Raw genomic sequence first — 40,931 nt, forward strand, 5'->3', positions numbered from 1 at the left:
CTGGTTCGACCAAAAAAGTCCAGACCTAATTTTGCGGGTAAAGGGCAGGGCTAGGAGGCCAGGAGGCGGGGCACAAGCGGGGCAGGACAGGAAAAAGGCGCCACGACCACCGGCGCCTGTCGCTGCCTGCCTGGCCAGGGCTTACTGGATCTTGGCCTTGTTGCGCAGTTCGACGATCAGCTTCTGCAACTGATCCTGCTGCATCCGCTGCGTCAGTTGCGGCTTGATCTGCTCGAACGTCGGCGGCGTCAGCGGGCGGCTGTCCTCGACCAGAATGACGTGATAACCGAAATCGGTCTTCACTGGCACCTCGGTATACTTGCCCTTGGCGAGACCGACGACCGCATCGGCAAACGGTTTCACGTAGCTCGCCGTGCTGCTCCAGCCGAGATCGCCACCCTTGTCACGCGACCCCGGATCCTTCGACTGTTTGGCCAGCTCATCGAACTTGGCGCCCTTCTTCAGGTTGCCGATGATCAGCTTGGCGTCGTCCTCCTTCTCCACCAGAATGTGGCGCACCTTGTACTCGGTGTTGCCCATCTGGCCCTTCATCCGGTCATAGGCGGCCTTGAGCTGCTCGTCGCTGATCGGATTCTTCTTGACATAGTCCTGGACGAAGGCACGAATGAAGATCGCCTGCCGTGCGAGATCAGCCTGCGCCGCAACGTCGGGCTTCTTGTCGAGACCGAGCTTCTTCGCTTCCTGGACGAGCAACTCGCGACGGATCAGTTCTTCGCGGACCGCGTTCTTGAGTTCGGGCGTGTCCGGCGCGCCCTGTGCCTCCTGCTCGGCGACGAAGGCGTTGGCGATGCTCTGCGGAATGGCAACGCCGTTGACCGTCGCCACAGCCCCACCTGCCGGAGCTTTCTGGGCAACCGCCGGCAACGAGACGAGGGCGCCGAGCAGCAACGCGCCGGCCAGTTTTGAAAGCTTGTGCATGTGTGGTCTTCCTTGTTTTCGGATGGTTGGGGTGAAGTGTGGAGCGGCTCAGACGGGCGGTCCAGCCGACGAAAAAGCCTCCTGCGGGCTCAACGCCTGCACGCTCAGAGCGTGAATGCTGGACTGCATCAGCTCACCGAGCGCTTCATGCACGAGGCGGTGACGCCGCAACCGCGGCTGCCCGGCAAAGGCTGCGGCGACGATCAACAGGCGGTAGTGCCCGCCGCCGCTCCTGGCGCCGGCATGGCCCGCATGGCGAGCCGAATCGTCGATCAGCTCGAGTCTTTGCGGGCTCAGGGCAGCGAGTCGCTGGCGGATGAGCCCGGGCACGCCTTCAGCGTCGCCGCTCACGCCGGCAGCACCTTGCGGAAGGGCTTGACGGTGACCCCGGCATAGACGCCGGCGGCCACGTAGGGATCGGCATCGGCCCAGGTGCGCGCCGCCTCGAGCGAGCCGAACTCGGCAACGATCAGGCTGCCGGAAAAACCGGCAGGACCCGGATCCGGCGAGTCGATCGCCGGACAGGGACCCGCCAGCAGCAGGCGGCCTTCGGCCTGCAACGCCTGCAGCCGTTCGACGTGCGCCGGCCGCGCCGCGAGGCGTTCGGCGAGCGAGCCGGGACGATCCTCGCCAACGATCATGTAGAACATCGTCACTTCTCCTCGATGTACTTCGACAGCAGCAGCCCCTGTGCGATGACGAAGAGCAGCATCAGCCCCATGCCGCCGAAGAGCTTGAAGTTGACCCAGTCGTCGGTCGAGAAGTTGAACGCGACGAAGAGGTTGGCGAACCCCATGAAGGCGAAGAAGGCGATCCACGACCAGTTGAGCTTCGCCCAGGCAACCTCCGGCAACTGCATCTGCTCGGCGAGCAGCAAGCGGATCAGGTTCTTCTTCATCAGCAGCGTGCCGCCGAGCAGAGTGGCCGCAAAGGCCCAGTAGAGCACCGTCGGCTTCCACTTGATGAAATCCTCGTCGTGCAGCAGGAGGGTCATGCCGCCGAAAACGCTGATGATCACCAGGCTCACCCAAAGCATCGTGTCGATCTTGCGACCCCTGAACCACAGCCAGCCGATCTGCGCGAAAGTCGCGGCGATGGCGACCGCGGTCGCGACGTAGATGTCGAATACCTTGTAGGCGATGAAGAACAGGATGACGGGAAAGAGGTCGAAAAGAAACTTCATGGCGAGCGAAGGCGGGGGACCGGCGGATTATGGCCGATTTGGCCGACTGCTGTCCACGGTCGGCGAAGGCCGCCGTGTACTGATTGTGTAGCGGCCTGCGGCGGCGACCCGGCTACTCGACCGGCACCCTCGTCCAGCCGGCGTCGGGATTGAAGCGTTGCATCTTCGCCGCCACCGCCTCGCCGTTGCGGCCGAGATTCTTCTGGTAGACGATGCCCTCGTGATTGACGATGAAGCTCATCACTCCGGAAACGCCATGGCTGACCGGATAGGCGAGCACCGCGAAACCACCGATCATGCGCCCGTCGACCAGATAGCTGTAGGCGCCGCCCGGCGCGGCGGGACCCTGGGCGGCGAGAATCCGGTAACGATAACCGTGGTAGGCGCGTGGCTGACTGTCCGCTGCAGCGGCGCGATAGCCTTCGCGGGTCGCCGCGGCCACCAGCGGCCCGAGCGGGCTCGGTCGCTGATCGGCGGCAACCGGCCAGAACAGGCCGTCGCGCATCCCTTCGCTGGAGACGAAATGACGCGCATAGTCGTTTGCACCATTGCCGTCGAGATCGCCGGCAGCGTACTCGCGCTGGGCATCGACGATCGCCAGCAGTGTCTGGATCGTGTCCAGCTCGTTGCGACCGATCCGTCGGCTGAGGACCTCCTCGCGGCCGGCTTCGGCATCGAAGAGCCAGCGCCCACCCTGGCGCACCAGCGGCGCCGGGAAGGGCCAGCCATCATCACCCACGAGCAGCAAGGCGCGGCCGTCGCTCAGTGATTCGACGCGATGCTGGCGATCGTATGCGGCCAGAAACCGCTGCCAGTCGGCGCGATCGGCAACGCGATCACCGCTCGCCAGCCAGCTCCCGGCCGTCGGCCCCACCACCGCCAGCAGCGCCTCCTTGTCCTGCGCACGCACGGCGTCGGCGAGTGCGCGCGCAGCGTCCTCCGGAGTCGCATAAGTCTGTTGCTGCGTGGCGGCCGGCTTCGCCGGCGCCGCCGCTGTCGCCGTCGGTGCCGGCATGACAGCGATCCACGCGACAACGGCGAGTGAATGCATGATCCGCTTGAACTTCATCGTCCTGTTCTCCGCTGAAAATGGGTACCCGCGCTGCCTAGCGACCACGGCCACCGCCACCGCGGCCGCCACCACCGCCGAAGCCACCACCGCCCCGACCACCGCCGCCACCAAAGCTGGCGCCACCACCGCCGCGGCTGCCACCCATCTCCGCCCGGCTGGCGTTGCCGCGCTGGCTCGCCTCACGCGTCGCGGCGGCGTTGCCGACGCCGGAAAAGCCGCCGCCCGAACGGTCGCCAAAGCCCGCACCCTGCTGCCGGTTCCCGCCGCCGAAACGATCGCCGGCATCGGCGCGCGCGCCCCCCCCGTCGAAACGATCGCGCCCTGCTGCGGCGCCACCACGATCGCCGCCCTGCATGCGATCGCCCACGGCGGCACGATCGCCGCCGCGGCCCACCTCGCCGCGCCCGCCCTCGCCGCGCCCGCCGAGGTTCTCGCGGGTGCGATCGTCGGCCGAGCGCACGCGATCGTTCAGTTCGGCGCGGTCCACTCCCTTCAGTTCGGAACGCCCGCTCTCGGCGCGGCCGCGAAACTGCTCGCGCGCCTCGGCCGCCTGGGCATTGCCGCCGCGGTTGTACTGGCGCGCCACGTCCTGATCCCGGTAGGCGACGCCACCGCGGTGCGCCACATTGTGACTCCAGTTGCTGTTGCTGATGTTGGTGCGGTTGAACGAGTTGTAGCGATTGACGTCGATATCGACGTTGCCGCGGCCCCAACCCCAATTGGCGGCACCCCAGATCGCCGCGCCGACGAAGATGCCCGTGGCGAATGCCAGACCTGGCGGATAGACATAAGCGGGGGGATAGACGTAGTAGGGCGGCGTCGGATACCACCAGTTCCCGTACACCACGGTCGGGTTGTAGGTGGGCACATAGACCACCTCCGGCTTCGGCGACTCGACGACGTAGATCTTCTGGCTACCCTGCACCTCCGTCCGCACCACCTGCTGTTCGGTCGTCTTCAGGTTGCCGGTGGCGTCGGCCCGCGCACGCAGACCCTGCACCGTATCCAGCACGTCCTGCTGCTGCGCGAGAAAGGCATCTCCCAGTTTCTGCATCCAGTCGAGATTGTCGTTCATCTGCTGCAACACCTGTGGCACGGCGGTCAGCGCCCGCACGGCCGGGTCCCAGGATTGCTTCGCCATCGCATCCTCGAGCGCCTTGCCGGTCACCTTCGGATTGGCTTTCGACCAGCGCGCCGCCTCGACGACTTCCAGCGGATAGGTCGAGGCCATCAGGATCTGCGCCAGCAAGGCATCCGGATAGAGGGCGATCGGCGCCAGTAGCCGATCCAGATCCTGCTGCGAAAAGGTCTTCGCCGCCGGCCTGGCAGCCGCTGCCGGCGATGCCGTCGGCGGCTGTTGCGCGAGCGCTGGCGAAAGGGCGAAAACGAGCGCAGTCAGCAGCGCGCCAGGTCGGGAACAGGTCGTTTTCATCGGGCATCCTCGGGCACGAAAAGGGACTCGCCAGCACGGCCAGCAGTGACGCAGGCTCTTCCGCTCACGGCGAGCGGTCGATCAGACCGACCGTGCCCACGTAGGATAGCCTCGGCCTCGTCAGTCTGGCAAGCCCGTTTCGCGCGTGCGGAAAAGCGATCCGCGAAAGACCGGCGGCGCGCCGCGTCTTGGCGCCGCGTACAGGTGTCTCCGGCGAGTCGTCCGCAGCGGGCTTCCGTGCTTCCTCTGCCGCCAACCGACGCCGCTGCCTACGACGACGCCGACCCGGAGCCACGTTCCTCGCGCTTCTTCTTCCACGCGCCGAGCAGTGCAGCGCCAAGCCCGAGCAGAATCTCGTCGGCGAAAGGGATGAAGTCGGGAACGAACAGGTCGACGACGAACAGCACGGCGGCGAGGCCGAAGAGGACCGGAAAACGGAGGCCCGCCAGATAGGCGAGCAGCGGACCGATGATCAGTTTGCGCATGAAGGAAGGCTCCAGGGATTTCGCTCGTGGCAGCATCTGGCGCACCCCGGCACGAAGCACGCCGCGAGCGGCTGCCGCCATTCTAGCCGCCGAGCGTCCGGCAAGGTGGGGATGGAACGGCGCGAATCGCCGCGCGCCGCCGGCGAGTGGCCACCGCGGCTCGCGTCGTTGCAGTACCATTGCGCCGGCACCGACGCGACGCGCGCGCCGCGCGGCGAAGGGGCCGTCTGCCCAGGCACTGCCAACCGGTCAGCGCGCGACAGCCCACCGTTCGCCCGGCCGATGTCGCGCCGGTGCGCCGGTCGCAGCGGGGTCGGCGAGGCAGACAACGTTCAGCGGGGGGTCTGACATGCGGATCATTGACGAGTTGCCGGTACAGCGCCAGCGGGGCGGTGAGCCCGACGCCTGCATCCAGCTGCTGGCCGGCGACCTGGCGGCGATACCGGCGGCGCACGCGGTCGATGCGCTGGTCGTCTCGGCCTTTCCCGACAGCTACACGCCGAACCCCGGAACCTTGTTCAGAAGCCTCTTCGAAAGAGGTCTCGACATGCGCGAGATTGCCCGCCAGAGGGCGGAGGACGAGCGCGTCCGCCTCGGCTGCTGGCTGTCGAGACCGCTGTCGCCGGAACTCGCCAGCCGCTTCAACTTTCACCGCATCATCTGCTTCGAGCCTTCGCATCCGGAATTCGTCGCCCACGCCGGCGTCGAGCGGCCGGACATCGAGGACCGCGTCGGCTTCGTCTTCCGGTGCCTGAACAACTTCATCATCCCCGGGCGCGACGCCGGACACCGCTGCGCCATCGCCAGCGTCGCCATGCCGCTGCTGGCGACCGGCAACCAGCAGGTCGCACTCGACGAGTTGCTGCCGCGGCTGCTCGACGCCGCGATCTTCTGGCTCGAACAGGGGCTGCCGATCAGGCAGCTGAAGATCGTCGCCTTCGAGGCGGACAAGGTATCCGCTGCCGCCACGCTCTTCGCCGCATCGCGACAGCGCTACGAGGAGCGGATCGCCAGCCTGCGCACGGGCGACGACGAACCGCCCCTGCGGCAACTCGCCGAGAAACTGGTGGCCAGCTGCGAGCGACATCTGCGCGACGAACTGCTGGGCGCCGCCGACGACGACGAGAAATCCCTGTTGCGGCGTCTCTTCGCACGCATCGATCGCCGTCCGGCGGTGGCAGCCGGCGGTGGCCGGACGGCGCCGGAAACCGTCGTCAGCGACGACCGGCGCGCCTACGACTTCTTCATCAGCTATGCGCACCGCCAGGAGCACGAGGTCGCCGAGTTCGTTCGCGCCCTGCAGCAGAGCGCGCCGTCGGCACGCATCTTCTACGATCGCGACTCGATCCCGAGCGGCGGGCAGTGGCTCAGCCTGATCTCCGACGCGGTCAACCGGACACGCCATTTCATCGCTGTCCTGTCGCCCGACTACACCGCCTCGCCGGTGTGCTGGGACGAGTTCCAGTGTGCCAAACTCAAGGAGTACAACACCCGGAGATCGCTGATCCGGACGCTGCGCCTGTACTCCGAACGCGACCTGCCGCCGATCATCGGCATCCACAGCTACATCGACTGTACCGAGGGAGACCTCGACAAGCTGCGCCAGTCGGCGACGCGCGTCGGCAGCCTGGTGCAGGACGACGGCGCGGGACCATGGGGGAAAGCCAGCACCGACGCCACGACCGCCGGTCGTCGACGCCGCCGCGGACCCGGCTAGCAGACGCCATCGGCAACGAGGAGCGGTTTGTCCAGCTGGATGGCGAACTCGCAGCGCCAGCTGCGCCCGTTCGCCGTCTCGGTACAGCGCAACGGTCCGTGCGTCTTGCTGCGCGAACCGTCGTCGAGACAGGCATCACGCACGGCGCGCACCCGCAGGCGCCGATAGAGGTCACGCGCCACCGTGCCTTCGAGCACCAGCCCGAGATGCGTGTCCCGTGCCTCGTCGGGAGGCGGGTCGACGCGCGTGCGGCCATGAAACTCGTACTCCCCCTGCAAGGCACCGGCCTGCCCGGCGGCGCCGGTCATTCCTGCCGGCAGGAGGAACAGGGCGAAGACCGTGGCGAGCAGTCGGAAAGCCAGCTTGTTCATCGTCGAAATCTCCCTTCCGCAAGGTCCTTGAACCCGGAAACCTCGGTCGGACGCAGCTGCTGGTGCGTTTGGGCCGGTGTCTGGCCCAGGCGTCCTCCCGCTCGCGACCCGGCTGCCGCTGCCGAGCTGACGACGACTTCCGCCCAACGGATCAGGATCCCTGGCGCAGCTCGCGCAGCCGCCACGCATCCCCGGCGGCCCTGGCGAAGACCAGCGTCACGCCATGGCAGACGATGCGCCGCGAACCGTCGGGCAAGGCGTCGGCGGCGGCGGTTCGCAGGCAGGCCTGCAGCGCCGGCATCGCCAGCGCCGCCCGCAGGTCGTCCACCTGCCCGGCGCCAAGCATGTGGCCTGCGAAGTTCACGGGAAACTGCACCAGGTCGGCCAGCTGCGTCCCGTCGGCCGACTCGAGCGCCGCGACGAATCCGGCCATGACCCCAGCGAACTCCGCGTCGGACTCGGTCACCCGTGCGCCGGGATGCTCCATGCGCAAGCGGACGATGCGGCGCTCGTCCTCGCTGGCAGGATCGACGAACCAGCTGACCTCGACCGCGGCGCCTTCGGGAAAGGCGAGCGGCGGCTCAGCCGCATTGGAAAAGGTTGCCGGCGAGAAACTGTCGCCGACGTTCCAGCGGAACCGCACACCGCCCACGTCGAAACCTTCGCTGACGGTGGTCCGGTAGCTCAGCGTGCTGCGCGTCCAGTCACGTTCGCGCGAGACGATGTGCCAGCTCTCTGTGATGATGCCGCGCGTCACCGCCAACGTGCCGTCTGCCGCCATCCTGCGCACCCGCGACTGGTCCCAGAAGACGATGCCGTTGGGCAGCAGGAAGATCCCGACGGCGGCAAGAAGCCAGGCGAGCGAACCTCCCCGCTTGCCGACGAAGCGCCGATAGGCCCAGACGGCCAGCGGCAGCAGGGCGATCAGGCTGTGCGGGACCAGCCCGATGGGCTGTCCGGGACCATCGAAGACGAGATTCATCGCGCGAGAGCGAAACTCCCAGGTAGCATCGACCACACTGCAGGAAGTGGCGGCATGTCTTCCTCGCCGCGCGGGCGCGACGATGACACGCAGCGATCGGCGCGACGAGCGACCGCCAGTCCGCCAACGCCGTCGGAAGGAACGGGCACTGGTCAGAGGCTCACTCGCGTGGCCGACGGTCGATGACCCGCCGCGCCTTGCCGAGCGAGCGCTCGATGCCACCGATGTCGGCGATGCGCACTTCGGTCGAGATGCCGATGAACGACTTGATGTGCCGTTGCAGCGAGTGCGCGACGTGCTCCTTGTCGACCGCCGGCAAGTAGCGATATTCGCGCTTGAGTTCGACATCGACCGCCACCGAGTCGAGATGGCCGTCGCGCCAGACCTCGATCAGGTAGTGCGGCGACAGCTTCGGCTGCTTGAGGATCAGTTCCTCGATCTGCGACGGAAAGACATTGACGCCGCGGATGATCAGCATGTCGTCCGAGCGGCCGGTGATCTTGTCGATCCGCCGCATCGAGCGTGCCGTTGGCGGCAGCAGGCAGGTCAGGTCGCGCGTGCGGTAACGGATCATCGGCAGCGCCTCCTTCGACAGCGAGGTGAAGACCAGTTCGCCATGCCGGCCTTCCGGAAGAACCTCGCCGGTTGCCGGATCGATCACCTCGGGGTAGAAGTGATCCTCCCAGATCACCGGCCCGTCCTTGCTCTCGATGCACTCGCTGGCAACGCCCGGGCCGATCACCTCGGAGAGCCCATAGAGGTCGATCGCATCGATGGCGAAGGTGCTCTCGATCTCGACCCGCATCTGGTTGGTCCACGGTTCGGCACCGAAGAGGCCGACGCGCAGCCCGCTCGCCGTCGGATCGATTCGCTGCCGCTTGAACTCGTCCGCCAGGTTGAGCAGGTACGACGGCGTCACCATGATGATGTCGGGCTTGAAGTCGTTGATCAACTGCACCTGCTTCTCGGTCTGCCCGCCGGACATCGGGATGACCGTGCAACCGAGACGCTCGGCACCATAGTGCGCGCCGAGACCGCCGGTGAACAGGCCGTAGCCATAGCCGATGTGCACCATGTCGCCACGGCGGCCGCCGGCGGCGTGGATCGAGCGCGCCATCAGCGTCGCCCACATGTCGATATCGTTCTGCGTGTAACCGACGACGGTCGGTTGCCCGGTCGTTCCCGACGACGCGTGCACCCGCACGACGCGGTCGCGCGGCACGGCGAACATCCCGAACGGGTAGTTCTGCCGCAGGTCGTCCTTGCTCGTGAAGGGGAAGCGCGCGAGATCGTCGAGCGTCTTCAGATCGTCCGGGTGAACGCCCTGGGCATCGAACTTGCGCCGGTAATGCTCGATGTGATCGTAGGCGTGGCGCAGCGACCAGCGCAGGCGCTCGAGCTGCAGCGCACTGATCTCGTCGCGGCTGGCGGTCTCGATCGGTTCGTAGGCGGTGACACGGCTGGCAGCGACCATCTTCCTGATCTCCCGGAACGGCAAAAGCCGAAACCCTAGCCGATACACGGGTATCTTTCAACCAGCTGGAGCCCAGTCGGGCGCTTTTTTCGCCGGCAGCACCCTCCAGGACCGCCGCCGGCCGCCACCGCGCAGCCGCAGCGGCGGCGAAATCGGGTAGGCTGGGCGGTCTTCCAGCCCGCAACCGACCCGATGCTCATCGACCACTCCCGCCGCCTCCTCGCGCACGCGCTGCCGATGCTGCTCGCCCAGTTGAGTTCGATGGGGATGATGGTCATCGACACCGCGCTGCTCGGCCACCACGGTACCAACGACCTGGCCGCGGTGGCGGTCGGCGGCGGCATCTACATCTCGGTCGTCTTTGCGCTCGTCGGCGTGCTGCAGGCGGTGGCGCCGACGGTCGCCCATCTGCACGGCGCCGGACGTGACGGCGAAATCGCCGCAGCCCTGCAACAGGCGTTGTGGCTGGCGCTGCTGCTGGCGATCCCGGGGGTCGTCGTCCTGCTCCATCCGGCACCGCTGCTGGCGCTTTCACGGATCGACCCGGCGGTCGAGGAGAAGGCCCGTGCCTACCTCGCGCTGCTCGCGCTCGGCATGCCGGCGATCCTGCTCTACCGCACCTTTCACGCCTTCTGCAACGCCCTCGGGCGACCGCGGCCGCTGTTGCTGATCAGTCTGTGCAGCACGCTGCTGCACGGCGTTCTGGCATCGCTGCTGGTGACCGGCGCCTGGGGTGGCGAAGCGCTCGGAGTCGTCGGCTGCGGTCTGTCGAACGGCGCCGTCGCCATCTTCTCCCTTTGCAGTGCCGCCGCCTACCTGCGCTGCGGCAAGCCACTGCAGCCGTACCGCCCGTTCGCCGGCTGGCAGTTGCCGCAGCGCCGACCGCTGGCGCGCCTGCTGCGGCTCGGACTGCCGATGGGATTCTCGCATTTCGTCGAGATCTCGTCGTTCACGCTGATCGCGCTCTTCGTCGCCCAGCTCGGTGCAACCGTCGTTGCCGGCCACCGCATCGTCGCCAACCTGGCAGCGATCTGCTACATGCTGCCGCTGGCGCTCGGCATCGCAACGCTGGCGCAGGTCGGCCAGGCCGCCGGGGCACGCGACTGGCAACGCGCCGGCAGATCGATCGGCGCCGGGCTGCTGCTCGCCGCCAGCCTGTCGACGCTGCTCGGCATCATCCTGTGGCTGCTCGCGACACCGCTGGCCGCGGTGTGGACCGATGATCCAGCGGTGCAGGCGGTCGCTCTCGGGCTGTTCGGCTATGTCGCCTTCTATCAGATCTTCGACGCCGTGCAGACGATCGCCGCGCATGCCCTGCGCGGCTACCGGATCACCTTCGCACCGATGTTCGTGCATGTCATCTGCTTCTGGGGAGTGGGGCTGTTCGGCGGCTGGTGGCTCGCCTTCCGTTCGCCGCAGCCGATGGGCGTCAGCGGTTTCTGGCTGGCCTCGGTCGGCAGCCTGGTGCTGGCATCCGCAATGCTCGGCGCACTGCTCTGGCGAGCGATGCGGCTGATCCGCGATCAGCCGTCGCCGCAACCGGGCGGCGACGGCCGCAAGACGCAGTTGCCACCGTCACTTGACGCCAGCATGCGACGGGAGTCAGGTTTTGCTTGTGACGAACGGCGCAGGACCGTTAGACTGCAGCCGACGACAGGGAGGCAGGGCGAGCAAGAAAAATGAACAGTATCGAACAGCTTCGACTCAGCGGCCGGCTACCCAGCCCGAAAGGCGTCGCGCTGGCCGTCCTCGAGGTCTGCCGGCGCGAAGACGCGACGCTCGACGAGGTGGCCAAGGTCGTGCAGAGTGACCCGGCTCTGTCGAGTCGCCTGTTGCGTCTGTGCAACTCGGCCCGTTCCGGTGGCCGGCCGGTCGCATCGATCCGCGAAGCCGTCCTGCGCCTCGGCATGAGCACGGTGCGGCAGGTGACCATGGGCTTCTCGCTCGTCGACCAGTATCTCGAGGGAAGCGGTGGCGCCTTCGACCACACCGCCTTCTGGTCGCATTCGCTGCTGATGGCGGTCGCCTGTCACGAACTGGGCGGCCTGACCAGGGTTGCTTCGGCGGACGAACTGTTCGCCTGTGGTCTCCTGGCGCAGATCGGGTCGCTGGTATTGGCGACGGCGTACCCGGCCGACTACGCGACCGTGCTGGCGGAGCAACTCGGCGGCGAAGCGCTGCGGGCCCGCGAGCGCGAACGTCTGGGTGCCGATCACAACGAGGTGACGGCTGCCGTCCTCGCCGACTGCGGCATTCCCGGCGCCCTCGCCGAACCCGTCTCCTGCCATGAGCAGCCCGAGGCGGCTGGCTTCAGCGAGGGCTCGCGACCCCATCAGCTCGTGCAACTCTTCTTCCAGGCACGGCGCATGGCCGATCTCGGCCGTTCGCCAGCGGCCGAACGCAATGGCCACATCACCGAGCTGATGCGCCTCGGCGGCAAGATCGGCCTCGATGTGACGGCGCTCGGCGAGGTCTTCGATCGGGTGGTCAGCCAATGGCAGGAATGGACCGAGCTGCTCAAACTGCCCGCGACGCCGCTGCCGTCCTTCGAAGCCATGGCCAACGCCCCGATCCCGCGCCCGGAGCAGCAGACAGGCAGCGGCGCCGCCCGCAAGCGGGTGTTGCTGGTCGAGGACGAACCGACCAGCCGCATGCTGACCGAGGCCTTGCTCTCGCACCTCCTCGACTGCACCGTCTACACCGCCGAGAATGGTCGTGATGCGCTTGCGGTCGCCGTCGAGGTGCTGCCGCAGATCGTCGTCACCGACTGGCTGATGCCGGTCATGGACGGCCTCGAGTTCTGCCGCGCGCTGCGTGATACCGACTGGGGCCAGTCGATGTACGTCATCATGCTGACCGGTGAGGAGACCGATGAGAAGCTGATCCAGGCCTTCGAGGCGGGGGTCGACGATTACGTCACCAAACCGGTGACCATGCGCGCACTGAGTGCGCGCATGCGCGCCGCGCAGCACTACACCAAGCTGCTCGAGGCCTGGGAGAACGACCGCGCGCAGCTCAAGCAGTTCGCCGCCGAACTGGCGGTCAGCAATCGCCGCCTGGAGCATGCGGCAATGACCGACCTGCTGACCGGGCTGCCCAACCGGCGCGCCGGAATGGACGCGCTGCAGCGCTTCTGGAGCGCCTCGCAGCGCACCGGCCAACCGGTGGCGGCGCTGATGATCGATGTCGATCATTTCAAGTCGATCAACGACCAGCACGGCCATGCCATCGGCGACCAGGTCCTGCAGGCGGTCGCCCGCGCCATCCAGGCGGCGGCCCGCAAGGACGACAGTGTCAGCCGCATCGGCGGCGAGGAGTTCCTGCTGGTGTGCCACGATGCCGACCCCCGCGCCGCCCTGCTGGCAGCCGAGCGGCTGCGCCGGATGGTGCGTGAACTGCGGATCACGGTCGCCAACGTCCAGGTGCAGACTTCGGTCAGCATCGGCGTCGCCAACCGCGAGAATGGCATGGAGGAGCCCGACGACATGCTGCGCGCCGCCGACAAGGCGCTCTACGCCGCCAAGAAGGCCGGCCGCAACCGCGTCTGCCTGTTTGCCGGCGGCAAGACGCATTGCGCCACCTGCAACGCCGCCTGAATGCGGGCCGCGTCGCCGGCCAGCCGGCAAACGACCACTCCCGCCGACAGACACCAAGGCGAGCCGGCGCCGGCACGGCGCCGGCGGACGCTCAACCGGCGACCGTCGTCAGTTGGCGGCGGAAATCGTGCCGGTGGCCCGACCGCAGCAGCGCGGCAAAATCCTCGGCCGGCAACGGCCGGGAAAACAGGAAGCCCTGCTGCACGGGGCAGCCGTTGACGAGCAGGAAACTCGCCTGCGCGCCGGTTTCGACACCCTCGGCAACGACTCGCATGCCGAAGCGGCGGCCGAGTTCGATGATCGACAGGACGATCGCCGCATCCTTGCTGTCGCCGCTGGCGTCGGTGACGAACGAGCGGTCGATCTTCAACTCGTCGAGCGGAAAACGCTTCAGGTAGCTCAACGACGAGTAGCCGGTGCCGAAATCGTCCAGCGACAGGCCGAAACCCTGCTCGCGCAATCGATCGAGGACGGCGATCGTTCGCTCGCTGTCAACCATCAGCAGCGACTCGGTCAGTTCCAGGACGATCTGCTGCGGCACGACGCCGGCGCGCTGCACGATGCCGACGAGCCGGTCGACGATGTCGGGCTGCAGGAAGCTCGGGCTGGCGAGGTTGACGGAAACGCTGACGGTCTCGATCCCGGCGTCTGCCCAGTCGCGGAGGTGGCTTGCGGCGGCGGCAACGACCCAGTCGCCGAGCGCGACGATGAGTCCGCACTCTTCGGCCAGCGGAATGAACTGCAGCGGTCCGAGGAGGCCGCGCCGCGGGTGTTGCCAACGCAGCAGGGCCTCGGCACCGATCATGCGGCCACTCGCCACATCGACCTTCGGCTGGAAGAACAGTCGCAGCCCTTCGCCGGCGATGGCCTGCCGCAGGTCGCTCTCGAGTTCCAGCTTGGCGCTGGCGGCAGCGTTCATATCGTCGGCAAAGAAGCGGCTGGTCGATGGGCCGGCCGTCTTGGCGGCATACACTGCCTGCTCGGCATGCCGCCAGAGGCTTTCGGCGGAATCGCCATCGCGCGGGTGGACGGCGATGCCGATGCACGCCGTCAGCACCAGTTCCCGGCCGGCGACCGTCATCGGCTGTGCCACCGCCTGCAGCAGGCGCTCGGCATAGAGCGCTGCGTGCTCCGGCGTCACCAGGTCGACGAGCAGCAGCGCAAACGAGTCGCCGTCGACCCGCGCCACCGTCTCGTTGGCCCGCATCGGCGGCTTCAGGTTCTGCGCCGCACGGCCGCTGACGAATCGCTGCAGACGTTCGGCGACGCCGCACAGCAGGCGGTCGCCGCTGGCGTCGCCAAGCCCGTCGTTGAAGCTCTTGAAGTGATCGAGATCGATGTGGATGATCGCGCACGCAGTCGCGACGCGCTGCGCGCGCTCGAGTTCCAGCGTCACCAGTTCGTTGAAGAACTGCCGGTTGGCAAGCCCGGTCAATTGGTCGTGCAGCGCCAGGTGCTCGATCCGGCGCTGCGCCTGCACCAGTTCGCTGATGTCCTGCGTGATCCCTTCGAGCTTGACGATGCGGCCGGCAGCGTCGCGAACGGCGATCGCCTCCTCGAACACCTCGACCAGCGAACCATCGCCGCGGCGCAGGCCGTAGGTCGCCTGGTAGGGCGTTCCCTCGCGCATCAGCCGCTGCCGCGCCGCCGCGACGACATCACGGTCGCTGCGCCGCACCCGCTCGAGAAAACGCTCCGGCGTGCTGCTGCCGGTAAGTTCGATGTCGTCGCAGATTCGCCGCAACTGCTCGGAACAACTGAAGCGTGCCTGCGGCAGCGACCACTCCCAGCTTCCCATCCGCGCCAGCCGCTGCGCGCGCTCGAGGCTCTCCCGGCCATGCCGCACGGCCGCCTGCGCACGCCCCGCACGCAAGCCGTAACGCACACGCTGCGTCAGCAGCAGCCAGTTGATCGGTTTGGTGACGAAGTCGGTGGCGCCAGCCGCGTACGCGCGCTCGATCGACTCGGTGTCGTTGAGCCCGGTGAGCATCATGATCGGCAGCGACTGCCCGCGGGGACTCTGGCGAATCGTCCGGCAGACTTCGTAGCCGTCGATGCCGGGCATCACCACGTCGAGCAGCAGCAGGTCGAACTCCTGCTCTGCGACGAGGCGCAAGGCTGCATCGCCATCACCGGCCTCGCTGACCGCGAAACCGGCATGCTGCAGCGACTCGGCGGCCAGCATGCTGATCATCTCGTCGTCGTCGACGAGCAGGAGGTGTCCCTGGTCGGTCGTTGTGCTCATGCGGCCTTCTCCCCTGCAGCCGTCGCGGCGGCGCGATGCTGCGCCAGCGCCTCGGCAAACTGTTGATGCGCGGCGCGCAACACCGCCGGCCAATCGCCGGCCGGCTCGCTGCCGGCACGCAGCAGCATCTCGAGCTGCCTCGCCTGCTCGGCCAGAGCCAGCGCGCCGACCGTCGCGCTCGACGACTTCAGCGTGTGCGCCGCCCGCTGCAGCGTCGGCAGGTCGCCCTGCTGGCTGGCGACATCGATCTCGTCGAGCATCTGCCGCGTGTTGCGGTCGAACAGCGCGAGCACCCGCTCGGCAAAACCCGGGTTGCTGCCGTCGGCCACCATCGGCAGCGACTGCACGACGCTGGCATCGAAGATCAGCGCCGCCCGCCTCTCGCCATGCCGCACGGGCTCGTTCCCGTTGGCCGCCGGCATGACCGCCGTTGTCGCCGCCCGGGCCGCTCGCGGCTGCAGGTGACGCCGCAGCACCGCGGCAAGCTGTTCGCGTGTCACCGGCTTGGTGACATGGTCGTCCATGCCGGCCGCCAGGCACTTCTCGCGCTCGCCGGCCAGTGCGTTCGCCGTCAGGGCGATGATCGGCACCGCCGTCCGGCCGCCCGCCTGCTCGTCGCTGCGGATGACGCGGCTCGCCGTGTAGCCGTCCATCAGCGGCATCTGGCAATCCATCAGGATCGCGTCATGGCCGCCGGCGCGCGCGGCGACCACCGCCTGCGCGCCATCCTCCGCCAGCTCGACCTCGCAGCCCAGACTTTCCAGGATCGCCGCCGCAATCTCGCGGTTGACGGCGTTGTCTTCGGCGAGCACGACCCGCGCCCCGGCCAAGTCGCCAACCGCCGCCGGCGGCTGCGAGCCGGGCAGCGGGCCGGCGTGGCGGGCGGCACGCTGCCGGAACCAGAAGGTCGAGCCGCGTCCTTCCTCGCTCTCGAAACCGACCTCGCCGCCCATCCGTTGCGCCAGTTCGCGGATGATCACCAGCCCGAGTCCGGTGCCGCCGAAGCGCCGCGTCGTCGAGTTGTCGGCCTGCGAGAACGGCGCAAACAGCTTCGCCGCCGCCGCCGGCGCAATGCCGATGCCGGTGTCGCTGACCGCGTAGCACAGCCAGCACTCGCCAGCGTCGCCGGCAGCCGCGCCAGCTTCGCATTCGCAGGTGAGCGAGACGACGATCGTGCCGCGCTCGGTGAACTTGAGCGCGTTCGTCAGCAGGTTGCCGACGATCTGCCGGATGCGGAACGGATCGCCGAGCACCGCCGACGGTACGTCGGCGCCGACGACGACCGTCAGCAGCACCCCCTTCGCCGACGCCGCGTGCATGAACGGCTGCCCCATCTCCTCGACGAGCCGCCGCGGGCTGAACGCGATGTTCTCCAGCTCGAGCCGCCCGGATTCGATCTTCGACAGGTCGAGAACGTTGTTCAACAGGTGCAGCAGCGACTCGGCCGACTGCCGCAGCGTCCCCAGATAGTGTTGCTGCTGCCCGCTCAGCGGCGTGTCGAGCAGCAGATCGGCCATGCCGATGACGCCGTTCATCGGCGTCCGGATCTCGTGACTCATGTTGGCGAGAAACAGCGACTTGGCCTCACTCGCCGTTTCGGCTTCCAGCTTGGCACGGGCCAGCTCGCGTGTGCTCTCTTCGAGTTCGATCCGCTGCCGGACCTGCTCCTTGGCCGCTGCCAGTTGCTCGCGCGCAGCGCGGAGAACAATCAATCCGTAGACCGGTGCGACGAAGGCCAGGGCATAGCCATGCCCGTCAGCCTGCAGGAGCGAGACGATGATCGTCGCCAGCAGCGGTGGCGTCAACCACAACATCAACGCCCAGCGCACGAGGGTCAGGAACAGCGCCGCGACGGTGAGCGAAGCCAGGAGGACGATCAGGACCAGCGCGGCCGCCTGCGGTGGGACCTGCGGATAAAGCACGGCGACGGCCAGCACGTTGTTCGCCGCCAGCAGGCCGGCCATGCCGAGGAAATCCCGGCGCGCCCGGCGACAACCGGCCGGCGTCGTCGCGAGTTGCGGCCACTTGCGGTACAGCAGACGCCGCCAAACGGCGCCGGCGATCGCCACCAGCAGGATCAGCAGGCCCAGCGACAGCGAAAGGTAGACCGCACTGACCGTGGCGACGATCGCCTGGCCGAAGACCATCGCCACCGCCGACGCACTGGCCTTGCCGATCGCGCTGCCGGTCAACTCCAGATCGACCCGGTAGGCCTGGACGACCACTGCCGGTTTGCCGACGTCGGGCTGCATCGCTTCACTCCTCATCGCCGCGGGAAATCCCATCGTGCCTCGGGAACGGATTGTCGCGACAGGCCCGGCTCGCCGCAACAGCTGTTCGGCAACCGGACCATCGCGCTACCGGACGGACAGTGAACGGATGATACGACAAGGTCGCAGCCCGCCGCGGATTGCTGCCATCGCCACGGCCTCAACGATCATCCCCTGCCGCGGCGGTCGCGGCGGCGCGATGCTGCGCCAGCGCCTCGGCAAATTGTTCATGCGCGGCGCGCAACAGCGCCGGCCAATCGCCGGCCGGCTCGCCGCCGGCACGCAGCAGCATCTCGAGCTGCCTCGCCTGCTCGGCCAGAGCCAGCGCGCCGACCGTCGCGCTCGACGACTTCAGCGTGTGCGCCGCCCGCTGCAGCGTCGGCAGGTCGCCCTGCTGGCTGGCGACATCGATCTCGTCGAGCATCTGCCGCGTGTTGCGGTCGAACAGCGCGAGCACCCGCTCGGCAAAACCCGGGTTGCTGCCGTCGGCCACCATCGGCAGCGACTGCACGACGCTGGCATCGAAGATCAGCGCCGCCCGCCTCTCGCCATGCCGCGCCGGCTCGTTCTCGTTGGTCACCGGCATGACCGCCGTCGTGGCCGTCGTGGCCGCCGCTGCCGCCGGCGGCCGCAGGTGGCGCCGCAGCGCCGCGGCAAGCTGTTCGCGCGTCACCGGTTTGGCGACATGGTCGTCCATGCCGGCCGCCAGGCACTGCTCGCGGTCGCCGGCCAGTGCGTTCGCCGTCAGGGCGATGATCGGCACCGCCGTCCGGCCGCCCGCCTGCTCGTCGCTGCGGATGACGCGGCTCGCCGTGTAGCCGTCCATCAGCGGCATCTGGCAATCCATCAGGATCGCGTCATGGCCGCCGGCGCGCGCGGCGACCACCGCCTGCGCGCCATCCTCCGCCAGCTCGACCTCGCAGCCCAGACTTTCCAGGATCGCCGCCGCAATCTCGCGGTTGACGGCGTTGTCTTCGGCGAGCACGACCCGCGCCCCGGCCAAGTCGCCAACCGCCGCCGGCGGCTGCGAGCCGGGCAGCGGGCCGGCGTGGCGGGCGGCACGCTGCCGGAACCAGAAGGTCGAGCCGCGTCCTTCCTCGCTCTCGAAACCGACCTCGCCGCCCATCCGTTGCGCCAGTTCGCGGATGATCACCAGCCCGAGTCCGGTGCCGCCGAAGCGCCGCGTCGTCGAGTTGTCGGCCTGCGAGAACGGCGCAAACAGCTTCGCCGCCGCCGCCGGCGCAATGCCGATGCCGGTGTCGCTGACCGCGTAGCACAGCCAGCACTCGCCAGCGTCGCCGGCAGCCGCGCCAGCTTCGCATTCGCAGGTGAGCGAGACGACGATCGTGCCGCGCTCGGTGAACTTGAGCGCGTTCGTCAGCAGGTTGCCGACGATCTGCCGGATGCGGAACGGATCGCCGAGCACCGCCGACGGTACGTCGGCGCCGACGACGACCGTCAGCAGCACCCCCTTCGCCGACGCCGCGTGCATGAACGGCTGCCCCATCTCCTCGACGAGCCGCCGCGGGCTGAACGCGATGTTCTCCAGCTCGAGCCGCCCGGATTCGATCTTCGACAGGTCGAGAACGTTGTTCAACAGGTGCAGCAGCGACTCGGCCGACTGCCGCAGCGTCCCCAGATAGTGTTGCTGCTGCCCGCTCAGCGGCGTGTCGAGCAGCAGATCGGCCATGCCGATGACGCCGTTCATCGGCGTCCGGATCTCGTGACTCATGTTGGCGAGAAATCGCGACTTGGCGACGTTCGCCGCCTCGGCCTCTTCCTTGGCCAGCCGGAGTTGCGCCGTGCGGCGATCGATCTGCTCCTCGAGCGTCGCCCGGTGCTGCCGCAGTTCGTCGTCACGCGCCTCGATCTCGCCGAGCATGCGGTTGAAGCCGACGACCAGTTCGCCGACTTCGTCACGGCGGTCGGGCAACGACACGCGCAGCGAGTAATCGCGCTCGCCCGCCACCTGCCGCATGGCCTGCGTCAGGTCGCCGATCGGCGCGGACACGGAGCGCTGCAGGCGCACCGCGAGCAACAGCGCGCCAGCGAATGCGGCAGCCGCACCGGCGAGGACGACCAGCATCCGCTGCGCGATGTCCGACCACATCGACCGCAGATCGGATTCGATCGTCAGTGTACCGATGACCTCGCTTCCCTGCCGGATCGGGTACTCGATGCGCAGCATCGCTTCCCACAAGGAACCGATCACTTGCAGTGAGGAACCCCCCGGCTGAATCGGCGTCATCGCCGCCGCTGCCGGCGGATGATGCGCGAACACCTGTCCGCCCGGCAGGCTGATCGTCGCCTGCACGAACTCCGGGCGAACCCGCAGGCCGGCAAGTGCCTCGGTCGCCGTACGCGCGTCGTCGAAGGCGATCGCCGGCGCACTGCTGGCCGCCAGCACTTCGGCCATGCCGATGAGCTTGTCGACTTCGTCCTCGCGAGTGTCCTCGATCTCGGAAACCGCGAACAGCAGCGTACTGATCAGCAGCCCGGCACCCGCCGTCAGCGCGACGATCAGCATCAGTTTCTGCCGCAGCGGCAGATCGCTCAACCTCGGCATCAGTTCTTTCCCTTCACGTCAACCAGGTTGCGCGCCAGTTTCAGCAGGTTCGAGCTGGCCTTGAGCTGTGCGTGATCGAGCGAAGCGCGATTGACCTCGAACTGCAGGCGCCCGTCGCCGCGGACGATGCCGATCGCGCCACCGGCATCGATGAAAGCGTCGGCGTCGCTGACCGTCAACACCGGCAGCCCGGCAACCGCGCGCAGCACCAGCGCCAGCCGCCGCGCTTCCGATTCGGCGATGAACAGCACCTGGCACGATCGTGCCTCGTCCGGACTCGCCAGGCGACGGACGGCAATCGGCCGCCCCTGGACAGGGCGGCCGTCGAGCGCGGTCAATGCCGTCGCCACCTCATCGCGGCCGAGCACACAGAGCAGCAGCGGCGTGTCCCGGGCGGCGAAGACGCGCTCGGGCCATTCGACGTAACGCGTGAAGTTGAGGACGAAGCCGGCCTTGGCCTGTGCCTCGCTGATCGGCGCCTGCGCCGCCACCTCGGTAACGGCGGCGAGCGAGCAAGTCAGCGCCAGCAGCCCGCGGGCAAGAAAGGAGCGCACGCTCAGGCTCTCAGAACTGCCACCTGGCCTTCAGATAGTAGCCACGCTGGATCTCCAGATTGCGCGATGGCAGCAGGCTCGCGACCGACTCGGGGTGCTGGCCGTCGAGCAGGTTCTGGCCGACCAGCGACAGTTCGAAATCGCGCGTCGGTCGCCAGGCGTAGCGCAGATCGAGCGTCGTGTAGGCCGGAACGTACAGCGGCGAGCCGGAGGTGCCGAGTTTGCCGACATGGCGCAGCCAGAAATCGAACTGCTGCCGCTCCGTGAGGGACATCGACGAACGCAACGACCACTGGTGCTGCGGGTCACCGTCGTTGTATCCCTGTGCTCTGGTCAGCGATGCGGGATCGCCGGTCTTCGCCGACGCACGCAGGTCGAGGTACGAGTAGATCGGCTGGATTCGCCACCACGGTAGCGGGTACCAATCGACGGCGATCTCGATACCGTGCGTGTGCGCCTTGAGGTTGTTGTCCACACTCACCGTCTGCAACAGATGGGGTGGCGGCGGGGCCGGCACGAACCGCGGGGGCGGGCCCATCACCGGGCCTGTCAGATCGTCGTAAATCATGTAGAAGAGCGCCACATCGGCCGACAACGCGGGGCCGAACTGGCGCCGGTAGCCGATTTCGTAGCCGGTAACCGTCTCGTTCTCCAGATCCTGGTTGGGAGGCACGGTGCGGACAAGGATCGGCAACCGAGTCGGATTGCCGGGGGAGCCCGCCGGGACGACGGCGCCATCGACCTCCGCGCCCAGCTCGGCGCGCGATGGAATGCGCACGGCGCGTGACGCCGAAGCCCAAAGCGACTGGTTCTCGGTCGGCGTCCAGATCACGCGCGCGTTGGGTTGCGGCGCGAAACCGGAGAAACTGTTGTCCTCGAGGCGCAGGCCGAGCAGCACGCGCAGCGTATCGGGCACGAGCGTGATCTCGTCCTGGATGAAGGCACTGGCGAGGCTGAAGCCCTGCCGCTGCGGCTGGATGTTGATCATCCCGGCGCTGCTGATGTCGTCGCGTGAGTAGCGGTAGCCAAGACCCCAGATCAGGTCATGCCGCTCACCCAGGAGAAGGCGGTGCTGGAAGTCGAGGTCGACGGTCGTGCGCCGTTCCCTGACTGCTCCCGGGATTTCCAGTTCGCCCGAGGAGACGTAGGCCTGCAGGGCTGCCTCCGACCCGTCGGACAGGGTCCATTCGTCGCGCGCCATGAGAAAGCCGCCTTGCGTCCTCTGGCGAACGTCGGTGGGGGCCACGCCCGACCGCGAGCGGATGTCGGGGACGAGCCACGTATCATCCGTAGCCCCATAATACGCCTGCCCACTGACCGTCAGCCGGTGACCGCCGCCCATCGTCCAGTCGCCGCGGAAACCGGCGCGGCCGGCGCGCCAGTCATCGTTGGCGGTGTGTCCCTGCGGCGTCAGCGACTCGTCGCGCGCGAACGCCTTGCCCCAGACCCGCAGATGCCCGTCGCCCACCGGCATGCCGTGGCGAAACGAGGCAAAGGCGCTTTCCTCGCTGCCGGCGCCGGCGACCAGCAGGCTGCCCTGCGTGTCGCGCGCGCGCCGCGTGATGATGTTGATCACCCCGTTGACCGCGTTCGCACCCCACATCGCCGCGCCCGGCCCGCGAACCACTTCGATGCGCTCGATGTCTTCGAGCAGCGTGTCCTCGACCTCCCACAACACGCCCGAAAAGAGCTGCGAGTACATGCTGCGGCCGTCCATCAGCACCAGCAGCTTGTTGCTGAAGCGGCTGTTGAAGCCACGCACGCTGACCGCCCAGCGGTCGTTCGCCAGGCGGGCGACGTTGACCCCCGGCGCCAGCCGCAGCGCTTCCGGAATGCTGGTTGCTCCCGAACGCTCGATGTCGTCGCGCGTGATGACATAGACCGCCGCCGCGACGTCGTTCAGCCGCTGCGACTTGCGCGCCGCGCTGGTGATCTCGACGTTGAGCAGGTCTTCGAGACTCATGTCGACCGCCCCGCCGGCCAGCGGCGCCGCTGCGTCCTCGGCTGCCCGCAGCAGGCCCGGCGACGCCGTTACCAGCAGTGCCAGCAGACCGGTCATCCATCGCAAGGTCAACGACATCATCGATCATCCTCCAAAAAAACAAAGGCGTCGGGCAAGGCGGTGGGTGCACGCGCGCCCGCCGCCAGGACATCGCGGCAGCGATCGCCCCGGCCGTTGCGCACGGCGGCGACAGTCTGCCCGCAACACCCGGCGCCATGGATGATACAACGGCCACGGCCCGGCGCAACTTGAGCGTCCTGCGACGCCGCAGGTCCGGCACCCGGCTGCGACCCGCAGGGGTGGCGGGCAGCGCCGGCGGCGGCGCGCCGAACGCCTCGGGATGCTGGCGGTCGAGCAGGTTGCGGCCGACCGGCGGCAGTTCTTTCCCGCTCGCGACCGATGATACGATGGCCGTTGCCAGGCAGGACTCTCGTGCCGGAGATACCCTCAAGCTTCTCGCCAGCCTGCCGTTCACCTCGCCAGTGGGTGCGTCGCCGCCGACGAGCAGCGACGACAGCGGATCACCGGCTTCAAGGAGGCATCGATGACGAATTCCCCGGCAGTCGACGAGCCGCGGCCCGGCGGCGCGCGCGCGCACCTGATCGCTGTCGTGGCGTTCGTCCTGACCGGTGCCTGGCAGCCGCTCGAGCTGGCCGACGCGGAGGATCCGAGCGGGCAACCACTGGACTGCCTGATCTTCGCCACCGGCCACGACGCGGCGGCTGCGGCAGGCGAGCAGCCGGTCGACCTCAACCCCGTCGAGCGAACCGGGTTCGCTCGCGGCGCGCCGCGCTTCCTGCCATCATCGTGGCGGCTGGCCATGGGCCGTCCGGCTCTGGCGCGAATCGGCGGCAGGCTGCGCGGCAGGCATGCCTAGCCGGCTGCTTCGGCGCGGCTCGCCCAGGGAGAAGCTGCAACGGGCATCAACCTGCTCACCGCCGGCGGCGCGTTCCTCGGCCCGTGGGAGATCGTCATCCGCGTCGCCCGGCTCGCCGGGAATGCGTCGCAGACTTGGCTGCACGGCGAGATCGAGGACACCGGCATCGGCGAGGAGTGAGCGAGCGGGCAACGCCGCAGATCGGTCGCGCAGTGGATTTGTTCTCGACCTCGGAGGCATCCTCGACAAGAGTGGCGCAACATCTTCAATCGCACGATTCGTCGACCGGAGAAAGGTCTTATGATTGATTCCTGCTGCAGCCCGCGGTCTGCGCAACGTTGCCTTGGCCCCCGCGATGACGGTTTCCTGTCTTGCTCTGTGGTCACCCACGTTCCTTGACCACGCCTTGGCCTTGCCCCCCACCACGACCTTTTTTGGGAGAAATACTCATGTTCACACGATCGATAGCCGGTCTCGCAACCATCGTCGCCCTGGCCCTGGCACCCGCGCGTGCCGACGAAGTGAAACCCCAGACACCGCTCAGCGTCAAGGGCGCCAGGATCATCAGCGTTGAAGAGGCCAAAGGCCTCCTTGACAGGAAAGCCGCGAGCTTCTTCGATACGCGCAGTCCGCTCAACTTCGGCAAGGGCCACTTGCCCGGCGCCACACTGATTGCCTACAAGGAAAAGAGCGAGTACGTGCCGGACTTCGATGCCAAGCAGGACTCGTTCGACATCGCCCGGTTGCCGGCTGACAAGGGCGCGACGATCGTCCTCCACAGCGACGGGCCCAGTGGCTGGAAATCCTACAAGGCCACGGTGGTCTCAGTCAGGGCGGGTTACCGGAACGTGCTCTGGATGCGCGACGGCTATTCCGGATGGACGGCCAAGGGTCTACCGGTCGAGCAGTAAGGCGAGACGCCGCCAGTGAGGACTCGACGCTTTCGTTTCCGTACTCGACTGCTCCTTGCCGGGGGACTGACACTCGCCATCGTGACCACGATGGCGACGACCGCGGCGCTTGGCTACAGCCTCATACAGCGCAGCGCCACAATGTCCACCGCCGCCTCCGAGGCGTCGATCAACCTGCAACTGACCCTGCGCGCGCTCGACGAGGTCGTCCTCACGCAAGGCACCGTTCCCGCCGTGCAACTGGCCAGAAAGACCATGCGCGACTTCGGCGCGAGCCTGCCGAACCTCATCGCGACAACCCTGGACGACGAGCTGCGCGGGCAGGTCGAGAGGGAATTCACGCCCAGATGGGCGGAATTCGTCCGTCAAGCCGACGCTTTCAGCAGGATTCGTGCTCCGACCACGGAGAACGACGAGGCCATGGTGGCTTTCGGCAAGCTCATCGCCGAGGGCAATCGACTGAGCTCCGATCTCGAGCGTTGGCGGATCAGCGTCGGCCAGGCAGTCGCCACCAAAGTGCGTCTTCTGGCCGGCTTGGCAACGGCAGCCGCTGCGCTGATGTTGCTCGCACTGCTGGTACTGTTCTCGTGGACTTACCGTGGCATCGTGACGCCCATCGCCGGGCTCGTCAGCGTCATGGCCAAGGTCGCAAGAGAAGGCGACTACACGGCCCGCGCGTCGATCGAATCGAGCGACGAGATCGGCGAGCTGGCCGTCGGCTTCAACACGATGCTCAGGCACGTGGAGGACCGCGACCGCCACCTGGCGGTCCAGGCCGACGAACTGCGCCAGGCGAAGGAACTCGCCGAAGCCGGGAACCGGGCGAAGAGCGAGTTCCTGGCGACCATGAGCCACGAGATTCGCACGCCGATGAACGGCATCCTCGGGATGAACGAACTGCTTCGCCACACCGATCTCAGCGGGCAGCAGCGGCGTTTTGCCGACGCGGTCCACCACTCGGGCGAACATCTGCTGACGATCATCAACGACATTCTCGATTTCTCGAAGATCGAGGCCGGCAAGCTGGCCATCGAGCAGGTCGATTTTGACTTGCGACAACTGCTCGCGGACTTGATCGACCCGTTCACCCAGGCCGCGCGCGCCAAGGGACTGGAACTGTCGTGCGGCATCCCCGACGATCTGCCGCCGGCGGTCAGCGGCGACCCGGTGCGCCTGCGCCAGATCCTGACGAACCTGGTGGGCAACGCGATCAAGTTCACCAGCCATGGCGAGATCGCCATCCGCCTCGCTCTGCTCGACGACAATCCGCTGGAGGCGCTCTTCCGCTTCGAGGTCCAGGATAGCGGCATCGGCATCAGCGCGAAGGCGCAGAGCCGACTGTTCAGCGCCTTCGTCCAGGCGGACAGCTCGACCACCCGGCGTTTCGGTGGCAGCGGCCTCGGGCTGGCAATCTCCAAGCGCCTGGTCGAGCTGATGCACGGACGGATCGGCCTTTACAGCGAGGCCGACCGCGGCACGCTGTTCTGGTTCGAGATCGCGCTGCGCAAGCCGGACCCCGATTCACGCTCGCGGGTCGGCTCGCCGCGACCGGCACAGGCATCGTCCGGCCCACTACCCGCAGCGGCGCCGGCGCCGGTCGCCGAGGCCCTGCCAGGCACGCTCGGCGGGCTGGTGCTGGTCGCCGAGGACAACCCGGTCAACCAGGCGGTTGCCGGCGCCATGCTCGAATCGCTCGGGGTGGCCTACCGCCTCGCCGATAACGGCCGGAGCGCGCTCGACCGCATCGCGCATGAAGCTTTCGATCTCGTCCTGATGGATTGCCAGATGCCGGAAATGGATGGCTTCGAGACCACCTCCCGCATCCGCGACCGACAGCGAAGCGGCGCGCTGCGCCAGCACCTGCCGATCGTCGCGCTGACCGCCAACGCGGTGGCCGGCGACCGCGAACGCTGCCTCGCCGCAGGCATGGACGACTATCTCAGCAAGCCCTTCGGTCGTCAGCAGCTCGCCGCCATCCTGCAACGCTGGCTGCCGCAACCGCCAGTCGCCGCTGCAGCGGCGCCAGCGGAGATTGGCGACGAGGCGATCAACCCACGCACGCTCGACACGATTCGCCAACTCCCGGGCCCGAACGGCGAACTGCTGGTGCAGAAGGTGGTCGCCGCGTATCTCGGCGACGCACCGGCACGCCTCGCGCAACTGCAGGCCGCCGCTGCCGCCGGCGACGCCGAAGCCCTGCGCCGCACAGCCCATGCGCTGAAATCGAGCAGCGCCAATGTCGGTGCCGAACGCTTGTCGGCGCTCTGCCGCGAGATCGAGAGCCTTGGCCGAAGCGGCAACGCCGAAGCAGCGAAAACCCTGCTGGCTGACGTAGAATCCCACCTGCCGCGCGTGCTCGCGGCGCTGGCAGCCCTGAGGAACCCGGACCACTGACATGCCGACACCGCAGTCCGCGCGGCAGGCGACCGCACTGATCGTCGACGACGATGACGTGATGCGACTGCTCGAGTACGAGACACTTTCCCAGTTCGACTTCGTCGTCCACGAAGCGAGCGACGCGCAAGCGGCGCTGGAACTGCTGTCGAAACTGGTTCCCGACCTGCTGCTGCTCGACGTCGACATGCCGGGAATGAACGGCTTCGAGCTCTGCCGGCGGGTTCGCCAACGCTGGGACATGACCCGCCTGCCGATCATCATGGTCACCGGCATGGACGATCTCGACTCGATCAACGAGGCCTACCAGTCGGGCGCCAACGACTTCGTCTCGAAACCGATCAACTGGCCGATCCTCGGCCATCGGGCACGCTACGTCCTGCGCTCGGCACAGGCGGTGCGCGAGTTGCACGATCTGAAGGAGAAACAGGCGGCGATCGTGCAGGCGATACCCGACACGATCTTTCTCACCGACCGGCAGGGAACCTATCTCGACTTCAAGGCCGGTCTTGGCGCGACACCCGGGCTCGCTCCGGACACCGTCGTCGACCGCCATGTGGCGGAGATCCTGCCCGGCGAGGTCGCCGAACTCGTCCTGCGCGCGATCGAGCGCACCCTGCAGGGGAGCCGCATCGAGTCACTGGTCTACAAGCTGCCGCTGGCCGACGGCATGCACCATTACGAGGCGCGCCTGGCACCCAGCGGCGCCGACAAGGTCGTCATCGTCGTCCGCGACATCACGCTGCAGAAGCTGAACGAAGACCGCATCCGGCGCCTCGCCTACTTCGACACGCTGACCGGAATGCCGAATCGGCAGAGCTTTCTCGAGCGACTCGACGACGAGTTGCTGCGCGCGCGTCGACAGGGCCGTGTCGTCGCCCTGCTCTTCCTCGACCTCGACGGCTTCAAGCGGGTCAATGACACCCTCGGACACAGCGTCGGCGACCAGTTGTTGCAGGCGGTGGCCGATCGCCTGAAGGAGCGGCTGCGCGGCGACGACTTCGTCGCCCGCCCGGCGCTCGACGGCAGCGGCATGCACCTCGCCCGCCTCGGCGGTGACGAGTTCACGGTCGTCCTGCCGCATCTCGAGGATGCGCAGGTCGTCGGCCTGATCGCCGACCGCCTGCAGGCGATGCTCGGGCAGCCATTCCACATCGGCGCGCAGGAAGTGACGGTGACCTCCAGCATCGGCATCGCGCTCTTTCCCGGCGACGGTGACGACGCATCGGCGCTGCTCAAGCATGCCGACACGGCGATGTACCACGCCAAGGCACTGGGCCGCAACAACTGGCAGCTCTACGACCGATCGCTGACGACGGCGGCGGTGAGGCGCCTGGGGCTCGAGAACGACATGCGCAAGGGCATCGAACGGGACGAGTTCCGCCTCTTCTATCAGCCGCAGGTCCTGGCCACCGACGGCACGATCGTCGGCGTCGAGGCGCTGCTCCGCTGGCAGCATCCCGAGCACGGGCTGGTGTCGCCAGGCGAGTTCATCCCGGTGGCCGAGGACAGCGGACTGATGGTTCCGCTCGGCGAATGGGTGCTGCGGACGGCATGCCGGCAACTCGTCCTGTGGCAGGAACGCGGGGCAGCCGTGCCGCGGGTGGCGGTCAATGTCTCGGCGACGCAGGTGCGCGGCGCCGATTTCATCGGCACCGTGGCGAGCATCATCGACGAGACGGGAATCGACGCCAACCGGCTCGAGCTGGAGCTGACCGAGAGCATCCTGATGGACCCGGACATGCGGCGCATCGAGGGCTTGTCCCGGCTGCGCGCGCGCGGCGTGCATTTTTCGATCGACGACTTCGGCACCGGCTATTCGTCGTTGTCGTACGTCAAGCGCTTCCCGATCAGCATGCTGAAGATCGACCAGAGCTTCGTCCGCGGACTGCCGGAGAGCGCCAACGATGCCGGCATCACGACGGCCATCATCGCCATGGCGCGCAGCCTCGGTCTCGAAGTCATTGCCGAAGGCGTCGAGAATTCGCAGCAGGCCGATTTCCTGCGCCGGGCGCAATGTGACAAACTGCAGGGCTACCTGTTCAGCCGCCCGCTGCCGCCCGCGGAAGTCGAGCGACTGCTGCTGCAGGGCCGCATCTGAACGGGCGCTCTGGCTCGCCGAAGAACAACAAGAGGGAAGGGGAAGACATGTCAGGATCAGCGTTCGAACCGGCCTGCAAATGGAGGACGGGATGAAGTACCGACACAGCGCCGCCCAGAGTACCGAATACCTGCGGCTGGCAATCAAGCACATGGCCCAGCACGACGCCGGCATGCACCCGACCAGCTACACGGTGTGGTACGAGTATGTGTCCGGCGCCAATCCGGCCCTGCGCAGCGAACTCGACTCGCTGCTGCAGCGTGGTGGGCGGCTCAACGACGAGACGATTGACGACCTCCATTCCCGGCACATCAACGAACTCGACGCCAAAACGGCGCTGCGCATCGGTGACAGCGTCACGCAACTCGTCAGCCATGTCTCGGAGTCGACCGCGGCGGCGGGCGACGAGGCGACCCGCTTCGGCGATTCACTGGTACGCTGGAACGAGGAGCTGATCGATCCGGCGACCGGCAACGACGCGCTCAGCAGCGGCGTCGAAGACATCCTGCGCGGGACACGGCAGATGCAGGAAGCGATCAGCACCCTGAAGACACGTCTTGCCGAGAGCGTGCGCGAAACCGAGCACTTGCGACAGGAGGTGGCGCGCGCGCGCGAGGAGGCGCTGATCGACGGCCTCACCGGCCTCGTCAACCGCAAGGGATTCGATCTTGCTCTGGCGGCCTGCCTTGCCGAGCTGCAAGCGGAATCCATCGGGCCGTGCCTGCTGATGATCGACCTCGACCACTTCAAGAAGATCAACGACGGCCAGGGACACGTCTTCGGTGACCGGGTCCTGGCCAGCGTCGGGCAGATCCTGCGTGCCAACGTCAAGGGCAAGGACACCGCCGCGCGGTACGGTGGCGAGGAGTTCGCCGTCGTCCTGCCGAATACGCCGCGCGGCGGTGCCGTCGGCCTCGCCGAGGCACTGCGCGCGCTGGTCGCCGCCAGTCAAGTCCGCCGCAGCGGCGACCGCGAGGTCCTGGTCGGCAACATCTCGGTGTCGATCGGCGTCGCCGATCATGTTGCCGGCGAGTCGGCGACCGATCTCGTCAGCCGGGCCGATCGCGCCCTTTACGCCGCCAAGATGCAGGGACGCAACCGCGTCGTCCTCGCCCCGCGTCCTGCGGCGAAGACTGGCCAGTGAGCTCGCCGCTCCTGGGCCGACGCCGGCGTGGCGCGACCGGCGCGGGATCCGCGCCGCGCCGGCCCGGGATCGCCGGGGGCAGGACGGTGGCCGGCGCCCGGCTGCAGCGCCACGACAACCCGGGCGAGACAGACCGGTGACCGACGACATGCAGCCGGTCGACGCCGTGGTCGGCGAGGCACTGGTGCCGATGTCCGGGCTGCTGCGACTGCTGATGCCGACCACAGCCGTCGGCTTCGCGCTGAAGGGACTCGACGGGCGCTATCTGCTGGCCAACCCGGCGATCGAGGGGCTGCTCTGTCGGCCGGGCGAGCACCTGACCGGCAAGTCGGAAGAGGAACTCGTGCCACCGCCGGCGTGCAGCCTGCTCGCCGAATGCGACCGACAAATCCTCGCCGGCGAGGCGTCGGCCGGGGCCGACGTCGAACTCGCATGCAACGGCCAGAGCAGGCGCTACTGGTGGCTGAAGATGGCGATCCTGGCCCCCGACCGGACGCTGCAGGCGATCGCATCGCTGATCGAACCGGCGACGCGGCAGCAGGCTTCGCTGGCGATCCAGGAGACGCTGCAACGCCTGCAGGAGGCGAATCGCGACCTGCAGCAGATGGTCGTCGAACTCGAGCAAGTGGCCAGCACCGACCGCCTGACCGGCGCCTGGAACCGGCGCCGTCTGGAAGAGAGCGTCCGCAGCGAGATGGAACGGATGGCGCGCTACGGGCAGTCGCTCTGCCTGCTGCTGATCGACATCGACCGCTTCAAGCCGATCAACGATCGATATGGCCATGCCGTCGGCGACGCCGTCCTGCAGCGCCTGACGGCGCTGCTGCAGGCGGCGCTGCGCAAGGTGGACTCGCTGAGCCGCTGGGGCGGCGAGGAGTTCGTCGTCCTCTGTCCGAATACCGCCCGGGCGACTGCGTCGGCGATCGCAGAGCGGCTGCGGCGGGAGGTGGCGGCCGCCCACTTCGCCAGCGTCGGCAGCGTCTCGGTGAGCATCGGGGTGGCCGAATGCGGCGCCGGGGAGAGCTGGGAGGAGTGGTTCGCGCGCGCCGACGCGGCGCTCTACCGCGCCAAGAGCGGCGGCCGCAACCAGGTGCAGGTGGCTGCGGAACACGCATGCCACGAAGACGGCGCGGGCCATGTCGCCGCCAACTTCGTACAGCTCGTCTGGCGTCCGGCATACGAATGCGGCAACGAGGTCATCGACCGCGGTCACCGCCAGCTCTTCACCGACGCCAACCGGCTGCTGGCGGCGATCCTCTCCGAGCAGTCCGGCGAACAGCGCGGCGCGATCGTCGACCAGTTGCTCGCCAACGTCGTCGAGCACTTCCGCGACGAGGAGACGGTCATCACCGCCGCCGGCTTCCCGGCGGCGGCCGAGCATCTGCAGTTGCACGAGGCGCTGACCGCCGAGGCGCACCGGCTGCTCGACGACTACCGCAGCGGCACGCGCGGGGTCGGCGACGTCTTCCAGTTCCTCGCCTACGAGGTGGTGACGAAGCACATGCTCGGCGCCGACCGGATGTTCTTCGACTACCTGCGGCCACCTGCTGCGGCGACGCCGACCGCGCGCCCGGGCGCGGCCGCGTCGCCGGTCGATCCGCAGTGAGGCGAACTCTGAACAGCGGCGGGCGGGCACTGCCCGCCGCCGTCACGGAACGAAACGAGTCCTACTTGCCGACTGCCGCCTTCGCCTTGTCGGCTGCGTCCTTGGTCGCGTCGGCGGCTTCCTTGGTTGCATCGGCGGCCTTGACGACCATCTCCTTGCCGGCTTCCTTGGTTGCCGCGACGGCCTCCTTGCCAGCCTCCTTGGTCGCGTCGGCGGCCGCCCCGACGGCCTCGCCGGCCTTCTTGGCCGCTTCGTCGGCCTTCTGCTTGGCCTCGGCTGCGAGTCTTGCGGCCTCGGCCTTGGCGGCCTCGGCTTTCTTGGCGTCTTCACCGCAACCGGCAAGACCGATCGCGAGCAGGGCGGAAACGAGTATCAGGCGAATCTTCATGGCTTTGACTCCTGGGTTGGAAGTTGGCGGCGGCAAGCCGGCAGGCGATCGCCCGGTCCGTTCTTCGCCGACGAGCGGCGCGCGAGCAGCCCGCCGGCCGACCGTCAGTGCCGCCGCACGCCGGCGCGGGGTGCGTATGAGACCATATTCGCCGGCGTCCGTAAACCCGTTCGCCGCTGCCGGCTGCCGGTCAGCGCGCAGCATGTGCCAACCTGCGGCACGACGCGGGTCGCCAGCCGCATGCCCGCAGCCACTCCACCGCAGCTTGCCGGGAGCGGAATGATCTCCGGCCAGCAGATCCTCGATGCCGATCTCGACGCCGCCTTGCGCGCGCTGCTCGGCAGCGACGGCGACGCCGTTGCCGCGCTCGACTCGGTCAGCGAGGTCGGCGGCGGGTCGATCTCGCGCAGCATGGTGGTGCGCAGCGGCCAGCGCCGCTGCTTCGTCAAGCTCAACGACGCCCGTCTGGCGGCGATGTTCGCCGCCGAAGCCGACGGCCTGGCGGCGCTGGCGGCCTGTCCGGCACTGCGCGTGCCACGCGTCTGCGGCCACGGAGTCAGTGGCCGGCATGCCTGGCTGGCACTCGAGCATCTGGCGCTCGCTCCCCTGCGCGGGAATGCAGCAGGCGCTGCCGCCGGCCACGCGCTGGCGGCGATGCACCGCATCACGGGCAGCCACTTCGGCTGGCCGCGCGACAACTTCATCGGCAGCAGCCCGCAGTGCAACGCCGCGCAGCCGACGTGGCCGCTGTTCTTCGCCCGTCAGCGCCTGCTGCCGCAACTGGAACTGGCGAAACGGCATCGCCAGCCTGGCCGGCTGATCGCCAGCGGCGAGCGTCTGGCCGACGCACTGCCGGCGCTGTTCGTCGATCATCAGCCGCAGCCGAGTCTGCTGCACGGCGATCTCTGGTCCGGCAACGCCGCGCTCGACGACAGCGGCCGGCTGGCGCTCTTCGATCCGGCCGTCTACTGGGGCGATCGCGAAACCGATCTGGCGATGAGCGAGCTGTTCGGCGGTTTTCCCGACAGCTTCCACGCCGCCTACCGGGAAGCCTGGCCACTGACCGACGGTTGCGCCCAGCGCAAGCTGCTGTACCAGCTCTACCATGTGCTCAACCATCTGAACCTGTTCGGCGGTGGCTACCTGCAACAGGCCGAGCGGATGATCGGCCGACTGCTGGCCGAGACCGGCGGCTGAATCGCCGGTCGAGCGACCGGCTTGCGGCCCCCGGCCCGGAGAAAAGCGATGGACATCCCCAGCCGCCAACAGGAACAACGGGTCGGACACTTCCGGCAAATCCTCCTCTGGCCCCTGCAGTTGATGCCGTTGGCCGCCGGCGGCCCCTTGCAGCAGCACCATCAGGTGCTCGCGCAGGAGAGCGCCAGCCAGCCGTGGCGCGAACTCGCGGACGAGTTCGGCGGCGATCCCGAGCAGTTCCAGGAACGTCACTACAGCGAGTTCGTCACCTTCCTGCCCTACGTGCAGCGCTTTCTCTACGGCGAAGGAGGTGGCGACGACGACAATCCACAGCAGGGGGGATCGCCGATCCGGGTCTTCCGCCGGCACGACGTGGCACAGGTGCGGATGAGTTTCAAGGACAGCGAAACGCCGTTGTGCTTCGACATCATTCACCTCGATCTCTACTTCTTCCACGACATCGACGTCGTCATCCTCGTCGTCGAGATCGCCGCCGACGATCTCGACCTGCGGCAGGTGCAGGACACGCTCTACCGTTTCGGCCGCGCCTATCCGCCGTACTGGGACGACGATGGCAGCGGTGGCCACTGCCTGCGGCGCAGCGAATGGCTCGCCGCCGACGGCCGCGTGCTGGCCACCTCGGATTACGAGAAGCGCAGCAAGTACCTGGCTTTCGTCAGCCGCTTCCGTGCCCCATGCATCTCGTCGCACTGGGAGTTCCTGCTGCGGCCGCTGGTTCTGCACCACTCGGACGAGGAGGGTCCGGTGCGCTACCGGCAGATCGAGTATCACCGCATGCCGCTGCTCGCCTATCTGGCGATGGACGATCCGCGCCGCCTCGGTCGCGGTGACTTCGCCCGCCTGGTGCTGGTCAGCGGCCCCGGCAGGAGCGGCTCGCTGCCGTATTCCGACCAGCACCTCGAGGATTTCGAGGCGCGCTTCTGCTACGACCGCTACTGGCATCCGCAGGCGGAGCAGAGCGGCACCCGGCTGCTCTCCTGCGGTCACGCGTTCATCATGGTCGGCAGCGCCCGCGATGCCTACTTCACCGGCGCCGAGAACGGGCTGCTCGGGCAGTTCCGTCACCAGTTCTTTCTCCTGGCACTGATTCCCCACTTCCACAAGGCGGCACTGCTGATGCTTTCCGATCGCCTGGTGACGGCGCTCAACCGGCTGCAGATCGGCAACGCCGAGTCGGTCAAGACCTTCAAGCGCGACATCCGCGAAGTGCTCGAGGTCTTCCTGCGCTTCACCCACCGTTACTGGTTCACCGAGATCTCCGACCAGGCACAGGCGCGGGCGCTGTTCGCCATGACCCGCGGACACCTCGGCACCGAGCGCCTGTACGCCGAACTGCGCGAGGAAATCCAGGACATGAGTCAATACCTCGACAGCGACAGTCTGCGCCGGCAGGCGAACACGGTCGTACGGCTGACCGTGGTCACCACCGCCGGTCTGATCGCCACGATCAGCACCGGCTTCCTCGGCATGAACCTGATCGACGCGGCCCAGGAACCGCTGCCGGAGCGCCTCGCCTTCTTCGCCCTGGTCTTCATCCTCTCGGCCCTGCTGACGGGCTTCGCGATCGTCCGGTCGAAACGGCTGTCGGACTTTCTCGAAGCACTGTCCGACGAGCGCCTGTCGCCGGGCGACAAGCTGGCGACGCTGCTCGCCGTCTGGCGCAACAGGCGACGTCCGGGCAGCGGCTGACCGGCAGCGCCAAGCCCTGCCCAGCAACCCTTGCCACCACCAGGAGCGGCAAACGGTCGTCCCGCGGTGGTGCTTTCCTGCCGCCAAGGGTGTAGATTGTCGACCTGATCGCAACGAGAGTTCGCGCGCGTGCGGGTTCATTCGCTGACTGTGGAACAGGCTCTGGCCAGCCTGAACAGTTCGTCCACCGGACTGGCTGCCGGCGAGGCGGCGCGCCGGCTCGGCGAGTTCGGGCCGAACCTGCTCGAGGAGGTCGAGAAAAGGCATCTCCTGCTGCGCTTCGCGCAGGAGTTCACCCATTTCTTCGCCATTGTCCTGTGGATCGCTGCCGGCCTGTCGTTCGCTGCCGAGCATTTCGACCCGGGACAGGGAATGGCCAGGCTCGGCCTGGCCATCGTCGGTGTCATCGTCATCAACGGCGTCTTCTCGTTCTGGCAGGAGTACAGGGCGGAGCGGGCGGTCGCTGCCCTGCGCCGCCTGCTGCCACACCGGGTGAAGACACTGCGCGCCGGTGAGATCAGCGGCATTCTCGCCAGCGAGCTGGTACCGGGGGACATCGTCCTCCTCGAAGAGGGCGACTTCGTCCCCGCCGACTGCCGCCTGATCGAGCTTTCCGGCCTGCGGGTCAACCTGTCGACTGTGACCGGCGAGTCGCTCGCCAAGGCGCGCACGCTCGAACCCTCCGGCGAGGAATCGCCTCTGCAGGCGAAAAACATCGTTCTCGCCGGCACCTCGGTCGTTTCCGGGCAGGCACGCGGCGTCGTTTACGCCACTGGCATGCGCACCGAGTTCGGCCGCATCGCCCACCTGACGCAAACCGCCGGCGAAGTCAGCTCGCCGCTGCAACGCGAGATCGCCCGCCTGTCGCGCATCGTCGCCGGCCTGGCCACCGGCATGGGTGTGCTCCTGTTCCTCGTCGGCCAGGCAATCGGGCTGCCGACCTGGGAGAACCTGCTCTTCGCCATCGGCATCATCGTCGCCAACGTGCCCGAAGGACTGCTGCCGACCGTCACCCTGTCGCTGGCCATGGCAACGCAGCGAATGGCCAGGCGCAACGCGCTCGTGCGCCATCTGCCGGCGGTCGAGGCGCTCGGCTCGACGACCGTGATCTGCAGCGACAAGACGGGCACCCTGACGCAGAATCGGATGTCGGTGCAGGAACTGTGGATCGGCGGCGGCATGCTGCCCTGCGCCGAGCTGGCTCGGCGCGGACCGACGCTGCTCGACCACCGCGCGCTGTTCGTCAACGCGGCGCTCTGCCACAATCTGAAAGAGGTGGATGAGGAGGGTCGGCAGACCCTGCGTGGCGATCCGATGGAGATCGCGCTGGCCGCGGTCGGCCGCCAGTTTGCCGGCGACCTGGCCGGCTTCAGGCGTGTCGCCGAGATTGCCTTCGATACCGACCGCAAGCGCATGTCGGTGATCTGCGACACGCCGCAGGGTCGCATGCTCTACTGCAAGGGAGCCCCCGAAACGGTGCTCGCCGGCTGCACCAGCGTGCGCTTCGATGCCGGCGTCGCGCCACTCGATCCGGCTGCCCGCACCCGCCTGCTGGCGGCGCAGGATGAAATGGCGGGCCAGGGCCTGCGCGTGCTCGCCTTTGCCGATCGCGCCGTCGACGAACACGATGCGGCCGGCGAAGAACAGCAGATGGTTCTCGCCGGACTGATCGGCCTCGAGGATCCGCCGCGGCCCGAAGTGCCACCGGCGATCGCGCGCTGCAGGGAAGCCGGCATCCGGACGATCATGGTCACCGGCGACCACCCGCGCACCGGACTGGCGATCGCCCGCCAGATCGGCCTGATCAGCGGCGAAGCGCCGACGGTGGTCAGCGGCGAGCAGCTGCGGTTGATGTCGCCGACGCAACTGCAGCTGGCGCTCGACGCGCCCGAGATCCTCTTCGCCCGCGTCGCCGCCGAGCAGAAGATGCGCATCGTACAGGCGCTGCAGAACAAGGGCGAGATCGTCGCCGTCACCGGCGACGGCGTCAACGACGCGCCGGCGCTGAAGGCGGCGGACATCGGCATCGCCATGGGCATCGGCGGCACCGACGTCGCCAAGGAGGCCGCCGACCTGATCCTGCTCGACGACAACTTCGCCAGCATCGTCGCGGCGATCGAGGAAGGGCGGGCGGTGTTCGAGAACATCCGCAAGTTCCTGACCTACATCCTCAGCTCGAACATCCCCGAGCTGGTACCCTTTCTCGCCTTCGTCCTCTTGCGCATTCCGCTGCCACTGACCGTCATCCAGATCCTGGCCGTCGACCTCGGCACCGACATGCTGCCGGCGCTGGCGCTCGGCGCCGAGAAGCCCGACCCGGCGGTGATGCGACGCCCACCGCGCCAGCGTGGCGAGCGGCTGTTGTCGTGGGGCCTGCTCGCCCGCGCCTACCTCTTTCTCGGCGTCATCGAAGCGACGGCGGCGATGCTGGCCTTCTTCTTCGTCCTCGATGCCGCCGGCTGGCAGCATGGACAGACGCTCGACCGCCTCGACCCGCTGTACCTGCAGGCGACCTCCGCCTGCCTGGCGACGATTGTCGTCATGCAGATGATGAACCTCTACCTTTGCCGCCACCCGCGGCAGTCGATCCTGAGCTACGGCCTCGGTGGCAATCGCTACCTGCTGCTCGGCATCGCCGCCGAACTGGCGGTGATCCTGTTCATCCTTTACACACCGCCCGGCAACTGGCTCTTCGGCACGGCGGCGATCGGCAGCAGCAGCTGGCTGCTCGCCGCCGGCTGCGCCATCCTGATGTGCGCGTTCGAGGAGCTGCGCAAGGGCTGGCTGCGCCGCGGCCAGCGGAGCTGAGGCATGTCGCCGCCGCTGCCGCCACTGATCAGCGCCCTGCTCGACCCGGCACGCTATCCACACCCGGCGGCGACGGTCGAATTGATCGAGACCCATGCCTCGTGGCTGCTGCTGGCAGGCGACTTCGCCTACAAGATCAAGAAACCGGTAGTCCTGCCCTTCCTCGACTACGGCACGCTCGAGCGGCGCCGCATCTGCTGCGAGACCGAACTGCGCCTGAACCGCCGCTTTGCGCCGCAACTCTATCTGGCGGTACTGCCGATCGTCGGCGACCCGTCCGATCCGCGCATCGGCGGCACCGGCGAGGTGACCGAGTACGCAGTCCGGATGCGCCGCTTCGCCGAAGATGGCCGCCTCGACCGACTGTGCGCCCGCGGTCGGCTCGGCCGGCAGCGCGTCTCCGATCTGGCTGCGACGCTCGCCACCTTCCACGCCATGGCGGCGGCCCCCCCCGCCGACTCGCCTTTCGGCGAACCCGGACAGGTCCTCGCGCCGGCACTCGCCAACTTCGACGAACTGCGCGAGCTGCTGCCCGGCGACCAGACAGCGGTACGCCTCACTCGTCTGCGCGAGTGGACGCAAACCGAGTTCGACCGCCTGCAGTCGCGGTTCGTCGCCCGCAAGGCGGACGGCCGCATACGCGATTGCCACGGTGACCTGCACCTGGGCAATCTGGTCGTCATCGACGGTCGGGTGACCCTCTTCGACTGTATCGAGTTCAGCGAGGCATTGCGCTGGATCGACGTGGCCAGCGAGATCGCCTTCACCTACATCGACCTGCTCGACCATCGCCAGCCCGGTCTCGCCTGCTGGCTGCTCAACGAATGGCTGGCGTGCAGCGGCGACTACGAGGCCGTGCCGCTGCTGCGCTTCTACGCCGTCTATCGCGCGCTCGTGCGGAGCAAGGTCGCCGCCATCCGCAACCGGCAGGATGGCGCCGATGACGGCCCGGCAGCCGGCTACCTGGCGCTTGCCGAGCGGCTGGTCGTACCGACGCCGCCGCGCCTGATCATCACCCATGGCGTCGCCGGCTGCGGCAAGACGCGCGCCTCACGCGACCTGCTTCTCGCCGATGCGGCAGCGGCGACGATTCGTCTGCGCTCCGATGTCGAGCGCAAGCGGCTGTTCGGACTGGCCGCCGCTGCCGACAGCGGATCGCGGTTGGACGGCGGCATCTATTCCGCCGCGGCCAGCGAGCGCACCTACGAGCGCCTGGCCGAACTGGCGCGCGGCCTTCTCGCTGCCGGCTGGTCGGTGATCGTCGACGCTGCGTTCCTCGAACGCCGCCGGCGCGCAGCCTTCCGCCAACTTGCCAGCCGTTCTGGCGCAGCCTTCTTCATCGTCGCGCCAGCGGCTTCGCCCGGCCAGCTGGTGGCACGCATCCGCGGCCGCCTCGCCAGACGGCACGACGCCTCGGAAGCCGACCTGAGCGTGCTTGCACGCCAGCTGGCCCGCGTCGAAGAGCTTGGCGACGAGGAACGGGAAGAGCTGCTGCCGGAGCGGCACGCGGGGCAGGGCCAGGCGCGCCACCGACCGCTGGCGTGACGGGCCCTCTCGCCGCGTGCCTTGCCGCCCGATCACCCGAAGCCAGGGAGACGTCTGTCGAAAAACTTTACACCCGCATCCTGCCGGTCACTGCGGAACATCTGCAGCATCATGCTTTAATGCGTCAATTGGCAAGACCATCGCGGCTAGCACAGTTCTTGCTGTTTGCTGTTGGAGGCGGGCGCATGGCGAACTGCCCTGATGGTTCGCCGTCACGGGACGCGTTCGTAGAGGCTTTCCGGGCGTGCGACGCGCATTGGCTGCGGCCGCCTCGGAGCTTCCCGACGGGTACGTCTGGCACTCGCAGCGAAGTATCCCCGGCAGTCCCGGACGACCTGCGCAGGCAGGCTTCAACCGGTCAACAGATCAACAATTTGCAGCAGCCTTCGAGAAGATGGGGAACGTTTCTCCATGTGCCTGTCGGCACGAATGCCGGAGCCTCGAGCGTGCAGGCCGCGCAGCGGTCCACAAAGCCCTGAAGTGGCGTACAATCGCCCTGCGTTCGACGCTTCTCGTCTTGCATGGATTGGGGTAACACCATGAACATCCTGAACAATTGGAAGATGCTCGATCTCGTCACCCGTGATGGGGAGGAGCTGGTGTGCATCGAGGGACGCGTCTACGGGAGCAACCCGCGCTTTCCGTCGTCCTCGCACATCCGGACCTCACCGATCACCGCCTACACCCTCGATGGCAACTCGATGATCGTGACGACGCGCCGCGGCTCCGAGTACGTGCTCGGCAAACCGGAACCCACCGAGACCTTTGCCCAGCAGCGCCTGCTGCGACGCTTGTCGCGGCTGACGCCGGCCACTGCCCAGAGCTTCGACGGGATCGAGTCGCAGCTCACCGGCTTCGACGACAACGCCCGGCGGAAGCGTCCGCTCGCCACCGCCAATATGGGCTGAACGGGCGGCAGCAAGCCGTCCGGACTCGCCGCAAGGGAGCAATACCGCCTGTCCGTCGCGATAGCGGTCGCGGATCGGCCGGCGGGCAATGCGACGCCGCGACGCCGCGACCCCGAATCCCCACCAGCGCAGGCCGCCAATCCGGCGCGACCCTCTCCCGGTTTCGCTTGCAGCCCCGCACGGGCCCTCGTCCCGGCGCGTATGCGCCCAGCGCGGCCGGAAAGTGACGGCGGGGGCCGAAGCCCCCGCCGATAGCCATTCTGTTTATTGGACGGCTACGTCCTCAGCAGGCCTCAAGCGGCCAGTGCGAAACGCTCATCGTTGGCGTTTATGGATTTGCTCGGATTACGTCCGTCGCCTTTCGGGTCGCCTGCGCGCCATCTCTCGCCCTGTCGAAACCAGTACACCCCCGCAGTGGTGGAGGTGGCGGGAATCGAACCCGCGTCCAGAACGC

30 protein-coding genes and 1 other RNA gene are annotated in these 40,931 nt (G+C 67.9%); 14 read left to right on the forward strand and 17 right to left on the reverse strand.

The annotated features are described in order from the left end of the window. Positions 1-141: 141 nt before the first annotated feature. The 7 genes from NFW30_RS00635 to NFW30_RS00665 form a co-directional block, all read right to left on the reverse strand. A complete protein-coding gene (locus NFW30_RS00635) occupies positions 142-939 on the reverse strand; it encodes a peptidylprolyl isomerase (RefSeq protein WP_295355324.1) in 798 nt (265 codons plus the stop codon). A 48-nt stretch (positions 940-987) separates the two neighbouring features. Beyond that, a complete protein-coding gene (locus NFW30_RS00640; RefSeq protein WP_295355326.1) occupies positions 988-1,290 on the reverse strand; it encodes a BolA family protein in 303 nt (100 codons plus the stop codon). Beyond that, on the reverse strand, positions 1,287-1,589 hold the full coding sequence (locus NFW30_RS00645) for a YciI family protein (RefSeq protein ID WP_295355328.1): 303 nt from the start codon (positions 1,587-1,589) through the stop codon (positions 1,287-1,289). Before NFW30_RS00645 ends, NFW30_RS00640 begins: the two co-directional genes overlap by 4 nt. Before the next feature lie 2 nt (positions 1,590-1,591). Then, a complete protein-coding gene (locus tag NFW30_RS00650) occupies positions 1,592-2,122 on the reverse strand; it encodes a septation protein A (protein WP_295355330.1) in 531 nt (176 codons plus the stop codon). A 112-nt stretch (positions 2,123-2,234) separates the two neighbouring features. Further along, positions 2,235-3,191, reverse strand: coding sequence for a DUF2950 domain-containing protein (locus NFW30_RS00655; RefSeq protein ID WP_295355332.1), 957 nt, complete (start codon positions 3,189-3,191; stop codon positions 2,235-2,237). 37 nt (positions 3,192-3,228) lie between these two features. Further along, entirely contained in the window at positions 3,229-4,626 is a 1,398-nt protein-coding gene (locus tag NFW30_RS00660) for a DUF3300 domain-containing protein (protein ID WP_295355335.1), read from the reverse strand. 269 nt (positions 4,627-4,895) lie between these two features. Next, positions 4,896-5,111 carry a DUF6116 family protein gene (locus NFW30_RS00665; RefSeq protein WP_295355337.1) on the reverse strand — a complete coding sequence of 72 codons (216 nt, stop codon included), beginning with the start codon at positions 5,109-5,111 and terminating at the stop codon, positions 4,896-4,898. Positions 5,112-5,460: 349 nt separating this feature from the next. On the opposite strand from NFW30_RS00665, the gene NFW30_RS00670 reads away from it, so the two are divergent. Next, entirely contained in the window at positions 5,461-6,828 is a 1,368-nt protein-coding gene (locus tag NFW30_RS00670; protein WP_295355339.1) for a toll/interleukin-1 receptor domain-containing protein, read from the forward strand. On the opposite strand, the gene NFW30_RS00675 is transcribed toward NFW30_RS00670, so the two are convergent. The 3 genes from NFW30_RS00675 to paaK form a co-directional block, all read right to left on the reverse strand. Then, positions 6,825-7,199: a hypothetical protein gene (locus tag NFW30_RS00675; RefSeq protein ID WP_295355342.1), complete on the reverse strand. Its 375-nt coding sequence runs from the start codon at positions 7,197-7,199 to the stop codon at positions 6,825-6,827. The genes NFW30_RS00670 and NFW30_RS00675 overlap by 4 nt on opposite strands. A 151-nt stretch (positions 7,200-7,350) precedes the next feature. Then, positions 7,351-8,181 carry a hypothetical protein gene (locus NFW30_RS00680; protein ID WP_295355344.1) on the reverse strand — a complete coding sequence of 277 codons (831 nt, stop codon included), beginning with the start codon at positions 8,179-8,181 and terminating at the stop codon, positions 7,351-7,353. Between the two features lie 160 nt (positions 8,182-8,341). Further along, positions 8,342-9,655 (reverse strand): phenylacetate--CoA ligase PaaK, encoded by a 1,314-nt coding sequence (paaK, locus tag NFW30_RS00685; protein ID WP_295355346.1) that lies wholly within the window; start codon positions 9,653-9,655, stop codon positions 8,342-8,344. Between the two features lie 192 nt (positions 9,656-9,847). Here paaK and NFW30_RS00690 point away from each other — a divergent pair, with 192 nt between their 5' ends. Both NFW30_RS00690 and NFW30_RS00695 read left to right on the forward strand, forming a co-directional pair. Next, positions 9,848-11,338, forward strand: coding sequence for an MATE family efflux transporter (locus tag NFW30_RS00690; RefSeq protein WP_295355347.1), 1,491 nt, complete (start codon positions 9,848-9,850; stop codon positions 11,336-11,338). Beyond that, on the forward strand, positions 11,335-13,251 hold the full coding sequence (locus NFW30_RS00695; protein WP_295355349.1) for a diguanylate cyclase: 1,917 nt from the start codon (positions 11,335-11,337) through the stop codon (positions 13,249-13,251). Before NFW30_RS00690 ends, NFW30_RS00695 begins: the two co-directional genes overlap by 4 nt. Positions 13,252-13,342: 91 nt before the next feature. On the opposite strand, the gene NFW30_RS00700 is transcribed toward NFW30_RS00695, so the two are convergent. The 5 genes from NFW30_RS00700 to NFW30_RS00720 form a co-directional block, all read right to left on the reverse strand. Beyond that, positions 13,343-15,496, reverse strand: a complete 2,154-nt coding sequence (locus NFW30_RS00700; RefSeq protein WP_295355351.1) for an EAL domain-containing protein — start codon at positions 15,494-15,496, stop codon at positions 13,343-13,345. Next, positions 15,493-17,748 carry an ATP-binding protein gene (locus tag NFW30_RS00705; protein WP_295371611.1) on the reverse strand — a complete coding sequence of 752 codons (2,256 nt, stop codon included), beginning with the start codon at positions 17,746-17,748 and terminating at the stop codon, positions 15,493-15,495. The genes NFW30_RS00700 and NFW30_RS00705 overlap by 4 nt, the downstream gene beginning before the upstream one ends. Before the next feature lie 178 nt (positions 17,749-17,926). Then, positions 17,927-20,332: an ATP-binding protein gene (locus NFW30_RS00710; protein WP_295371614.1), complete on the reverse strand. Its 2,406-nt coding sequence runs from the start codon at positions 20,330-20,332 to the stop codon at positions 17,927-17,929. After that, the gene (locus NFW30_RS00715) at positions 20,332-20,886 is read right to left on the reverse strand and encodes a YfiR family protein (RefSeq protein ID WP_295355354.1); all 555 of its coding nucleotides are present in this window, start codon (positions 20,884-20,886) and stop codon (positions 20,332-20,334) included. Before NFW30_RS00715 ends, NFW30_RS00710 begins: the two co-directional genes overlap by 1 nt. A 10-nt stretch (positions 20,887-20,896) precedes the next feature. Then, positions 20,897-22,969, reverse strand: coding sequence for a TonB-dependent receptor (locus NFW30_RS00720; RefSeq protein ID WP_295355356.1), 2,073 nt, complete (start codon positions 22,967-22,969; stop codon positions 20,897-20,899). A gap of 463 nt (positions 22,970-23,432) precedes the next feature. Between NFW30_RS00720 and NFW30_RS00725 the strand changes: the two genes are divergently transcribed. From NFW30_RS00725 to NFW30_RS00750, 6 genes are all read left to right on the forward strand, one after another. After that, on the forward strand, positions 23,433-23,765 hold the full coding sequence (locus NFW30_RS00725; RefSeq protein WP_295355357.1) for a hypothetical protein: 333 nt from the start codon (positions 23,433-23,435) through the stop codon (positions 23,763-23,765). Positions 23,766-24,214: 449 nt separating this feature from the next. After that, the gene (locus NFW30_RS00730) at positions 24,215-24,676 is read left to right on the forward strand and encodes a rhodanese-like domain-containing protein (RefSeq protein ID WP_295355359.1); all 462 of its coding nucleotides are present in this window, start codon (positions 24,215-24,217) and stop codon (positions 24,674-24,676) included. Between the two features lie 15 nt (positions 24,677-24,691). Next, positions 24,692-27,070 carry a response regulator gene (locus tag NFW30_RS00735; RefSeq protein WP_295371617.1) on the forward strand — a complete coding sequence of 793 codons (2,379 nt, stop codon included), beginning with the start codon at positions 24,692-24,694 and terminating at the stop codon, positions 27,068-27,070. A gap of 1 nt (position 27,071) precedes the next feature. Beyond that, complete coding sequence (locus NFW30_RS00740) at positions 27,072-29,171, forward strand: EAL domain-containing protein (protein ID WP_295355363.1); 2,100 nt, start codon at positions 27,072-27,074, stop codon at positions 29,169-29,171. A 91-nt stretch (positions 29,172-29,262) separates the two neighbouring features. Further along, positions 29,263-30,315 (forward strand): GGDEF domain-containing protein, encoded by a 1,053-nt coding sequence (locus NFW30_RS00745; protein ID WP_295355365.1) that lies wholly within the window; start codon positions 29,263-29,265, stop codon positions 30,313-30,315. A gap of 136 nt (positions 30,316-30,451) precedes the next feature. Next, positions 30,452-31,921, forward strand: coding sequence for a diguanylate cyclase (locus NFW30_RS00750; RefSeq protein WP_295355367.1), 1,470 nt, complete (start codon positions 30,452-30,454; stop codon positions 31,919-31,921). A gap of 61 nt (positions 31,922-31,982) precedes the next feature. Here the strand turns inward: NFW30_RS00750 and NFW30_RS00755 are convergent, their stop codons facing one another. Beyond that, positions 31,983-32,309 (reverse strand): hypothetical protein, encoded by a 327-nt coding sequence (locus NFW30_RS00755; RefSeq protein WP_295355369.1) that lies wholly within the window; start codon positions 32,307-32,309, stop codon positions 31,983-31,985. 279 nt (positions 32,310-32,588) lie between these two features. Here NFW30_RS00755 and NFW30_RS00760 point away from each other — a divergent pair, with 279 nt between their 5' ends. The 5 genes from NFW30_RS00760 (at position 32,589) to NFW30_RS00780 (ending at position 40,477) form a co-directional block, all read left to right on the forward strand. Further along, entirely contained in the window at positions 32,589-33,506 is a 918-nt protein-coding gene (locus NFW30_RS00760; protein WP_295355371.1) for a fructosamine kinase family protein, read from the forward strand. A gap of 48 nt (positions 33,507-33,554) precedes the next feature. Continuing rightward, positions 33,555-35,216, forward strand: a complete 1,662-nt coding sequence (locus NFW30_RS00765) for a CorA family divalent cation transporter (RefSeq protein ID WP_295355373.1) — start codon at positions 33,555-33,557, stop codon at positions 35,214-35,216. 129 nt (positions 35,217-35,345) lie between these two features. Continuing rightward, positions 35,346-38,024: a cation-transporting P-type ATPase gene (locus NFW30_RS00770; protein ID WP_295355375.1), complete on the forward strand. Its 2,679-nt coding sequence runs from the start codon at positions 35,346-35,348 to the stop codon at positions 38,022-38,024. Positions 38,025-38,027: 3 nt separating this feature from the next. Further along, complete coding sequence (locus tag NFW30_RS00775; RefSeq protein WP_295355377.1) at positions 38,028-39,569, forward strand: bifunctional aminoglycoside phosphotransferase/ATP-binding protein; 1,542 nt, start codon at positions 38,028-38,030, stop codon at positions 39,567-39,569. A gap of 539 nt (positions 39,570-40,108) precedes the next feature. After that, positions 40,109-40,477 (forward strand): hypothetical protein, encoded by a 369-nt coding sequence (locus tag NFW30_RS00780; RefSeq protein WP_295355379.1) that lies wholly within the window; start codon positions 40,109-40,111, stop codon positions 40,475-40,477. Positions 40,478-40,701: 224 nt separating this feature from the next. On the opposite strand, the gene ssrA is transcribed toward NFW30_RS00780, so the two are convergent. Further along, positions 40,702-40,931: a transfer-messenger RNA gene (gene ssrA / locus NFW30_RS00785) on the reverse strand; the annotation flags it as partial.

Origin of the sequence: Accumulibacter sp. (assembly GCF_023806635.1) — a bacterium.
GTDB lineage: Bacteria > Pseudomonadota > Gammaproteobacteria > Burkholderiales > Rhodocyclaceae > Accumulibacter.

Bases quoted from the DNA above. Each gene is read 5' to 3' on its own strand.
- NFW30_RS00655 (WP_295355332.1), bottom strand. From the start codon at position 3,191: ATGAAGTTCAAGCGGATCATGCATTCACTCGCCGTTGTCGCGTGGATC.
- NFW30_RS00740 (WP_295355363.1), top strand. From the start codon at position 27,072: ATGCCGACACCGCAGTCCGCGCGGCAGGCGACCGCACTGATCGTCGAC.
- NFW30_RS00645 (WP_295355328.1), bottom strand. From the start codon at position 1,589: ATGTTCTACATGATCGTTGGCGAGGATCGTCCCGGCTCGCTCGCCGAA.
- NFW30_RS00775 (WP_295355377.1), top strand. From the start codon at position 38,028: ATGTCGCCGCCGCTGCCGCCACTGATCAGCGCCCTGCTCGACCCGGCA.
- NFW30_RS00730 (WP_295355359.1), top strand. From the start codon at position 24,215: ATGTTCACACGATCGATAGCCGGTCTCGCAACCATCGTCGCCCTGGCC.
- NFW30_RS00675 (WP_295355342.1), bottom strand. From the start codon at position 7,199: ATGAACAAGCTGGCTTTCCGACTGCTCGCCACGGTCTTCGCCCTGTTC.
- NFW30_RS00670 (WP_295355339.1), top strand. From the start codon at position 5,461: ATGCGGATCATTGACGAGTTGCCGGTACAGCGCCAGCGGGGCGGTGAG.
- NFW30_RS00755 (WP_295355369.1), bottom strand. From the start codon at position 32,309: ATGAAGATTCGCCTGATACTCGTTTCCGCCCTGCTCGCGATCGGTCTT.
- NFW30_RS00680 (WP_295355344.1), bottom strand. From the start codon at position 8,181: ATGAATCTCGTCTTCGATGGTCCCGGACAGCCCATCGGGCTGGTCCCG.
- paaK (WP_295355346.1), bottom strand. From the start codon at position 9,655: ATGGTCGCTGCCAGCCGTGTCACCGCCTACGAACCGATCGAGACCGCC.
- NFW30_RS00720 (WP_295355356.1), bottom strand. From the start codon at position 22,969: ATGATGTCGTTGACCTTGCGATGGATGACCGGTCTGCTGGCACTGCTG.
- NFW30_RS00745 (WP_295355365.1), top strand. From the start codon at position 29,263: ATGAAGTACCGACACAGCGCCGCCCAGAGTACCGAATACCTGCGGCTG.
- NFW30_RS00725 (WP_295355357.1), top strand. From the start codon at position 23,433: ATGACGAATTCCCCGGCAGTCGACGAGCCGCGGCCCGGCGGCGCGCGC.
- NFW30_RS00695 (WP_295355349.1), top strand. From the start codon at position 11,335: ATGAACAGTATCGAACAGCTTCGACTCAGCGGCCGGCTACCCAGCCCG.
- NFW30_RS00635 (WP_295355324.1), bottom strand. From the start codon at position 939: ATGCACAAGCTTTCAAAACTGGCCGGCGCGTTGCTGCTCGGCGCCCTC.
- NFW30_RS00760 (WP_295355371.1), top strand. From the start codon at position 32,589: ATGATCTCCGGCCAGCAGATCCTCGATGCCGATCTCGACGCCGCCTTG.
- NFW30_RS00660 (WP_295355335.1), bottom strand. From the start codon at position 4,626: ATGAAAACGACCTGTTCCCGACCTGGCGCGCTGCTGACTGCGCTCGTT.
- NFW30_RS00765 (WP_295355373.1), top strand. From the start codon at position 33,555: ATGGACATCCCCAGCCGCCAACAGGAACAACGGGTCGGACACTTCCGG.
- NFW30_RS00700 (WP_295355351.1), bottom strand. From the start codon at position 15,496: ATGAGCACAACGACCGACCAGGGACACCTCCTGCTCGTCGACGACGAC.
- NFW30_RS00690 (WP_295355347.1), top strand. From the start codon at position 9,848: ATGCTCATCGACCACTCCCGCCGCCTCCTCGCGCACGCGCTGCCGATG.
- NFW30_RS00650 (WP_295355330.1), bottom strand. From the start codon at position 2,122: ATGAAGTTTCTTTTCGACCTCTTTCCCGTCATCCTGTTCTTCATCGCC.
- NFW30_RS00780 (WP_295355379.1), top strand. From the start codon at position 40,109: ATGAACATCCTGAACAATTGGAAGATGCTCGATCTCGTCACCCGTGAT.
- NFW30_RS00665 (WP_295355337.1), bottom strand. From the start codon at position 5,111: ATGCGCAAACTGATCATCGGTCCGCTGCTCGCCTATCTGGCGGGCCTC.
- NFW30_RS00710 (WP_295371614.1), bottom strand. From the start codon at position 20,332: ATGCCGAGGTTGAGCGATCTGCCGCTGCGGCAGAAACTGATGCTGATC.
- NFW30_RS00705 (WP_295371611.1), bottom strand. From the start codon at position 17,748: ATGCAGCCCGACGTCGGCAAACCGGCAGTGGTCGTCCAGGCCTACCGG.